This is a genomic window from Streptomyces oryzae (assembly GCF_017676365.1).
GTDB lineage: Bacteria > Actinomycetota > Actinomycetes > Streptomycetales > Streptomycetaceae > Streptomyces > Streptomyces oryzae.
Genome location: NZ_JADKMA010000039.1, coordinates 1 through 42125, shown reverse-complemented (window position 1 = coordinate 42125; position 42125 = coordinate 1). Strand labels below are relative to the sequence as shown.

The window sequence follows — 42125 nt, the reverse complement described above, 5'->3', positions numbered from 1 at the left end:
GGGCTCAAGCCCCTCGACGGGCTTGAGAGGGAGGGCGAGTTCCCTTGTTCCCGGAGAGGGATTTGCCCTGCGTTGTCGGTTCGGCGCAGTGCGTGAGCGAAAGGCCCCCACTGCCGCCCTGCCGGTGTCCCAGGTGCCGAAACCGGCTCGCGCAGACCCACCCCGCCTCCCATACGCTTGCTCTGTGACCCCCGCCCAGCTCTCGCGCACCATCCGGTACACGCTCTCCCGTGTGCTCTCGGACGATGGCGGCAGCGGGAGCGGCAGTGGCATTGGCATCGGGAGCGAAGGGCGCGCCGATGAGCTCTTGGCCGGCGTGCGCATCGTCGTCGAGTCCCCGCCGCGACGGGGGGACGGAGATTACGCGACCGGGGCCGCGTTCCAGGCGGCCGCCGCGTGCGGGCGGTCGGCGCGCGAGGTCGCGGCGGAGCTGTGTGTGCGGCTCGTACGGGACGAGGGCGCCGTGGCGGAGGCCGTGGTGGTCGGCGGGGGGTTCGTGAACGTCACGCTGGCGCCCGCAGCCCGGGCCGCGCTAGTGCGCACCCTCGCGGCGAGCGGGCCGGGCGGGATGCCCGGTTCCGCCGTCCCCCCGCAGCAGCCGGCCGACGTCCCCGCCCAGGACATCCCGCGCTGGGCCGCGTCCACAGGTGAGGACCCCGCGGCGCTCGCTGTCCGTACCGAGCGCTCCAGTTCGCTCTTCCGGGTGCAGTACGCGCACGCCCGGGTCTGCTCGCTGCTGCGCAACGGGCGGCGGCTCGGGCTGCGGCCGGAGGCGGAGAGCGCGGAGCGGCTCGACGAGGCCGGTGCCCGGCTGCTGGCGCTGCTCGCCGACCGGGCGCGGATCACCGCGCCCGGCGCGCTGGCCCGGCATCTGGATGCCGTCGCCGGAGCGTTCGCCGTATTCCACGACACGTGTCCGCCGCTGCCCCGAGGCGAGGAGAAACCCGGGGCCGCCCACCGCGGCCGGCTGGCCCTCGCCGAGGCCACCGGAGCGGTGCTGGCAGGCGGCCTGTCCCAGCTCGGCGTCACGGCACCCGCACAACTTTGAGACTTTGATCAGCAAAAGGGACACAGGGACACGATCATGAGCCGTTCCGCACACCCGGCAGGCCCCCGGCACGCCGATGTTCTCCCCGAGGGCCACTACACCGCGCCCCCGGCCGACCTCAACTCGCTCGACCCGCGTGTGTGGTCGCAGACCGTCGAGCGGACGGCGGACGGGGCCGTCAGCGTCGGCGGGCTGGATGTACGCAGGATCGCCGAGGAGTTCGGCACTCCGGCGTATGTGATGGACGAGACCGACTTCCGCGCCCGCTGCCGCGCCTGGCGGGACGCCTTCGGGCAGGACGCCGATGTGTTCTACGCCGGGAAGGCGTTCCTCTCCCGCGCGGTCGTGCGCTGGCTGTACGAGGAGGGGCTGAACCTCGACGTGTGCTCCGGCGGCGAGCTGGCGACGGCGCTGGCCGCCGGGATGCCCGCCGAGCGCATCGCGCTGCACGGCAACAACAAGTCGAACGACGAGATCCACCGGGCCGTCGAGGCGGGCGTTGGCCGGATCGTGCTGGACTCGTTCCAGGAGATCGCCCGGGTCGCGCACATCGCGCAGCGGCTGGGGCGGCGGCAGCCGGTGCAGATCCGGGTCACGGTCGGTGTCGAGGCGCATACGCACGAGTTCATCGCGACCGCGCACGAGGACCAGAAGTTCGGGCTCGGGCTGGCGGACGGCTCCGCCGCCGAGGCCGTGCGGCGGGTGCTGATGCTGGACAGCCTGGAGCTGGTCGGTATCCACTCGCACATCGGCTCGCAGATCTTCGACATGGCCGGCTTCGAGGTGTCGGCCCGCCGTGTGGTGGGGCTGCTGACGCAGGTGCGGGACGAGCACGGGATCGAACTGCCGGAGATCGACCTGGGCGGCGGGCTCGGGATCGCGTACACGCCCGAGGACGACCCGCGCGAGCCGCACGAGATCGCCAAGTCGCTGGGTGACATCGTCACGCGCGAGTGCGAGGCGGCGGGGCTCGCGGTGCCGCGGCTGTCGGTGGAGCCCGGCCGGGCCATCGCCGGGCCGACGGCCTTCACGCTCTACGAGGTCGGCACGCTCAAGGAGCTGGAGGGGCTGCGTACGTATGTGAGCGTGGACGGCGGGATGTCGGACAACATCCGCACGGCGCTGTACGACGCGGAGTACAGCGTGGCGCTGGTCTCCCGCGCCTCCGAGGCGGAGCCGATGCTCAGCAGGGTCGTCGGCAAGCACTGCGAGAGCGGTGACATCGTCGTACGGGACGCGTTCCTGCCGACGGACCTGGCGCCCGGCGATCTGCTGGCCGTGCCCGCGACCGGCGCGTACTGCAGATCGATGGCGAGCAACTACAACCACGCGCTGCGCCCGCCGGTCATCGCGGTCCGGGACGGGGAGGCGCGGACGATCCTGCGGCGCGAGACGGAGGAAGATCTCCTGCGACTCGATGTCGGGTAGCGAGATATAGATCCCACATACTGGACCGGGCGTGGAATCTCCGTTTCGGTAAGTGAGACTTGACCACAAACAGCTGTGTCGGGACAGACGGAAAACGAGGTCAGATGATGCGTACGCGTCCGCTGAAGGTGGCGCTGCTGGGCTGTGGGGTCGTCGGCTCAGAGGTGGCACGCATCATGACGACGCACGCCGAGGACCTCGCCCAGCGCATCGGCGCCCCGGTCGAGCTGGCCGGGGTCGCCGTGCGCAGGCCCGACCGGGTCCGCGCCGGAATCGACCCCGCGCTGATCACCACCGACGCCGCGGCACTCGCCGCGCGCGAGGACATCGACGTGGCGGTGGAGGTCATCGGTGGCCTGGAGCCGGCCCGGTCCCTGATCACCTCGGCCTTCGAGCACGGCGCCAGCGTCGTGACCGCGAACAAGGCGCTGCTGGCCGAGGACGGCTCCACCCTCCACGAGTCCGCCGAGAAGTACGGCGTCGACCTCTTCTACGAGGCGGCCGTGGCCGCCGCCATCCCGCTGGTGCGGCCGCTGCGCGAGTCCCTGGCGGGCGACAAGGTCAACCGGGTGCTGGGCATCGTCAACGGCACCACCAACTTCATCCTGGACCGGATGGAGTCCACCGGCGCCGGCTACAGCGAGGCGCTGGACGAGGCCACCGCGCTCGGCTACGCCGAGGCCGACCCGACGGCGGACGTGGAGGGCTTCGACGCGGCGGCGAAGGCGGCCATCCTGGCGGGCATCGCCTTCCACACCCGCGTACGGCTGGACGACGTGCACCGCGAGGGCCTCGCCGATGTGACGGCGGCCGACATCGCCTCCGCGAAACGCATGGGGTGCACCGTCAAGCTGCTGGCCATCTGCGAGCGTGCCGCCGACGGCCGCTCGGTGACGGCGCGGGTGCACCCCGCGATGCTCCCGCTCAGCCATCCGCTGGCCTCGGTGCGCGAGGCGTACAACGCGGTGTTCGTCGAGTCCGAGGCGGCCGGGCAGCTGATGTTCTACGGCCCCGGCGCCGGTGGCTCGCCCACCGCCTCGGCCGTGCTCGGCGACCTGGTGGCCGCCTGCCGCAACAAGCTCAGCGGCGGCAAGGGCCCCGGCGAGTCCGCCTACGCACAGCTGCCCGTCTCGCCGATGGGCGAGGTGGTCACCCGCTATCACATCAGCCTGGACGTGGCCGACAAACCCGGCGTGCTGGCGCAGGTGGCCACGGTCTTCGCCGAGCACGGCGTCTCCATCGACACGGTGCGGCAGAAGGGCAAGGAAGGCGCACACGACGGAGCCTGGCTCGTCGTCGTCACCCACCGGGCCCCGGACGCGGCGCTCAGCGCGACCGTCGAGGCACTGCGCGGCCTCGACACGGTGCGCGGGGTCGCCAGCATCATGCGGGTCGAGGGGGAGTGAACGGCCCGGGCGCCGCCCCAGGCGTGCGGTACGCAGCGCGAGCAGTACGGCGCGATGGGCAGCGCCGGACAATGGTCAGTAAGGGAGCCAGAGAACAGTGACCGTCATGGAGCCTCCTATGTCACAGATGCGCGCCGCGGGGCGCCCGCAGTGGCGCGGCATCATCGAGGAGTACCGCGACCGCCTCCCGGTCGCCCCGGGGACCACCCCCGTCACACTCCGTGAGGGCGGCACCCCGCTGGTGCCGGCCCAGAAGCTCTCCGAGCTGACCGGCTGCGACGTCCACCTCAAGGTCGAAGGGGCCAACCCCACCGGCTCCTTCAAGGACCGCGGGATGACGATGGCCATCACCCGCGCCAAGGAGGAGGGGGCACAGGCCGTCATCTGCGCCTCCACAGGCAACACCTCGGCGTCGGCCGCCGCCTATGCCGTACGGGCCGGAATGGTCTGCGCCGTGCTGGTGCCGCAGGGCAAGATCGCGCTGGGCAAGATGGGCCAGGCGCTGGTGCACGGCGCCAAGATCCTCCAGGTCGACGGCAACTTCGACGACTGTCTGGAGCTGGCCCGCGGGCTGTCGGACAAGTACCCGGTGGCGCTGGTCAATTCGGTCAACCCGGTGCGGATCGAGGGCCAGAAGACCGCAGCCTTCGAGATCGTCGACATGCTCGGGGACGCGCCCGACATCCACGTCCTCCCGGTGGGCAACGCGGGCAACATCACGGCCTACTGGAAGGGCTACCGCGAGTATCACGCGGACGGGCCCGCCACCCGTACGCCGCGGATGTGGGGCTACCAGGCGTCCGGTGCCGCGCCGATCGTGCGCGGCGAGGCCGTCAAGGAGCCGAGCACCATCGCCACCGCCATCCGGATCGGCAACCCGGCGTCCTGGACGCTGGCCGAGCAGGCGCGCGACGAGTCCGGCGGCTTCATCGACTCGGTGACCGACCGTCAGATCCTGCGTGCCTACCGGCTGTTGGCCGCGCAGGAGGGCGTCTTCGTGGAGCCCGCCTCGGCCGCTTCGGTCGCCGGTCTGATCCAGGCGACGGAGCAGGGCAAGGTCGAGCCGGGGCAGCGCATCGTCTGCACGGTGACCGGCAACGGCCTCAAGGACCCGGACTGGGCCGTGGCGGGCGCGCCGCAGCCCATCGTCGTCCCCGTCGACGCTGACGCCGCCGCCGAGCGCCTCGGTCTGGCCTGAACGCACCGGCTCCGCTGCGGGGCCGTCGGTCACCGACCCCGGCCCCGCTGCGGGGCAGGCCGCCGACACCGGCCCCGCCGGGCGGAACTGGTCCGGGCCCGGCCGGTGCGGCCGCCACTGGTCTGAACCGGTTCCGCCCGAGCTGGTTTTTACGGGCCGGTCCGCTGGGCAGATCATGTGTGGGCCTCTTCCGGGCCGGTTCCGGTTCCGCTTCCGCCTCCGGTTCTGCTTCGCATCCGGGTGCGGAAACGGTTCGGCTCGCCGGCGCTGTACGCTCGCGTACTGCGCGGAAGCACACGGCGGCTCACGACACGCATCGTGCGCCTCCTGTGCGCCCTATGTCGCCACTGAACCCACCTTCGATAGGCTGAGTTTCACCCCGACTCCCGTACGTCCCCGCCGCGGGCGAGCGCGGAGCCGTGACCGGTCCGGCGCAGCCGCGGTCGAGGGGATGCTCCGCAAACCCAAACCAAGGAGAGTCATCGTCAGATGGCCGGTCCCGCGTTCCGCGCCGCCGCCGTCCGGGTGCGCGTTCCCGCCACCAGCGCCAACCTCGGCCCCGGCTTCGACGCCCTGGGCCTCGCTCTGGGGCTCTACGACGACGTGGTGGTCCGCGTCGCCGACTCCGGTCTGCACATCGACATCGCGGGCGAGGGCGCCGAGACGCTGCCCCGCGACGAGAACCACCTGCTCGTCCGCTCGCTGCGCACCACCTTCGACCTGCTGGGCGGGCAGCCGCGCGGCCTGGAGGTCGTGTGCGCCAACCGCATCCCGCACGGCCGCGGCCTCGGCTCCTCCTCCGCCGCGATCTGCGCCGGCGTGATGGCGGCCCGCGCGGTGACCACCGGGGGTGAGGCCCGGCTGGACGACACCGCGCTGCTGGAGCTCGCCACCGAGATCGAGGGCCACCCCGACAACGTCGCGGCCTGCCTGCTCGGCGGCTTCACCCTGGCCTGGACCGACGGCGGCGCGGCCCGCGCGCTGCGGATGGAGCCCGCCGCATCCCTCGTCCCGGTGGTCTTCGTCCCGGCGAAACCCCTGCTCACGCAGACCGCGCGCGGGCTGCTCCCGCGCACCGTGCCGCACGTGGACGCGGCCTTCAACGCGGGGCGCGCGGCACTGCTCGTCGAGGCACTGACCCGGCGCCCCGAGCTGCTGCTGGCCGCCACCGAGGACCGGCTGCACCAGGAGTACCGGGCCCCGGCGATGACGGAGAGCGCCGACCTGGTCGGCAGGCTGCGCGCTGAGGGTGTCCCGGCCGTGATCTCGGGCGCCGGACCGACGGTGCTGGCGCTCGCCGCCGACGAGGGCGAGGCCGACAAGGTCTCGCGGCTGGCGGGCGAGGGCTGGACGGCGAACCGGCTGGCGCCGGACCTGGCGGGAGCCAGTGTCCTGCCGCTCTCCGCACCCACCCGGGCCAGCGAAAACGCCGGAAGCGCCGGAAGTGGAACCGAGAGCGGGACCGGGGGCGCGGCCGGTGACGGGGCCGGGAACGGGACGGGAAACAGGGCCGGGAACGGGACCGGAAATGCACCGGGAGGCGCCGACAGCGGGCCCCGGTGACAGCGGGTTGCGGATCTTTGAGAGGGGGAATGTTTGTTGGATCCGGTAGTGTTAACCTCAAGTCTGCACTCGCAGTCTCTTGGGTCTCGCGCGGGAAAGTGCGATGGTTCTAAGAGGGCGGTGCTTGCGTGTTCCCCTGGCAGCCCCAGCAGGGACCACCTCTTCTCCCAGGAGCCTCCCACACTGCTCGGCCTGTCGCCGGGTAGGGGCGAACACGCTCCGGAGCCGACGTGAAGGACATCCATGTCGAGGCTTCACGCCGAACCCACGTACTGATTTCCCCGCCGTACATCCAGGCGGGACCACCGCCCCGGCCAGGTCCGCGAACACAGGACCCCAGCCGGACAGCACAACCGGTCGCCGAGCCAGACAGGCCGACGTCCGCTCCAGGGAAGGACCCTTCGTGAGCGACACCACCGATCTGATGGGCGTGAACGCCGATACCGCAGCCGACGGTGCCGCGGCGCCCGCCGCTACGGATGCATCCGCCACGCCTGCCTCCGGTGCCGCACCCAGGCGTCGGCGCTCCGGCACGGGGCTCGAGGGCATGGTTCTGGCCGAGCTCCAGCAGGTCGCCTCCAGCCTCGGCATCAGGGGCACCGCTCGGATGCGCAAGAGCCAGCTGATCGAAGTCATCAAGGAGCGCCAGGCGGGCGGCAGTTCGCAGCCCGCGTCCGCCGCTTCGGGCAAGGGCGCCAAGGCAGCCGACACCAAGGCCGCCGGCACCAAGCAGAGCAAGGACTCCGACAGCAAGCAGACCAAGGCCGCCGAGGACGGCAAGTCCGGCGGCGCGGGCGCCGAGGAGGCGAAGCCGAAGCGCCGCGCCACCTCCCGGGCCAGGACCGGCGAGCCCGAGGCCGCGCAGCAGGAGCCGCAGGGCAGCCAGCAGCAGATCGACATCCCCGGCCAGACCGAGGGCGACGCCAAGGCGGCCCAGGAGGGCGGCGGCCGTGCGCGCCGTACCAAGGCCGAGGCCGCAGCCGACACCGCCGAGGGCCGCACGGACGCCAAGTCCGGTGGCGAGGGCGGCAAGCAGGCCGCGCAGGACGGCAAGGACGGCAAGTCCGAGCGGTCCGAGCGCGCCGCGCAGGACGGCAAGTCCGGCGGCCCCTCCGGCGAGGGCAAGCAGCAGCAGGACCGTCCCTCCAAGCGCGAGCGCCAGCGCGACCGGGACCGCGACCGCAACCGCGGCAAGGGCGACGGCGGCGGCCAGCAGCAGAGCCAGGCCGGTGGCGGCGGCCGCCGGGACGACGGCTTCGACGACGAGGGCGGCGGCCGGCGCGGCCGGCGCGGCCGCTACCGCGACCGCCGGGGCCGGCGCGGCGGCCGGGAGGACTTCGAGCCGCAGATCTCCGAGGACGACGTCCTGATCCCCGTCGCGGGCATCCTCGACATCCTCGACAACTACGCGTTCGTGCGCACCTCCGGCTATCTGCCGGGGCCGAACGACGTGTACGTCTCGCTGGCCCAGGTCCGTAAGAACGGCCTGCGCAAGGGCGACCACGTCACCGGCGCCGTGCGCCAGCCGCGGGAGGGTGAGCGGCGCGAGAAGTTCAACGCGCTGGTCCGCCTCGACTCGGTCAACGGCATGTCGCCCGACGACGGCAAGGGCCGTTCAGAGTTCAACAAGCTGACCCCGCTCTACCCGCAGGAGCGGCTGCGGCTGGAGACCGAGCCGAACCATCTGACCTCGCGGATCATCGACCTGGTCTCGCCGGTCGGCAAGGGCCAGCGCGGTCTGATCGTGGCCCCGCCGAAGGCGGGCAAGACCACGGTGCTGCAGTCGATCGCGAACTCGATCACCCGGAACAACCCCGAGTGCCACCTGATGGTCGTCCTCGTCGACGAGCGTCCTGAAGAGGTCACCGACATGCAGCGGTCGGTCAAGGGCGAGGTCATCTCCTCGACCTTCGACCGCCCGGCCGAGGACCACACCACCATCGCCGAGCTGGCCATCGAGCGGGCGAAGCGGCTGGTGGAGCTGGGCCACGACGTGGTGATCCTTCTGGACAACATCACCCGGCTCGCCCGCGCCTACAACCTGGCGGCGCCGGCCTCGGGCCGCATCCTCTCCGGTGGTGTCGACTCGACCGCGCTGTACCCGCCGAAGAAGTTCTTCGGTGCCGCGCGGAACATCGAGGACGGCGGCTCCCTGACCATCCTCGCCGCGGCGCTGGTGGAGACCGGCTCCCGGATGGAGGAGGTCATCTTCGAGGAGTTCAAGGGCACCGGCAACATGGAGCTCAAGCTCGACCGGAAGCTCGCCGAGAAGCGGATCTTCCCCGCGGTGGACGTGGACGCGTCCGGCACCCGTAAGGAAGAGATCCTCATGGCGAACGAGGAGCTCCAGATCGTCTGGAAGCTGCGGCGCGTGCTGCACGCTCTGGACCAGCAGCAGGCCATCGAGCTGCTGCTGGACAAGATGAAGCAGACGAAGTCCAACGCGGAGTTCCTGCTCCAGATCCAGAAGAACACCCCGACGCCCGGCAACGGCCAGGACTGAGGGCCGTCGCCCGGACGGAGGACGCGAGGGCCGCTCCACCACATACGGTGGGGCGGTCCTCGCGGTCTGTTTTGGCTGCTGAGAGCTTGCCCACAGCCGCTCCCTGGCCGGTAGCCGGTGCCGCTCGGCAGGCGCGGGTACGTCGTCGCAGGTAAAAAGGGGAGTAGTGCCGCGTTGCGGCCCGGTCCGTGCGCCGCTGTCACGTAACGCGCTCCTGGCGCGCGTGGTGACCTGTTGTGCAACCCTTCGGCGAGACACAGCGTCCACCCGGGACAACGTCTCCACCGGAGGACGTCCCAGCACGACAGAACGGCGCCGCGAGGCAGGACTGAGGGAAGTGACCATGGCGGGCGACAGCTACGAGGGCGACACGGCGGCAGCGCGCCGCTCCCGGGGCATACGCGCCTCAGGCCGTCGCCGCAGGCCGCTCAGCGGACGCCGACGGGCCGTCCGCGCAGCCGCCTGGACCGTCGCAGGGGCGGTCGTGCTCGGCGGGACGAGCCTCGGCTTCGTCTACTTCAAGCTGGACGGCAACATATCCGGCGTCGACATCAACGCGGCGCTGGGCACCGACCGGCCCGAGGACACACCGAACGGCTCCATGGACATACTCGTGCTCGGCTCCGACAGCCGGGCCGGGGCCAACGCGAAGTACGGCAAGGACGAGGGCGGCGCCCGCTCGGACACGGCGATGGTGCTGCACATCAACGAGAAGCACGACAAGGCCAGCGTCGTCTCGATACCCCGGGACACCATCGTCCAGCGGCCCAGCTGCAAGGGCGACAAGTCCGAGGGCGGCAGGACCGTCCCCGCACAGCAGGCCATGTTCAACTCCGCCTACAAGGTCGGCGGCCCCGCGTGCGCCGTGAAGACCGTGGAATCCCTCTCCGGCGTCCGGATGGACCACTACCTCGAGGTCGATTTCGCTGGCTTCCAGAAGCTGATCAACACCCTCGGCGGCGTCGAGATGACCACGCACAAGGCGATCAGGGACAAGGACAGCCATCTGAACCTCAAGGCGGGCACCCACCGCCTGAACGGCGAGCAGTCCCTGGGCCTGGTCCGTACCCGGCACGGCGTGGGCGACGGCAGCGACCTGGGCCGTATCCAGCTCCAGCAGGCGTTCCTCAAGGCGCTCATCGACCAGGTCAACAGCGTCGGCGTCTTCAGCAGCCCCAAGAAGCTCTACGACCTCGCCGACACCGCGACCTCGGCCATCACCACCGACTCCGATCTGGACTCGGTCGGCAAGCTGACCGGCATGGCCAAGATGCTCAAGGGCATCAAGTCCGACGACATCCAGATGACCACGCTGCCGGTGCAGTACGACCCTCAGGACCCGAACCGCGTCGTGCAGATCGACTCCAAGACCAAGAAGGTCTGGTGGGCGGTCAAGCACGACAGACTGGTGCCGAAGTCCGCGACGAAGGGCTCCGCCGGTGACAAGACCGATATAGGCGGTGTGCTGCGCGGCGGCAACGCGGACGCTTCCGGGAGCCCTCAGGCGGGCCCCTCCCACTGAGCGCGGGTGCCCGGGCCCGGGGCAGACCGTCGCCCCGGGAATAACGGGCCCGGCGCCCCGGTTTTGGGGGGTGCGGGAACCAGTGGCAAACTGGACCGTCGGCCCCGGTTCACGGGAAACAACCCGTCTCCCGACCCGGTGCCCTCCCGAACCTAGGAGTGACCTTGAAGCGCGACATCCACCCCGAGTACCGCGAGACCCAGGTGAGCTGCACCTGTGGCAACTCGTTCACTACGCGTAGCACCATGCCGGAAGGCGTGATCCGCGCCGACATCTGCTCGGCCTGCCACCCGTTCTACACGGGCAAGCAGAAGATCCTCGACACCGGTGGCCGTGTGGCCCGCTTCGAGGCTCGCTTCGGCAAGAACGCCGGCAGCGCCAAGAAGTAGCAACACCACAGCGCCGGTCCGCGGCTGCCCTGCCGGGCAGTGCGGCCCGGCGCTCTTTTGGTGCTCAGCGCCCCGGCGCCCGCCCGCCCCTGCCGGCAGGGCGGCGCCCTCACTCATCAGCAAGGGATGGCCACGATGTTCGAGGCGGTCGAGGAACTCGTCGGCGAGCACGCCGACCTGGAGCGGCGGCTCGCCGATCCGGCGATCCACGCCGACCAGGCGGGTGCCCGCCGGCTCAACAAGCGCTACGCCGAACTCACCCCGATCATCACCGCCTACGGCGAGTGGAAGCGGACCGGTGACGACATCGGCACAGCGCGGGAACTGGCCGCGGAGGACCCGGACTTCGCCGACGAGGTCAAGGAGCTGGAGCGGCGCCGCGAGGAGCTGACCGAGCGGCTGCGGCTGCTGCTGGTCCCGCGCGACCCCAGCGACGACAAGGACGTCATCCTGGAGATCAAGGCGGGCGAGGGCGGCGACGAGTCCGCGCTGTTCGCCGGCGATCTGCTGCGGATGTATCTGCGCTACGCGGAGCGCAACGGCTGGAAGACCGAGCTGATCGAGTCCAACGAGTCCGACCTGGGCGGCTACAAGGACGTCCAGGTCGCCGTGAAGTCCAAGGGGGCCACTGAGCCGGGACAGGGTGTGTGGGCGCGGCTGAAGTACGAGGGCGGGGTGCACCGCGTCCAGCGGGTGCCCGCGACCGAGTCGCAGGGCCGTATCCACACCTCCGCTGCCGGTGTCCTGGTGCTGCCGGAGGCCGAGGACGTGGACGTGGAGATCAACCCGAACGATCTGCGGATCGACGTCTACCGCTCCTCGGGGCCCGGCGGGCAGTCGGTGAACACCACCGACTCGGCCGTGCGCATCACCCACGAGCCGACCGGCATCGTCGTCTCCTGCCAGAACGAGAAGAGCCAGCTCCAGAACAAGGAGCAGGCCCTGCGCATCCTGCGCGCCCGGCTGCTGGCCGCGGCGCAGGAGGAGGCCGAGAAGGAGGCGTCGGACGCCCGCCGCAGCCAGGTCCGTACGGTCGACAGGTCCGAGCGGGTGCGCACCTACAACTTCCCGGAGAACCGGATCTCCGACCACCGCGTCGGCTTCAAGGCGTACAACCTGGACCAGGTGCTGGACGGCGAGCTCGACCCCGTGATCCAGGCGTGCGTGGACGCGGACTCAGCGGCCAAGCTGGCCGCCGCTCAGTGACGCCCGGGAGGGGGACGGAGTGAACGTGCTGCTCGCCGAGGTGGCGCAGGCCACCCAACGGCTGGCCGACGCCGGCGTGCCCTCGCCGCGCTTCGACGCCGAGGAGCTGGCCGCCTGGGTGCACGGCGTGGGGCGGGGAGAGCTGCACCGCGTCGCCGACGCCGACTTCGACGCGCGCTACTGGGAGGCGGTGGCCCGCCGCGAGGCCCGCGAACCGCTCCAGCACATCACGGGGCGCGCCTTCTTCCGCTATCTGGAGCTGCACGTCGGTGCCGGGGTGTTCGTGCCACGCCCGGAGACCGAGTCCGTGGTCGGCTGGGCGATAGACGCGGTGCGCGCCATGGACGTGGCCGAGCCGCTGATCGTGGACCTGTGCACCGGCTCAGGAGCCATCGCGCTGGCCCTCGCGCAGGAAGTGCCGCGCTCCCGGGTGCACGCCGTGGAGCTGGACGAGGCGGCGCTGGTGTGGGCGCGCAAGAACGTCGAGGGCTCCCGGGTGACGCTGCACCACGGGGACGCGCGCACGGCGCTGACCGAGCTGGACGGCCAGGTCGACCTCGTGATCTCCAATCCGCCCTACATCCCCCTGACCGAGTGGGAGTATGTGGCGCCGGAGGCCCGCGACCACGACCCGCAGATCGCGCTGTTCTCCGGCGAGGACGGCCTGGACGTCATCCGCGGTCTGGAGCGCACCGCGCACCGGCTGCTGCGCCCGGGCGGCGTCGTGGTCATCGAGCACGCCGACACCCAGGGCGGGCAGGTGCCCTGGATCTTCACCGAGGACCGCGGCTGGGCTGATGCCGCGGACCACCCCGACCTCAACAACCGGCCCCGTTTTGCCACTGCACGCAGGGAGGTGCCGTGATGGCACGGCGATACGACTGCTCCGACGCGACCGACCGCGCAACCGGTCTGCGCGAGGCCGCATCGGCCGTCAGGCGCGGGGAACTCGTCGTGCTGCCGACGGACACCGTCTACGGCGTCGGCGCCGACGCGTTCAGTGCCGACGCGGTCGGTGATCTGCTGGAGGCCAAGGGCCGCGGGCGCGGTATGCCCTCGCCGGTGCTGGTGGGTTCGCCGAACACGCTGCACGGCCTGGTCACGGACTTCTCCGAGACGGCATGGGAGCTGGTCGACGCCTTCTGGCCCGGAGCCCTCACCCTGGTCGCGCGCCACCAGCCGTCGCTGACCTGGGACTTGGGGGAGACGCATGGCACGGTTGCGGTACGGATGCCGCTGCACCCGGTCGCCATCGAGCTGCTGACCGAGTTCGGCCCGATGGCCGTCTCCTCGGCGAACCTGACCGGGCACCCGGCGCCGATGGACTGTGACGCGGCCCAGGAGATGCTGGGCGAGTCGGTCGCCGTCTATCTGGACGGCGGGCCCACCCAGGACAACGTGCCCTCGTCCATCGTGGACGTCACCGGCGAGGTGCCCGTCCTGCTGCGTGCCGGCGCCATCGACGCCGACGAGCTCCGCAAGGTCGTACCGGGCCTGGAGGTGGCCCCGTAGTGACCGCCCCACCCGGGCGTGGGCCGGCCGAGGCCGGCGGCATAAGCGGCGCCGACGGCGCGTTCCGTATCCTCCACGTCTCCACAGGCAACGTGTGCCGCTCGCCGATCACCGAGCGGCTCACCCGGCATGCCCTGGCCGAACGGCTCGGGGAGCGCCGCATGGGCGGCCTCGTGGTCGAGAGCGCGGGGACCTGGGGCCACGAGGGCGCGCCGATGGAGGAGAACGCGGTCGCCGTGCTGCTCGAACACGGAGCGGACGCCTCGGACTTCACCGGGCGCGAGCTGCTGGACGAGCATGTGATCCGGGCCGACCTGGTGCTGACGGCCACCCGCGACCACCGGGCCCAGGTGATCTCCATGGGTCACTCCGCGGGGCTGCGCACCTTCACCCTCAAGGAGTTCACCCGGCTGGTGCGGGCCATAGACCCCGCCACCCTGCCGGCCGCCGGCAGCCCGGAAGGCGTCGTCGAGCGGGCGCACGCACTGGTCCAGGCGGCGGCCGCGCTGCGCGGCTGGCTGCTGGCGCCCAGCCCGGAGGCGGACGAGATCTATGACCCGTACGGTGCCCCGATCCCGTACTTCCGCAGCGTCGGCGAGGAGATCAGCAGCGCGCTGGACCCGGTGGTCACCGCGCTGACGGGTGTTCCCGCGCACACGTAGCAGCCCCGCCAGAACCAGCAGGCGGCGGCGAACGTGTCCTATTGTGTGGGCCTGCGAACAGTCCGTGAGATCTTTTGGGAGCCCTGCCGGTGCGTACTGCCGTCTTCCGGGGGGCCACCCCCCGTACCTCCGGTGCACGGGGCGGCGCAGGCGAGCGTGAGCCACGTGCGGCGGTCGGCTGGGGGGCGTTGTCCTATCGTGTGGGTCTGAGAAAGCCCGCGAGACCTTTTGGGAGCCCTACCGGTGCGTGAATATCTGCTGACGCTGTGCGTCACGGCCGCGGTCACCTATCTGCTGACCGGGCCGGTGCGGAAGTTCGCCATCGCGGCGGGGGCTGCCCCGCCGGTACGGGCACGTGACGTGCACCGGGAGCCGACGCCGCGGCTGGGCGGTATCGCGATGTTCGGGGGGCTGTGCGCCGGGCTGCTGGTGGCCTCCCAACTCACCAACATCGGCGAGCTGTTCACCCTCTCCGACGAGCCCCGGGCGCTGCTCTCCGGTGCCGGTCTGATCTGGCTGATCGGTGTGCTGGACGACAAGTGGGGCGTCGACGCGCTGGTGAAGCTCGGCGGGCAGATGATCGCCGCGGGCGTGATGGTGCTGCAGGGGCTGACGATCCTGTGGCTGCCGGTGCCGGGTGTGGGCAATGTCGCGCTCACCCCGTTCCAGGGCACGCTGCTGACCGTCGCGCTGGTGGTCATCACCATCAACGCGGTGAACTTCGTGGACGGGCTGGACGGCCTCGCGGCGGGCATGGTGTGCATCGCCGGGGTGGCGTTCTTCATGTACGCCTACCGGATCTGGTACGGCTACGGCATCGAGGCGGCGGCTCCGGCCACGCTCTTCGCCGCCGTGCTGATGGGGATGTGCCTGGGCTTCCTGCCGCACAACATGCATCCGGCGCGGATCTTCATGGGCGACTCGGGCTCGATGCTGATCGGGCTGGTGCTGGCGGCCGGTGCGGTCTCCATCACCGGCCAGGTGGACCCGGATGTGATGGTCGAGGAGTCCGGCTCGGTCAAGTCCGCCGTGCACACGATGGTGCCGCTGTACATGCCGCTGCTGCTGCCGCTGAGCATCATCGCGATCCCGGTCGCCGACCTGGTGATGGCGATCGTGCGGCGGACCTGGAACGGGCGCTCGCCGTTCGCGGCCGACCGGGGCCATCTGCACCACCGGCTGCTGGAGATCGGGCACTCGCACAGCCGCGCGGTACTGATCATGTACTTCTGGGCGGCGTTGATCGCCTTCGGCGCCGTGGCGTTCTCGGTGCGCTCCTCCAGCCTGGCCATCGTGCTGGCGATCGTGCTGTTGAGCGCGGTGGGCCTGGTGGTGCTGCTGATGCCGCGCTACACACCGCGGGTGCCCGCCTGGGCGCAGCGCGCGTTGCCGCCCCGCTACCGGCGCTCCCTCCAGGAGCCGACAGCGGAGGAGGCCGACGCGACTCCGCCGGGGCCCGGCGAGGACCCGGCGCCCGCGGCGGAGACGGCCGAAGACGCGGAGTGGGAGCCCGTGATGGCCGGGCTGAACGGCGCGACCGCGATCGGGGAGCGCCGTGAGTTCACCAGGCCGAAGAAGATCAACACCCATGACTGAGCGGCCCGGTGCCGAGCGCCGGGGTTCATCGGACCCCGGACAAAGGCCCCATAGCAGACATAGCGGTCGCCGTCAGCGGCAGACGCGGACTGTCACACCTGTGTGTGACAGGGGGCACACCAAGTAGGTAAAGACCTCATCAAATAGTTTGTGATACCGTTCACGAAACCCGGTGGCCAGCCGAAGTGCCGCACTCTCGCGGGCCCTTCTGCCGGGAGGTCCTGCCTCCACGCCGGGCTACGCTCGTCCTCGACGACCCACGTTTCCCCGATTTCCCCGGAGCCACCACATGCAGTCGAACGACGCACGCATGCTCCTGCACTGCGCCGTCCCGACCGCCGTAGCCGGTGTCGTGGCCGCAGCGATCAGCGCCGTGTTCGCAGGCGGCAAGGGCGCAGTCGGAGCCGCGGCCGGAGCACTCGTCGTGATCCTGTTCATGGGTCTCGGCCTTTACGTCCTCCAGCGGACAGCGCGCTCCTTTCCGCACCTCTTTCAGGCGATGGGCCTGCTGCTGTATACGACACAGATTCTGCTGCTGTTCGTTGTGCTGGTGGTCTTCCGGGATACCACCCTTTTCGACACCGACACCTTCGCGTTCACACTGCTCGGCGGCACCGTCGTGTGGGTTGCGGCACAGGGCAGGGCGCACCTGAAGGCGAAGATCATGTATGTCGAACCCTCCTCGGGCTCCGGCGAGAAGGCCAGTGCCACGTAGGGGCGGGATAAGCGCTCGTTCGAGCAACTGCTATCGTCCGTTGCCAACTGCGGCGCAGCAGACGGGGACGGCGGAGTTCCCTCCACTTCCGGATCACACGGGACGGAACGGACACTCTCGCCCCCTGATCAGCCGCCGCCCCCGATTCGTAAGACAAAGACCAGTGCCGTTCCGTGGCCGCACGCCGCGCCGACACAACGAGGTAGCCGTTTTCATGCGCCATGCAGAAGGAGCCCGCGGTGAGTGCTGACCAGATGCTCGCCTTTGAGACCGACTGCCACCTTTTCAGTGGCTGCGGCTTCGAGGCTCCAGGGCTCCACTCGTTCGTCTTCGAGCCGATGTTCAGCATCGGCGGATTCGACTTCAACAAGCCGATCCTGCTCGCCCTCGTGGGCACGCTGGCCATCGTGTGGTTCTTCTGGGCCGCCTTCGCCAAGCCGAAGGTCGTCCCGGGCAAACTCCAGATGATCGGCGAGGCCGGCTACGACTTCATCCGCCGCGGCGTGGTCTACGAGACCATGGGCAAGAAGGAAGGCGAGAAGTACGTCCCCTTCGTGGTGGCGCTCTTCTTCTTCGTGTGGGTGATGAACCTGTGGGCGGTCATTCCGCTCGCACAGTTCCCCGTGACGTCGATCTTCTCGATCCCGCTGGGCCTCGCGCTGGTCGTCTACATCACCTGGGTCGGGCTCACTTTCAAGCGGCACGGTTTCGTCGGCGCCTTCAAGAACTTCACCGGCTACGACAAGTCGCTCGGCGCGGTGCTGCCGATGGTCGTGGTCATCGAGTTCTTCTCGACCCTGATCGTGCGCCCCTTCACGCACTCGGTCCGGCTCTTCGCCAACATGTTCGCCGGACACATGCTGGTGGCGCTCTTCACCATCGCGACCTGGTACATGCTCAACGGCATCGGGATCGCCTACTCGGCCGTCTCATTCATCATGACGATCGTGATGATCGCCTTCGAGCTGTTCATCCAGGTCATCCAGGCGTACGTCTTCGTCCTGCTGACCTGCTCCTACCTTCAGGGCGCGCTCGCCGAGGAACACTGAGCAAGCCCTCCACCGCACATCCCCAGCTGTCCGGCGGCCAACCCCCGCCGGTCCGTACAGAGAAGGAAGTAACGGCATGTCCGCTGCTCTCGACATGGTCAACATCGCCGCCTCCAGCGGAGTTTCCGGCAACCTCGGTTCCGTTGGCTACGGCCTCGCGGCCATCGGCCCCGGCATCGGCGTCGGCATCGTCTTCGGTAACGGCACCCAGGCGCTGGCCCGCCAGCCCGAGGCCGCCGGTCTGATCCGTCAGAACCAGATCCTCGGCTTCGCCTTCTGTGAGGCGCTGGCCCTCATCGGCATCGTCATGGGCTTCATCTTCCGCTCCTGACGTACCGAGCGAACGAACCCATTTCCGACGGAAGGCACTGACGTGAACGCCCTGGTAAACATGGCGGAGACCGAGGTTCCGCAGAACCCGCTCATCCCGCCGATCCCAGAGTTCGTCATCGGCCTGATCGCATTCGCCATCGTCTTCTTCTTCCTGTGGAAGAAGCTCCTTCCGAGCATCAACAAGGTGCTGGAAGAGCGTCGTGAAGCCATTGAGGGCGGCATCGAGAAGGCCGAGGCGGCTCAGCAGGAAGCTGCCGACGTACTCCAGCAGTACAAGGACCAGCTCGCCGAGGCCCGCCACGAGGCCGCCCGGCTGCGTGCCGAGGCACAGGAACAGGGCGCCGCGCTCATCGCCGAGATGCGCGCCGAGGGCCAGCGGCAGCGTGAGGAGATCATCGCCGCCGGCCACGCCCAGGTCGAGGCCGACCGCAAGCAGGCCGCGGCGACGCTCCGCCAGGACGTGGGCAAGCTCGCCACCGACCTGGCCGGCAAGCTCGTCGGCGAGTCCCTCGAGGACCACGCCCGGCAGAGCCGCGTCATCGACCGCTTCCTCGACGGGCTCGAAGAGGCTGCCGAGGCCGACGCCAGCGGAGCCGCCCGATGAACGCCGGAACGGCGACGAGGCGAGTGAGCGCCGGCGAACGAGCTGAGGAGCGTGACCGATGAACGGTGCGAGCCGTCAGGCGCTTGCCGCCGCGCGCGAGAGCCTGACCGCGCTGACCGACTCCACGTCGGTCGACGCGGCGAGCCTCGCCGGCGAGCTCGCCGCCGTCACCGCGCTGCTGGAGCGCGAGGTCTCGCTGCGCCGGGTCCTCACCGACCCGGCGCAGGACGGCGAGGCCAAGGCGTCACTGGTGCAGCGGGTGCTCGGCGGTCAGCTCAGCGGCCCGGCCGGTGACCTGGTCGCCGGTATGGTCCGCTCCCGCTGGTCGGCGCCGCGCGACCTGGTCGACGCCGTCGAGGAGCTGGCTGACCTGGCCGACCTGGTGGCGGCCGAGCGCGACGGCTCGCTGGACGACGTCGAGGACGAGCTGTTCCGCTTCGGCAGGACCGCCGCCTCCACGCCGGACCTGCGCGCTGCGCTCGCCAGCCGCACGGCCGGAGCCGAGGCCAAGCGCTCGCTGGTGCACCAGCTGCTGGGCGGCCGGGTCAGGCCCGCCACCGAGCGTCTGGTGACGCGGCTCGTCACCCAGCCGCGGGGACGTAGCCTGGATGGCGGGCTCGAAGCGCTGTCCAAGCTGGCAGCCGAGCGCCGGAACCGTTCGGTCGCCGTCGTGACCTCCGCGGTGCCGCTGAGTGACGAGCAGAAGCGGCGCCTGGGCGCGGCGCTGGCCAAGCTGTACGGCCGCCAGGTGCACCTGAACCTCGACGTGGACCCGGAGGTCCTCGGCGGGATCACGGTGCGGGTGGGCGACGAGGTCATCAACGGCTCGCTCGCCGACCGGCTGGACGAGGCCCAGCGGCGGATGGCCGGCTGACGGCAGCCGGAGCATTACCGGGCGCCGAGCGCCAACCAACTCAACAAGCACGAAAGCGGCCCGAGTTGGGCCGTACAAGGGAGTCGGGGGAGACGTCAGACACCCCCGGAGCCCGAAGGAACTTACGGGCCCAACAAGGAGAGCAGGGAACCCAGATGGCGGAGCTCACGATCCGGCCGGATGAGATCCGGGACGCGCTGGAGAACTTTGTCCAGTCGTACACGCCGGACGCGGCCTCGCGCGAAGAGGTCGGTACGGTCAGCGCTGCCAGCGATGGCATCGCGAAGGTCGAGGGGCTGCCCTCGGCCATGGCGAACGAGCTGCTGAAGTTCGAGGACGGCACCCTCGGCCTCGCCCTCAACCTCGAGGAGCGCGAGATCGGTGCGGTCGTCCTCGGTGAGTTCAGCGGCATCGAAGAGGGCCAGTCGGTGCAGCGGACCGGCGAGGTCCTGTCGGTCCCGGTCGGCGACGGCTACCTCGGCCGTGTCGTCGACCCGCTGGGTGCCCCGGTCGACGGCCTCGGCGACATCGAGACCGAGGGCCGCCGGGCCCTGGAACTCCAGGCCCCCACGGTCATGCAGCGCCAGGAAGTCAACGAGCCGATGGAGACGGGCTACAAGGCCGTCGACACCATGACGCCCGTGGGCCGCGGCCAGCGCCAGCTGATCATCGGCGACCGCCAGACCGGCAAGACCGCGCTGTGCGTCGACACGATCATCAACCAGCGCGACAACTGGCGCTCGGGCGACCCGGACAAGCAGGTCCGCTGCATCTACGTCGCCGTCGGTCAGAAGGGCTCCACCATCGCCTCCGTGCGCGGCGCGCTGGAGGAGGCCGGTGCGCTGGAGTACACGACCATCGTCGCGGCCCCGGCCTCCGACCCGGCCGGCTTCAAGTACATCGCCCCCTACACCGGCTCGGCCATCGGCCAGCACTGGATGTACCAGGGCAAGCACGTGCTGGTCGTCTTCGACGACCTGTCCAAGCAGGCCGACGCCTACCGCGCCGTCTCGCTGCTGCTGCGCCGCCCGCCGGGCCGTGAGGCGTACCCGGGCGACGTCTTCTACCTGCACTCCCGGCTGCTGGAGCGCTGCGCCAAGCTCTCGGACGACATGGGCAAGGGCTCGATGACCGGTCTGCCGATCGTCGAGACGAAGGCCAACGACGTCTCGGCGTTCATTCCGACCAACGTCATCTCCATCACCGACGGCCAGTGCTTCCTGGAGTCCGACTTGTTCAACGCGGGCCAGCGCCCGGCGCTGAACGTCGGTATCTCCGTCTCCCGGGTCGGTGGCAAGGCCCAGCACAAGGCCGTCCGCCAGATCACCGGTTCGCTCCGCGTCGACCTGGCCCAGTACCGCGAGCTGGAGGCGTTCGCCGCCTTCGGCTCCGACCTCGACGACGCGTCCAAGGCGGCGCTGGAGCGCGGTAAGCGCATGGTCGAGCTGCTCAAGCAGCCGCAGTACGCTCCGTTCGCCACCGAGGACCAGGTCGTGTCCATCTGGTCCGGCACCAACGGCAAGATGGACGACGTCCCCGTCGAGGACATCCGGCGCTTCGAGCGCGAGCTGCTGGACCACATGCACCGCGAGGAGTCGGCCCTGATGACCGGCATCCGCGAGGGCGGCAAGATGTCGGACGACACCGTCCAGGCCCTCAGCGACGCGGTCGACAAGTTCAAGACGCAGTTCGAGACCTCGGACGGCAAGCTGCTGGGCGAGGGCTGAGCATGGGTGCCCAGCTCAGGGTCTACAAGCGGCGGATCAAGTCCGTCACTGCGACCAAGAAGATCACCCGGGCGATGGAGATGATCGCCGCCTCGCGCATCATCAAGGCGCAGCGCAAGGTGGCAGCGTCCGAGCCGTACGCGAGTGAGCTGACCCGTGCGGTCACCGCCGTCGCGCAGGGCTCCGACGCCAAGCACCCGCTGCTGACCGAGGCGGAGCAGCCGAAGCGGGCCGCGGTGCTGCTCATCACGAGCGACCGCGGACTGGCCGGCGGCTACAACTCCAACGCCATCAAGGGAGCCGAGCAGCTCAACGAGCGGCTGGCCGCCGAGGGCAAGGAGGTCGTCAGCTACATCGTCGGCTCCAAGGGCGTGGCCTACTACGGCTTCCGCAACCGGCCCGTCAAGGAGTCGTTCACCGGCTTCACCGACAACCCGACCTACGCCGACGCCAAGGCCGTGGCCGCGCCGCTGATCGAGGCGGTGCAGACGGAGACCGCCGAGGGCGGTGTGGACGAACTGCACATCGTCTACACCGAGTTCATCTCGATGATGACGCAGACCGCGGTGGACGCCCGGATGCTGCCGCTCTCCTTCGGTGAGGGCGGCACCGGCCCGCAGCCGGGCGGCGGCAAGGGAGTCCTGCCGCTGTACGACTTCGAGCCCTCGGCCGAGGATGTGCTGGACGCGCTGCTGCCGCGGTACGTCGAGTCGCGCGTCTACAACGCCCTGCTCCAGGCGGCGGCCTCCAAGCACGCCGCCACCCGCCGGGCGATGAAGTCCGCGACCGACAACGCCGAAGAGCTCATCAAGTCGCTGACGCGGCTTGCAAACGCGGCCCGCCAGGCCGACATCACCCAGGAAATCAGCGAGATCGTCGGTGGGGCGAGCGCGCTGGCTGACGCTAACGCGGGGAGTGACCGCTAACCATGACCACCACAGTTGAGACGGCCGCTGCGACGGGCCGCGTCGCCCGGGTCATCGGCCCGGTCGTCGACGTGGAGTTCCCCGTCGACGCCATGCCGGACATCTACAACGCGCTGACGGTCGAGGTCCTCGACCCGTCCGAGGACGGCAAGCGCAAGACGCTGACCCTCGAGGTCGCCCAGCACCTCGGCGAGGGGCTGGTCCGCGCCATCGCCATGGAGCCGACCGACGGCCTGGTCCGCCAGGCCCCGGTGACCGACACCGGCGCGGGCATCTCGGTGCCCGTCGGTGACGTCACCAAGGGCCGGGTCTTCAACACCCTCGGCAAGATCCTGAACGAGCCGGAGGCCGAGTCCGAGGTCACCGAGCGGTGGTCGATCCACCGCAAGGCCCCGAGCTTCGACCAGCTCGAGTCCAAGACCGAGATGTTCGAGACCGGTCTGAAGGTCGTCGACCTGCTGACCCCGTACGTCAAGGGCGGCAAGATCGGTCTGTTCGGCGGTGCGGGCGTCGGCAAGACCGTGCTCATCCAGGAAATGATCATGCGTGTGGCCAAGCTGCACGAGGGCGTTTCCGTGTTCGCCGGTGTCGGCGAGCGCACCCGTGAGGGCAACGACCTGATCGAGGAGATGAAGGAGTCCGGCGTCCTCCCGCAGACCGCGCTGGTCTTCGGTCAGATGGACGAGCCCCCGGGGACGCGGCTCCGCGTCGCGCTGGCCGGTCTGACCATGGCGGAGTACTTCCGCGATGTGCAGAAGCAGGACGTGCTGTTCTTCATCGACAACATCTTCCGCTTCACCCAGGCGGGCTCCGAGGTCTCCACGCTGCTGGGCCGGATGCCCTCCGCGGTGGGCTACCAGCCGAACCTGGCGGACGAGATGGGTGTGCTCCAGGAGCGCATCACCTCGACCCGCGGTCACTCCATCACCTCGATGCAGGCGATCTACGTGCCCGCGGACGACCTGACCGACCCGGCCCCGGCGACGACGTTCGCGCACCTGGACGCCACGACGGTGCTCTCGCGTCCGATCTCGGAGAAGGGCATCTACCCGGCGGTGGACCCGCTGGACTCCACCTCCCGGATCCTGGACCCGCGGTTCGTCTCGCAGGACCACTACGACTGCGCCGAGCGCGTCAAGGGGATCCTGCAGAAGTACAAGGACCTGCAGGACATCATCTCCATCCTCGGCATCGACGAGCTGTCCGAGGAGGACAAGCTCACGGTGTCCCGCGCCCGCCGTATCGAGCGCTTCCTGTCGCAGAACACCCACGCGGCGAAGCAGTTCACCGGGCTCGACGGATCGGACGTCCCGCTGGACGAGTCGATCGCGGCCTTCAACGCGATCGCCGACGGCGAGTACGACCACTTCCCCGAGCAGGCGTTCTTCATGTGCGGTGGCCTTGACGACCTCAAGGCCAAGGCGAAGGAGCTCGGCGTCTCCTGACGCCGGACCCGGCGGCGCGGGCGGGTGCGAGTGCACGCGCCCCCGCCGCACCCCTTATCCTTTCCCCATCCCAGTCTGAGGAGCCACAGTGGCTGAGCTGCACGTCGAGTTGGTCGCCGCCGACCGCAAGGTCTGGTCCGGCGAGGCCAGCCTGGTCGTCGCGCGCACCTCCTCGGGTGATATCGGTGTGATGCCCGGCCACCAGCCGCTGCTCGGCGTGCTGGAGTCCGGCCCGGTCACCATCCGTACGACCGGCGAGAGCGGCGGCGGCACCGTCGTCGCGGCGGTGCACGGCGGGTTCATCTCCTTCGCGGACAACCAGCTCTCGCTGCTCGCCGAGGTCGCGGAGCTGACCGACGAGATCGATGTCGAACGCGCCGAGCGCGCGCTGGAGGATGCCAAGTCCAAGGCCGACGAGGACGCCGAGAAGCGCGCCGACGTCCGGCTGCGAGCGGTGACGGCCGCACGCTGACGTTTGTCGCGTCACGCCTGGCGCACGACGACCCTCAGCCGCGGGCGGTCCCGGAATCATCCGGGGCCGCCCGCGGCTGAAGCCATACAGCAGGGTTTGAGAGACTTGCCCCGCGCAGGTCCCGGAGAGAGCGAGGAGGTCGGTGAAGATGGTCCTCGCTCTGCTGCTGTGCGGCGTGGTCGTCCTGCTGGTGATGGCGGGGCTCTTCGCCTTCGGGGTACGCCGACGGCTCATCCAGCGGTCAGGCGGAACGTTCGACTGCAATCTGCGCTGGGCGGTCACCGAGTCCGAGGCCAGCGACCCCAAAGGGAAAGGCTGGGCGTACGGCATCGCCCGCTACAACGGCGACCGCATCGAATGGTTCCGCGTCTTCTCCTACGCCCCCAGGCCCCGCCGCCATCTGGTGCGCGGGGCCATTGACGTTCTGGAGCGCCGCTCCCCGCTCGGCGAGGAGGAGCAGGCGCTGCTCTCCGACGCCGTAGTGCTGGCCTGCGCGGTGGGCCCGGAGCACACCCGCGTCGAGCTCGCCCTGAGCGAGGACGCCCTCACCGGCTTCCTCGCCTGGCTGGAAGCGGCCCCTCCGGGCCAGCGGGTCAACGTGGCCTAGGACATCGAGAGGTCGCGCACGGTGTGCGGATGCTCACGGTGCGGTGATTCCCAACTCCTGGGCCAGCACGGCCGCCTGGGTGCGGCTGCGCAGCTCCAGTTTGCCGAGCAGCCGGCTGACGTGGGTCTTGACGGTGGCCTCGGCCATGGTGAGGCGGCGGGCGATGTCCGCGTTGGAGAGGCCCTCGCCGAGACAGCCCAGCACTTCCCGTTCGCGCCGCGTCAGTGCGTCGAGGCCGGGCGGCGGATCCTCGACGGGCGCCGGGCGCGCGCCCGAGAACTCGGCGATCAGCCGCCGGGTGACCGCGGGTGCGATCATCCCCTCGCCGCGGGCGACGGTGCGTACGGCCTCGACCACCGCCGCCGCCTCGCTGTCCTTGAGCAGAAAGCCGGCGGCGCCCGCGCGGAGGGCGCCGAAGACGTAGGCGTCGAGGTCGAACGTCGTCAGCACGAGGACATCGGCGAGGCGTTCGCCGGTGATGCGGCGGGTGGCTGTGACCCCGTCGAGGCGGGGCATCTGGATGTCCATCAGCACCACATCGGGGGCCAGTTCGCGGGCGAGCCGCACGGCCTCCTCCCCGTCACCCGCCTCGCCGGCCACCGTGATGCCCGGGGCGTTACGGAGGATGAGCACCAGGCCGGCGCGTACGGCCTGCTGATCCTCGGCGACCAGCACCCGGATCGTCCGGTCAGCTGTCACGGCTCTGTCTCCCTCGGCTCGGCTCGGTACTCGGTCCTGGTCTGTGCGGCGCCCCGTTCCCGGCGGGGACCGCGCCCGTCTCGTGCGGCGCCGGCAGCACCGCGTACACCTGCCAGACCCGCACGCCGTCGGCGCCGGTCACAGGGCCTGCGGTCAGTTCGCCCTCCAGCAGCTCAACCCGCTCCCGCATCCCGACGAGACCCGCACCCGCACCGGGCGCGCGCGGGGCGCCGTCGTCGGCCGGTGCGCTGCCGTCGGCGGCGGCCCCGTCCAGCGGGCTGCTGACGCGGATGCCGAGCGTGCCGGCGCGTGCGCCGTCCCGGTCGAGCTCGACGGTGACGTTGCCGGGCGCCGCGTGCTTGAGCGCGTTGGTGACGGCTTCCTGGACGACGCGGTAGGCGGCCAGTTCCACGGGGGTGGGCAGCCGCTCGCCGGGGGGCCGGTGGTCCGCCAGCGTGAAGGTACGGCCGTCGCCCGCCATGGCACCGGCGCGGGTCAGCAGCGCGTCGAGCCCGTCGAGGGAGGGCGTCGCCGCCGGTTCCTCAGTGCCGTCCGCGCTGCGCAGCAGCCCGATGAGGCGGCGCATCTCGGACAGCCCCTGCACGCTGTTCTCGCGGATGACGCCCAGCGCTTCGCGGGTGGCCTCGCCGCTGTCGCCGGAGGCGGGGAAGGAGAGGGCTGCCGAGGAGTGGATGGCGATGGCCGAGAGGTGGTTGGCCACCACATCGTGCAACTCGCGTGCCATCCGGGCCCGTTCGGCGCCCACCGCCTGTTTGCGGTCCAGCTCGGCGAGGTACGCCGTCTGCTCGGCCCGCAGCCGCTCGGCTTCCGCCTTGTCCCGGTGGTTGCGGATCATCTCGCCCGAGGTGGTGGGAACGAGCAGCACACCGGCGCAGGCGGCGCCGATCAGCAGCATCTCGGCCCGCTGGAAGGCGAGCAGCAGCCCGGCCGTGGCGAGCACGGTCACCGCAGCCGAGGTCCGCAGCACCACGCGGGCCAGTCGCTGAGTGCCGTACAGCACCGCGGCGTAGAGCAGGTCCGTGAACAGCACCAGCGTCGCCAGCAGCGAGCCCAGCGCCTGGTCGGCAACCTCGGCGGCGATGCCCAGCAGCAGCGCGTACGGCTGCCCGGAGCGCCGCAGCAGCGCCGCCCCGGCCATCACACCCAGCGGCACCAGCGCCAGCCAGCGCGGGCCGTGCTGCCACAGCGGGTTGCTGGCGAGGTCGAAGACCCACAGCAGCAGCCCGCAGGCGAGCCCGGTGAGGGCGATCAGCACATCGTCCTGGTGCGGGCGCAGGCCACGCAGCGCGCGGATCCGTTCGGTGGCTGCGGCGGCGGTCATGGCCCCATTCTCCCGGTCCGGTACGGCCGAGGTGTCCGTCGTCGGGCCGAGCCCCGGCACGGCGGACTGCATCTTTCGATGCAGTCCGCGCCACCCCGAATCGTCATGGGCGACGACGCACCTGGCGGCCCCCGGACGCGAAGCTGGAGAGGCGCGTCCGGCCGCCGCGTCCGCCACGGGGGAGGGCGGGGCGACCGGGAGCGGTACGTCGTCATCCCCGTCAGGGAACATACGCCAGGAGGCGTTCCTTCATGATCGTTACGCTGATCATCGGCTGCGAGATCGGCTTCTGGGTGCTGCTCGCCGCGGGCCTCGCGCTGCGCTACCTCGCGCGGATGCCCCGCGCCGGTGCAGCGGTGCTGCTGTGCGAGCCGCTGCTGGAGGTGGTGTTGCTGGTCGTCACCGCGATCGACCTGCGCAACGGTGCGGAGCCCGACTGGAAGCACGGGCTGGCCGCCGTCTACCTCGGCTTCACCGCGACGCACGGGCACTACATGGTCAAGTGGGCGGACGGGCACGCAGCCCATCTGCTGGGCAAGGGCCCACGCCCGGCCAAGCCGCCTCGCTACGGGACGGCGCGCACGGTGCACGAGTGGAAGATGGGCGCCCGCGCCATCGGCGCCGCCGCGATCGCCGCCGCGCTGCTGCAGATCGCGATCTGGTACGTGGGCGGGCCCGAGCAGACCGAGCCACTGCGCCAGTGGCAGACCCGCATGGGCCTCGTCGCCGGAATCAGCCTGATCATCGCGCTGAGCTACACGATTTGGCCGAAGCAGCCGAAGCAGCCGAAGCAGTCGGAGCAGCCCTTGGAACAGGGCGATCCGCTGGGCACGGGTGTCCGGAAATAATCGGACGCCGAGCCGCCGCTGAACCTCTTACGCTCGCCGGATGGACGAACGCGCACTGCTGGACCGCTCCAACGGCCCCGTCACCCGCAGCCGGCTGGTCCGGGAGCTGTCCGCGCTGGGGCTGCGCCCCGGTGACACCGTCATGTTCCACACCGCCCTCTCCGCGCTGGGCTATGTGCCCGGCGGCCCCCTCACCGTCATCGCGGCGCTCCGCGAAGTGCTGGGCGAGAAGGGCACGCTGCTGGTCTACAGCGGCTGGAACGACGCACCGCCCAGCGACTTCACCGACTGGCCCGCACCCTGGCAGGAGGCCGTGCGGGCCGAACATCCCGCCTACGACCCGGAGCTGAGCGAGGGCACCCACGACAACGGCCGCCTTCCGGAGGCGCTGCGCCGGCTGCCGGGTGCCCTGCGCACCCGGCACCCCGACAGCTTCGCCGCGCTGGGCGCACGTGTCGAGGCGCTGGTGCTCGACGTGCCCTGGGACGATCCGTACGGCGCGCGCGGGCCGCTGGGCAGGCTGGTCGACGCCGGTGGCCGCGTGCTGCTGCTGGGCGCTCCGCTCGACACGCTCACGATCCTGCACCATGCCGAGGCGCTGGCTCAGGCGCCGGGCAAGCGTCATCTCTCCTACGAGGTCCCGGTCCTGGACGCCGACGGCAGCCGCCTCTGGCAGCGCTACTGGGACATCGACACCGAGGACGAGGCGTTCGACTACGGCCAGGTCGTACCGGAGGGCGTCTGGCCGTTCACCGTCATCGCCCAGGAGGCACTCGCCGCCGGAATCGGCGTACGCGGCCGGGTGGGCGCTGCCGAGAGCCATCTGTTCGAGGCGGCGGAGCTGGTGCGCTTCGGGGTGGAGTGGATCGAGCGGAACATCACCGCATAAGCGGAACCTCACCGCGTACGGGACGCCACTACGTCGCAAGGCGCCGAGGCCGCGCTACGCGCCCGGGTCGCGCCCAGGGGCCTCCTTGGAGTCCGGCTTCTTGAGCGCCGCGAGCGTGGCGCGGGTGTCCTTCTTCATCCAGCCGGTCACGGTGGCCTCGGACGGTGGCTCGAAATCCTCGTCGAGGCCGCCGCCGAACCAGCTCCAGCTCATCTCGTACGTCATCCACCCGGCCCGCACCTCCAGCTTGAGGCTGCCCAGGCTGTCCCCGCGCTTCTCCTTGATCATGTACGCCTCGTCGCCGAAGCCGTCCACGCGGGAGACGGTGTACTGGTACGTGCCGGTCTTCTGGTCCTTCCACGTCCGCTGCTCGGAGGCGAACTCGGGGGCCGGATCGGTCTTCTTGTGCCAGTTCACCCTGGTGGACACATAGGTGGTCGGGGGCGTCTTCGACGTCTCGCCGTGCTCCAGCATCGTGCGGCTGCAGTAGCTGACGTCGAGGCCCTTCTGCCGCGACGAGTAGCCGTCGGGGTCGTCCGACTCGGGCTCCTGGATCTTGTATTCCTGCTGGAACGACTTGAGCTTCGCCGTTTTGCACATGTCGTGGTGGAAGCGGTAGCCCTGGAAGTCCGCTGTGGCCGACGAGTCCGAACCGCCCTTGTCCAGCGCGCCGGTGGCCATCAGCGTCGCCGCCCAGGTGACGGAGGCGATGACCACGCCGCCCAGGGCCCACAGCCAGCGCGGCCCGCCGCCGCGGCCAGGCCCGCCCGGCGGCTGCCCCGGCGGCCCCGGAGGCGGAGTCTGCGGCTGCGCGTACGGATTGAACTGGTACGCGGGCGTCGCGGTTGATGTGGGCTGCTGTGAAAACGGCTGCTGTGGCTGTTGCGGCTGCGCCCCCGGTATGGACATGCGGGCACAGTACTCGCTTGTTTTCGGTCAGTCTCCGTCGGCCCTGGGCAGCCGGGCGGCGAACGCTTCCAGGACGGCGCGGGTGTCGGCGGAGCTGGTGTGGAGGTGGCCCGCCATGCCCAGGGCGCGGGCGGCCTCGACGTTCTCCGGGACGTCGTCGACGAACAGCGAGTCCGCCGCTGCGGCGCCCAGCAGTTGCAGCGTGCGCGTTTGACATCCTCGCCCGCCTGAAGGGGCGATTTCCGTCTGTCGCGCCGTTGTCGGGTGCGGCTGCGGGTGGGTTCCTGCTTCTTCGCGCTGTGCCGGTAGGGGTACCGGTCTTACCCGCGCTCCACGGGCTGTCACGGCCAGTCCGGCCGCCTTGGCGACGTTGACCGCCGCGTTGGTGTCTCGGTCCAGGACGGTCCCGCAGGCCCCACACGTCCATTCCCGGACGTGGAGGGGTTTGGGGCCGTCCTTGACGCCGCAGGCCGAGCAGACCTGTGAGGTGGGCTCGAAGCGGCCGATGCGCACGAAGGTGCGCCCGTACCGGGTGGCCTTGTATTCGAGCATGGCCGTGAACTGCGACCATCCGGCGTCGTGCACGGACTTGGCCAGGTGGGTGCGGGCGAGTCCCTTGACCGCCAGGTCTTCCACCGCGATGGCTTGGTTTTCGCGGATCAGCTTGGTGGAGAGCTGGTGGTGGAACTCCCGCCGTGCGTCGGCCACCCGCGCATGGGCGCGGGCGACGCGAAGCCTGGCCTTGTTCCGGTTGTTCGATCCCTTGGCCTTGCGGCTGAGGTTCCGCTGAGCCTTCTTGAGGCGCTTCTCGGCCCGGCGCAGGAAGCGGGGACTGTCGATCTTCCGGCCGTCGGAGAGGACGGCGAAGTGCCCGAGCCCGAGGTCTATGCCGACCTCCGGGGTGACCGGCGGGAGGAGTTCTTCCGATCCGGTCTCGACCACGAACGACGCGAAGTACCTACCGGCACTGTCCTTGATCACAGTCACTGTGGACGGGGTGGACGGCAACGTGCGCGACCACTTCACTGCCACGTCGCCGACCTTCGGAAGCCGCAGCTTCTCGCCGGGGGTGATCTTCCATCCGGCGTTAACGGTGAAGCGGATCGCCTGCCGGGTGTCCTTGCGACTCTTGAAGCGCGGCGGTCCCATTTTGGGGCGCTTGCCCTTGAGGCCGTCGAAGAAGTTCCGGTAGGCGGTGTCGAGATCCCGAAGGGACTGCTGGAGGATCACCGACGAGACCTCGGCGAGCCACGCCCGCTCAGGGGTCTTCTTCGCGGCTGTCAGCCGCTTGGACAACTCACCGGAGGTGACGAACGGCAGCCCGGCGGCACGGGCGTCCTCACGGACGCGGAGCGCATCGTTGAAGACCACGCGGGCGCACCCGAACGCCCTGGCCAACGCTGTGCGCTGAGGACCGTTCGGGTACAGGCGGAACCCGTACCTGAGCTGCACGATCAGCACCTTATCGGGGGCCACTGACAACAGTGCCCACCCATGGGACCGTGCACGTCAGAGCAGAGAGATACGCGGATCGGGCTTGGCATACCCCACCTCGCAGGAGAGCACCGCCACGTCGGCGACCGACAGCGACGGCGCGAGGTTGGGCCGGGCGTCGGGCCAGGCGTTGCTGACGAACGCCGTACGTGCCCGGCCCCGCAGCCCGGCGACCGCGTCGAGCAGCGCGCGGTCCCACACCGGTTCGCCCGCCAGGTCGTGCCGCAGTTCGGCGAGACCGTCCGCGTCCAGCGCGAGCCGGTCCCGTACCACCGACCACCACGCCGGGCCGCTCATCCGGCCGACCAGCACTTCGGTGTCGTTGCCCGCGTAGACGGCCGTGACGAAGTCCCGCTCCGTGATGCCCAGCCGGGCGGACCATTTGGCGGCGGCGGCAGGCAACTTGTCCGCCACCAGCACCCCGCCGAGGTCGATCAGCAGCGCGGGCCGGGGCTCACGCGCCCGCGCCGCGGTGCTCACCGCTCGCCGCCCGGCACCCACAGCACGTCGCCGACCGCCTTGTTGGCCGTACGGGCGAGGATGAACAGCAGGTCGGAGAGGCGGTTGAGGTAGGTCGCCGTCAGCGGATTCATCGTCTCGCCGTGCTCCTCGAGGGCCGCCCAGGTGGAGCGCTCGGCCCGGCGGACGACGGTGCACGCCTGGTGCAGCAGCGCCGCGCCGGGCGTACCGCCGGGAAGGATGAAGGAGCGCAGCTTCTCCAGGCCCTCCAGGAAGCGGTCGCAGTCGGCCTCCAGCTTGTCGATGTAGGTCTGTTCGACCCGCAGTGGCGGGAACTCCGGGTTCTGAACGACCGGCGTCGACAGGTCGGCGCCCACGTCGAACAGGTCGTTCTGCACTCGCAGCAGCACGGCGGCGATCTCCTGGTCCAGCTCCCCCGTGGCCAGCGCCACCCCGATCGCGGCGTTCGCCTCGTTGGCGTCGGCGTACGCCGCGATCCGGGAGTCCGTCTTGGCCGTACGGCTCATATCGCCGAGCGCCGTGGTGCCCTTGTCGCCGGTTCGGGTGTAGATCCGCGTGAGGTTAACCATGCGGCCGAGCGTAACGGTGGCACGGACCGGGAGGGCCGACCCGACCACCGTTTCCGCGCCCCGGAAGCGCTAGGCACTCACCCTGCGGAACACCCGCGTGCCCAGCCCCAGCGACACCACGGCCAGGGCGGCAGCCACTGCAGCGCCGAGCAGGACGGAGCCGTCCGCGTAGTGCCCGGTGTAGGCGTCCCGTACGGCGTCGACGACGTACCGGAAGGGCACGAAGCGGGAGAGTGTGTCCAGCCACCCCGGGGCCAGCGTCATCGGCAGCAGGATGCCGGACAGCAGCACCGCGGGCATGTTGAGGGAGCTGACCACAGGGGCGAACTCCTGAGGGGAGTTGACCCGCATGGCCAGCGCGTACGACAGCGAGGCGAGCGCCGCGGCGAGCAGGCCGACCAGGAGGAAGCCGATCAGCACTCCTGCCACCGGTGCGCGCAGCCCCATCGCGACGCCGACCAGCACGAGCACCAGCGACTGCGCGAACAGCTGGAGGGAGTCCCGCACCAGGCGCCCCAGCAGCAGCGCGAGCCGGCTGACGGGGGTGACCCGCATGCGCTCCACCACCCCGTTGTGCTTCTCCATCAGGATGGTGAACCCGGCGAAGGCGGACGAGAACAGGGTGAGCTGGACGAGGATTCCGGGCACCAGCGTCTGCCAGGAGTCCCCGCCCTCACCGAGGTGCAGGTCTTCCAGCAGCGGCCCGAACAGGACGAGGAACAGCAGCGGCTGAAGCGCCCCGAACAGCAGGCTGAGTTTCGAGGATGCCGTCTGCCGGATGTAGCGCCCGGCGATGATGCCGGTATCGGTGAACACATGGGACACAGGAAAGTTATCCGTTCTCTCTGAGACGTTCTCTCTGACGCGGTCTGCGGACCCGGTCCGCGGTTCGCGGTCAGACGGCGACGGGTGTCTCTTCTTCCTCGCGCTGGGTCCGCCGCCCGGTGATGGCGATGAAGGCGTCCTGGAGGCCGGCGTCGGCGGCGCCGGCGTAGGTCCGCTTCAGCTCGGCTGAGGTGCCCTGTGCGGCGACCCGGCCGTCGTCCACGATCACCAGCCGGTCGGCGAGCGCGTCGGCCTCGTCCAGGTAGTGGGTGGTCAGGAAGACGGTCATGCCGCGGTGGTCGCGCAGCCGCCGGATCAGCTGCCACAGGTCGGCGCGGCTGCCGGGGTCCAGACCGGTCGTCGGCTCGTCCAGGAACAGCAGCGCCGGGCTGTGGGTGAGCGCCATGGCGATGTCGAGCCGCCGCCGCTGACCACCGGAGAGCGCGCCGCAGGGGCGGTCGAGCAGCGCGGTCAGGCCGAGCTCCCCGGCCAGCTCCTCGGTGCGGCGGGCGGCCTCGGACCTGCTGAGGCGGTAGAGCCTGCCCTGGGTCGTCAGCTCCTCCCGGACGCTGACGGTGGGGTCGACGCCGCCGGACTGTGCGACATAGCCGATCCGCTCCCGTACGCCCTTGGGGTCGGCGATCAGGTCGTGGCCCGCGACGGTCGCGGTGCCCGAGGTGGGCGGCAGGAGGGTCGTGAGCATCCGGAGCGTGGTGGTCTTGCCCGCCCCGTTGGGGCCGAGGAAGCCGAGTATCTCGCCCTGCTCCACGGTCAGGTCGATGCCGCGTACGGCTTCGACGGTGCGGTTCTTGGTGCGGAAGGTCCGGGTCAGCCCGGCGGTGTGGATGGCTGCTGGCATGGCACCAAGAAAAACAGAGTCACTTCAAACTTGCAACCACCCCAAAAATAAACCGACCCCATCCTCGCCTACCATGGCGGCATGGCCAGCACTGCCCCACAGGAGGGCCGCAGGGAGCGGAAGAAGCGCGAGACCCGGCGGCGGATCTCCGACATCGCCACGGGTCTCTTCCTCGACCGCGGCTTCGACGCGGTCACCATCGCCGAGATCGCGGAGGCCGCCGACGTCTCGGTGAACACGGTCTACAACTACTTCCCGACCAAGGAGGACCTCTTCTTCGACCGCGAGGAGGAGGTGATCGACCGCCCCTCCCGCTTCGTACGGGAGCGGCAGCCGGGCGAGTCGGCGGCCCGTGCCGTGCTCGGCAGGCTCCGCGCGGACATCGAGGACCGCAGCGTGTACGCGGGGACGGTGGAGGGCTACGGCAAGTTCATGCGCTGCATCCACGAGGCGCCCTCACTGCTGGCCCGGATGATGCTGCTGCAGTACCGCACCGCCGAGCGGCTCACCAGCACCCTCGCCGAGGAGGCCGGTGCGGGGCCCGACGACCCGATGCCCCAACTTGTCGCCGGGGAGCTGGTGCACATCAGCAACCAGCTCTTCCGGGGTGCGACCCGCTCGATCGCCGCCGGGAAGTCACCCGAACAGACAGCGCTCGACGCGCTCCGGAAGCTGGACACCTACGAAACCCTCGTCTCCGAGCGCTTCCTCAACTACGCGGTCAAGCCCGGTTGATGGCCCCGCCCCCGAGGTGCGGCGCGCACGGTGTGACGTCCGCCATGTGAGACGTGATACGTGTCTCTTCGCTCCCCACGCCTTGCCGTTAGACGCTAATGTCCGCCCAACGGACGGTCATTCACAAGGCGCTGGAGCGCGCCGCATCAGCGGGCGCGCCGGCCCGGCGCGACGAAGTGAGGGTGAAGAACGTGGCGAAGAAGCTCGCCGTCATCGGAGCCGGACTCATGGGCTCCGGAATCGCACAGGTCTCCGCTCAGGCGGGCTGGGACGTGACGCTCCGCGATGTGACGGACGAGGCGCTCGCCCGCGGCACGGACGGCATCAAGGCGTCGTACGACAAGTTCGTCTCCAAGGGCAAGCTGGAGGCCGCCGAGGCGGAAGCCGCCCTCGGCCGTATCACCACCACCACGGATCTGGACGCGGCGGCCGAGGCGGACATCGTCGTCGAGGCCGTCTTCGAGAAGATCGAGGTCAAGCGGGAGATCTTCGCCGCCCTCGACAAGCTGGCCGGTGACCGGACCGTCCTGGCCTCCAACACCTCCGCCATCCCGATCACCAAGATCGCGGCCGCCACCAGCAGGCCCGAGCGGGTCGTCGGCACCCACTTCTTCTCGCCGGTGCCCATGATGGCCCTGTGCGAGCTGGTGCGGGGCCTCAAGACCAGCGACGAAACCCTCGCCACCGCACGGGAGTTCGCCGAGTCGGTCGGCAAGACCTGCGTCGTCGTCAACCGGGACGTCGCGGGCTTCGTCACCACCCGCCTCATCTCGGCGCTCGTGGTGGAGGCCGCCAAGCTCTACGAGTCCGGCGTCGCCTCGGCCGAGGACATCGACACCGCCTGCAGGCTGGGCTTCGGGCACGCCATGGGCCCGCTGGCCACCGCCGACCTGACGGGTGTCGACATCCTGCTGCACGCCACGGAGAACATCCACACCGAATCCCAGGACGCCAAGTTCGCCCCGCCGGAGCTGATGCGGCGCATGGTCGACGCCGGCGACCTGGGGCGAAAGTCCGGCCAGGGCTTCTACCAGCACTGAACCACTCCGCGGGCGGCGCCTGGACGCCCTCCCCTCTCTGTCCGGCAGGAGGCCGGGGAAGGGCGAGCCGACCCACGCGGCAGCCGCTCCGGCTCCCCCGCGGGGGTGAATCTCGGTATCGGTCAGGAAACGGACGGCAACTCCACCGCCGCTGAGCCAGTCATCTGTGATGAGGGCTCGGACGGGGCCACGGCCGGTGGAGCCACAACAGTGGGGCCACAACAGTCATAAGGAAACACGCCAGGGACACCACTCCGCGAATATAGGAGCACATATGCACATCAGGGGCGACCACGCCGAGCTGGTCGTCGGAGGTCGTCTTGACGTCCGCAGCGCGGCGGACGCCCGTACGGTCCTGCACGCAGCCGTCGACTCGGGGGACGGGGACCTGGTGCTGGATCTGGCCGAGCTCGATTCGTGGGACGCCACGGGTCTCGGCGTCATCATGGGCGCACACCGCCGCGCGGGACGGTGCGGCCGCAGACTCGTCCTGCGTGAGGTGCCGCCGCAGATGCAGCGCCTGCTGGTGGCCACGCGGCTGCACCGGATTCTCGCCATCGAGACGCCCGGGGCGGGCGGCCCGGCGGCTGCCGGGTCCAGGCCGGCACACCCCGGCATTCTGGCAAAGCCATGACAACTGGGCCGGTACCGTCCCCGCGCGCCGACACTTCCTGGACAATGGAGCCCGCGCACCGGACCGGCCCCTCCTGGCCGGCCGGCCGCGCCACCTGCCCTTGGGAGACATGACGATGGAACGGCACGGCAGCGACCGTTACGCACACGGGGACGGGAACCCGCCCGCACATGGGGACGGGAACCCGCCCACCGACCGCGTGACCAGCGGCGAACCGGACAGCGGAACCGGCGGCGAACCGGCCAGGGCTGTCCGGCTCGTCGCCGATCAGTACCTCGTGACGGTCAACCCGGTCGACGGCAGCGAGATCGAGCCCTGCCCGCCCGGGGAGCAGCGCGCGACCCCGCCGAAGCTCGCCCCGCAGGACCGCCCCGCGCCCGGGACGGTCACCGCCGCGGCCGCGCTGCCGCCGGGCAGCCTGCTGGAGCGTGACGAGGAGCGCGAGCGGCTCTCCCGGCTGCTCTCCCGTGGCCGCTCCGTCCGGCTCACCGGCCCCGCCGGGTCAGGGCGCAGTGTCCTCCTCGACGCCGTCGCCGCCGACGTCGCCTCCCTCGCCCCCGACGGGGTGGTCCGGCTCAGCGGCTACCACCGCACGCCCAGCGACCTGATGTACGACCTGTTCGCCGCCGTGCACAGCGCCCCGCTGCACCGCCCGGGCAAGGCGGAGCTGATAAGCGCGCTGGGCGGGATCGGCGCCGTCGTGATCGTCGACGACCTGGAGTTCGGCGGCGCGGCCCTGGACGAGCTGCTGCGGGCCACACCCGAGTGCGCCTTCCTGTTCACCGCCACCCCCGACGTCGCCGCGCCCGCCGCCCGCTCCCACGTCGAAGAGGTCTTCCTGGCCGGGCTGAGCCGCACCGCCTGTGCGGAGCTGCTGGAGCGCGCCGTGCACCGGCAGCTCACCGACGACGAGGCCGACTGGGCGGCCGACCTGTGGTTCGGCTCCGAAGGTCTGCCGCTGCGCTTCGTACAGGCAGGAGCGCTGCTGCGGCTCCAGGGCAGCGGCGGCGTCGTCCCCGGCCTGTCGGGTGACGTGGCGCTGGCACCGCTGCTGGCCGCCGCGCTGTCCGAGCCGGGACGCGGCGCGCTGCGGCTGGCGCTCGCGCTGGACGGCCAGCTCCCGCACCCCGCCCACCTCCCCGCCCTCGTCGGCGACCCCGACGCCGGGGACTGCCTCACCGAACTGCTGGCCTCCGGGCTGATCAGCCCGGCAGGCGGCCACTTCACGCTCGCCGCCGGCGTCGCGGCCCAGCTCGCCGAGGCAGGCTTCGCGGAGGGCGGCCCCGCGTACGCGCTCGCCGCCGCGCAGCACTACAGCTGGTGGGCAGCACAGCCCTCGGCCACCACCGACCGCGTCGCGCTGGAGGCCGACGCGCTGCTCGCCGCCGCCCGGGGCGCCCAGCGGGCCGGCAACGCCAGCGCCGCGGTGCTGCTGGCCCGTACGGCAGCGCCCGTACTGGCCGCCGGGATGCGCTGGAGCGCCTGGGAGCGGGTGCTGCGCTGCGGCCAGGAGGCGGCACGGACCGCGGGGGAGATCGCCGAGGAAGCCTATTTCCACCATGAACTGGGCATCCTCGCCCTCTCCGCGGGCAACCCCGAACGGGCCCGCTCCGAGCTGGAGACGGCGCTCGGGCTGCGGGGCACGCTGGCCGAGCAGCGCGGCATGGTGGCGGGCTGCAGGGCGCTGGCGCTGGTGACCGACCGGCTGGCCGGGGCCACTCCGGGACCGACGCCGGGTACGGCGGCCCTGCCGGCTCCGGGCGGCTCCGCAGCGGGCGGGGACACTCCGGTCGCCGGCCTCGCCGCGGCCTTCCCCGATCCGCCCGGCCGGCCGTTCACCGACACGCCCGCGCTGGGCTCGGCCGGAGCTGTCGACAGCAGACAGCCGGACGCCGATGCCGCCACCACCTCCGTGCTGTCCGCCGGCGCGGCACAGCAGCAGCCGAGTGAGACGCTGGTCTCGCCGACGAGCGGCGCGGCGGACGCGGCCGGGGTCGCGGCCTCCGGCCACGTGGGCGGCCGGCACAGCGCTCCGCGCGGCTGGCGTGCCTTCACCACCCGCAAGCGGAGCGCCGTGGTGGCCGGCGCGGGCGCGCTGATCGCCGCCGTGGTCGGCACCGTCGTCACCCTGGGCACCGCAACCGAGGACGGCCCGCCGGACACCGTACGGCCGGACTCCACCGCCTCCCAGGACGACCAGGACAACGCACCCGGCGACGAGTCGCCAGAGGACGGCAGCCCGAGCGGACAGCCGGAGCGGCAGCAGCCCGCCGCGGGCAAGCCGGCGCCCGGCACGAACCTGCCGGGCTCCTCGCAGGACGCCGGGACACCCGGGGGCGGATCCAGCTCCCCCAAGGGCTCTTCGAGCGCACCCGAGGACCCCAGCAGCTCCCAGAAGCCACCGTCCTCGCCGCACGACCCGCCGTCGTCGCCGCACCGCCCCCCGTCCTCGTCGCCGGACGACCCGCCCTCCTCGCAGGACCCGTCGCCCACCCCGAGCGGCGACCCGACATCGGAGAGCCCGAACTCGCCCTCGGGCAGTGCGGACAACACCACGACCGGCAGCAGCACGCCGACGGACCGCTCCCCGGGCAACGGCCCGGCCTCGAACTCGGCCGGCCCGTCGGCGTCCTAGCGCCCGATTGCCTCGGAAGGCCCGGTTGCCTCGGAAGGCCCGGTTGCCTCGGTAGAGGCGGGAGCTTTCAGAAGAGGCGGAGCTTGTCGTCCTCGATGCCGCGCAGCGCGTCGTAGTCGAGGGTGACGCAGTCGATGCCGCGGTCGGTGGCCAGCACCCGCGCCTGGGGCTTGATCTCCTGGGCCGCGAAGACGCCCTTGACCGGGGCGAGATGGGGGTCCCGGTTGAGCAGTTCCAGATAGCGGGTGAGCTGTTCGACACCGTCGATCTCGCCGCGCCGCTTGATCTCGATGGCGACGGTCGTCCCCTCGCTGTCGCGGCCCAGGATGTCCACGGGGCCGATCGCGGTGGGGAATTCGCGGCGGATCAGGGACCAGCCCTCGCCCAGCGTCTCCATGCGGTTGGCCAGCAGTTCCTGCAGATGTGCTTCCACGCCATCCTTGATCAGGCCCGGGTCGACGCCCAGTTCATGGGAGGAGTCGTGCAGTATCTCCTCCATCGTGATGATCAATTTCTCGCCTGTCTTGTTCTCCACCGTCCAGCGCCGGTCGTCCCCCTCCTTGAGGGTGCACGGAGGAGACATCCAGTTGAGGGGCTTGTAGGCACGGTCGTCGGCGTGGACGGACACCGATCCGTCGGCCTTGACCAGGATCAGCCTGGGCGCGGAGGGCAGGTGTGCGGTGAGCCTGCCGGCGTAGTCCACGGAGCAGCGGGCGATGACGAGACGCATGGTCGGTCACGCTACTTGACCATCCGTGCCGTGCGCGATTCGCCCCCGGATGGGGTGTTCGACAGTGGCGCGAGTATTCCCATTCTCGTGCTGCTCTCACCCTCGGAGCCGTACGGTAAGGCTGGACGTCGCCGTCCGAGGTTGCGCGATTACGCGGTGATGTCCGTTCACCCCCAAGAGACCCGGCTTCCCGGCCCGGGTCGCGAGAGGAGAAACCCATGTCGCTCGACGTCCCACCTGCGCTGTTGGAACAGGCAGAGCGTGGCGAGGTGGATGAGGCGGCGTTCGTCGACTGCGTCCGTACCTCCCTCCCGTACGCCTGGGAGATGGTCAGTTCGCTCGTCGCGCAGTTGAAGGTGGACGGCGGGGAGTTCGCCGACAACCAGACGCCGCCACCGGATGAGCAGCACCGCGGGCAATTGCTCCGTGCACTGGCCAGCGACGCGATCCGGGGTGCGCTGGAGCGCCACTTCGGCGTGCGGCTCGCGTTCCAGAACTGCCACCGGGTCGCCGTCTTCCCGCTCGACGCGTCGGCGGACGACCGGCTCTCCCGGTTCACTTCCATACGCGGGCAGCTCCTCAACCAGTCCCCGGAGCTGCGCGACTGCTGAGCAGGCTGAGCAGCTGGTGGGCAGCCGGCGGGCAGGTGCTGAGCGGTCCGGGCGGACGGCAGGCCCGCGTTCGTTGCGGCGGTGGGGGAGCCACCGCCGCAACGCTGTGTGGTCCCCTTCACCGGCCCGCCGGGCCGCAACGGGGCGCTGTCTGCGGCGTTTTTCGGCCTTTGCGGTGTGCGCCGGCCCGCTGCTGCCGACGGCCGGGCTGCGGGCAGTTGCACGCGGCTTGCACGCGGCGGGGCCGCTGTTCGGCTCAGCCCCGAGCAAGGCCCAGCCGAGTAACGCTCAGCAGAGCCAGCGCTCAGCAGAGCCAGGGCTCAGCCGAGCAGCGGCAGCACCTCGGCGGCAAGCCGGTGGACGTTCCGCACCGTGCCGTCCCGGTCCCCGCTGCCCTCGACCAGCAGCGCGAAGCGGCCGATTCCGGTGCGTTCGGCCGTCTCCGCGAGCCGGTCGGCGCACAGCCGCGGCGTTCCGACCGCGTGCAACTGGCACAGCAGCTCCGTATAGCCGACCGGGTCCCGCATCGGGCGGGGCCTGCCGTCGACGGTCACATGCTGGCCCAGGCCCTCCCGCAGCCAGCCCGGCATGGACTTGGTGAGCAGCTGCCGGGCCTCGTCGCGGGAGTCGGCGACCTGCGCCACCCCTGCCGACACATGGCGCGCGGCCACTGCCTCGACCGCCTCGGGTGCGTGGCCCGCCTCCAGCGCCGTACGCCGCCACAGGCGGGTCATGTCCGCCTTGTCCGCGTCCCCGCAGTGCATGCCCAGCAGCATCGGCAGCAGCCGCTCGGCCGCCAGCCGCACGCTCCCCGGAGAGGTGCAGGCCACGACGACACCGGGTGCGGCCGCCGCCCCCGCAGGGCTGCTCGCGGCATCCGGGCGCGGCACCACGGGGACCTCGCGGAAGCGGTAACGCTCCCCGTCCGCACCCACCCTCGGCTCGCGCAGCCAGCGCAGCAGCAGATCCAGCGCCTCGGGGAAACCTTCCTCGAACGCGCCCAGGCCACCGCCGAAGACCTCCAGGTCCACCCAGGGACCGCCGCGCCCGACGCCGAGCGTGAAACGCCCCTCGGAGAGCAGATGCAGCAGCGCCGTCTGCTCGCCGAGAGCGACCGGATGCACGTTGGGCAGCACGCTGACGGCGGTGCCGATGCCGACCCGCCGGGTGCGCCCCAGCAGCAGCGCCGCGAGCGTCACCGCCGAGGGGCACACGCCGTACGACACGAAATGGTGCTCGGCGAGCCAGACATCGGCCAGCCCCGCATCCTCCGCGGCCTCTGCGGTGCACACCGCACGGTCCAGCACCTCGGCCTGCCCCTGACCCGGAAACTGTGCGCCCAGGACAAAAGCTCCAACTCGCATTCGCCACCGCCCTCATGACTGCCCGCCGCCAACCGGCCCGGGCCTGGCGCTCCGGAAGATCGGACACCCCAATCAGCAATAACGGCACAAGGGTGGGGAGGGCACGGGCTGACATGTCATTAATCAGATCAACGCCAACCGGCCCCCGCCTGTGGACAACCGCAAGCACCCCTCTGCCATCTGCGTACGCTGGATGACACACGGCCTCCGCGCCCAGCGCACCACAGCGCCCCTCGCACCACCCGGTGCCGCGAGCGGCCGTCAGTCCGTCCACCGCCGTCGAACCCGAGGTGCCCACGTGTCCCCGCGTCGTAACCGCTCCCGCAGCGGCGCCGTCAAGTCAGCCAAGGCCGCCCGCACCGGCTCCGGGGTGCGGCGCGACGGCGAGGAGCGGAGCGAGCGCTATGGCCTGGAGCGCACCGAGGACTGGCGGGGCGAGGAGTGGGCGGTCCGGCAGATAAGCGGGGGTGCCGCGGTCAAGCACTATCGGTGCCCCGGCTGCGATCAGGAGATCCCACCCGGCGTCCCGCATGTCGTCGCCTGGCCCCTGCACGGCGATGTGGCCGACCGCCGCCACTGGCACCGCGCCTGCTGGAACGCACGGGACCGCCGGAGTGCCAGACTCCAGCGGTCCCGGAATGCGCCGCGGTACTGATCGGAGGGGGGAGGGGGACGGG

The 42125-nt window shown here is 70.9% G+C and carries 40 protein-coding genes and 1 pseudogene; 31 read left to right on the top strand and 10 right to left on the bottom strand.

Going from position 1 to position 42125, the window contains the following annotated elements; all coding sequences use genetic code 11:
- The first annotated feature begins 184 nt into the window (after positions 1–184).
- From ITI46_RS10430 to ITI46_RS10320, 23 genes are all read left to right on the top strand, one after another.
- The gene (locus ITI46_RS10430) at positions 185–1048 is read left to right on the top strand and encodes a DALR anticodon-binding domain-containing protein (RefSeq protein ID WP_209239171.1); all 864 of its coding nucleotides are present in this window, start codon (positions 185–187) and stop codon (positions 1046–1048) included.
- A 36-nt stretch (positions 1049–1084) separates the two neighbouring features.
- Entirely contained in the window at positions 1085–2476 is a 1392-nt protein-coding gene (gene lysA / locus ITI46_RS10425) for a diaminopimelate decarboxylase (protein ID WP_209239170.1), read from the top strand.
- Between the two features lie 107 nt (positions 2477–2583).
- On the top strand, positions 2584–3882 hold the full coding sequence (locus tag ITI46_RS10420) for a homoserine dehydrogenase (RefSeq protein WP_209239176.1): 1299 nt from the start codon (positions 2584–2586) through the stop codon (positions 3880–3882).
- A 118-nt stretch (positions 3883–4000) separates the two neighbouring features.
- Positions 4001–5080, top strand: coding sequence for a threonine synthase (gene thrC, locus ITI46_RS10415; RefSeq protein WP_247745765.1), 1080 nt, complete (start codon positions 4001–4003; stop codon positions 5078–5080).
- Positions 5081–5569: 489 nt separating this feature from the next.
- Entirely contained in the window at positions 5570–6643 is a 1074-nt protein-coding gene (gene thrB / locus ITI46_RS10410; RefSeq protein ID WP_247745764.1) for a homoserine kinase, read from the top strand.
- A gap of 403 nt (positions 6644–7046) precedes the next feature.
- Entirely contained in the window at positions 7047–9146 is a 2100-nt protein-coding gene (gene rho / locus ITI46_RS10405; protein WP_209239168.1) for a transcription termination factor Rho, read from the top strand.
- Between the two features lie 343 nt (positions 9147–9489).
- Positions 9490–10668: an LCP family protein gene (locus ITI46_RS10400; protein WP_209239167.1), complete on the top strand. Its 1179-nt coding sequence runs from the start codon at positions 9490–9492 to the stop codon at positions 10666–10668.
- A gap of 164 nt (positions 10669–10832) precedes the next feature.
- Positions 10833–11057: a 50S ribosomal protein L31 gene (gene rpmE, locus ITI46_RS10395; RefSeq protein ID WP_209239166.1), complete on the top strand. Its 225-nt coding sequence runs from the start codon at positions 10833–10835 to the stop codon at positions 11055–11057.
- 135 nt (positions 11058–11192) lie between these two features.
- Positions 11193–12263, top strand: a complete 1071-nt coding sequence (gene prfA, locus ITI46_RS10390) for a peptide chain release factor 1 (RefSeq protein ID WP_209239175.1) — start codon at positions 11193–11195, stop codon at positions 12261–12263.
- A 19-nt stretch (positions 12264–12282) separates the two neighbouring features.
- Positions 12283–13128 (top strand): peptide chain release factor N(5)-glutamine methyltransferase, encoded by an 846-nt coding sequence (gene prmC, locus ITI46_RS10385; protein WP_209239165.1) that lies wholly within the window; start codon positions 12283–12285, stop codon positions 13126–13128.
- Positions 13128–13775: an L-threonylcarbamoyladenylate synthase gene (locus tag ITI46_RS10380; protein WP_209239164.1), complete on the top strand. Its 648-nt coding sequence runs from the start codon at positions 13128–13130 to the stop codon at positions 13773–13775. The genes prmC and ITI46_RS10380 overlap by 1 nt, the downstream gene beginning before the upstream one ends.
- Complete coding sequence (locus tag ITI46_RS10375; protein WP_307808118.1) at positions 13775–14437, top strand: arsenate reductase/protein-tyrosine-phosphatase family protein; 663 nt, start codon at positions 13775–13777, stop codon at positions 14435–14437. Before ITI46_RS10380 ends, ITI46_RS10375 begins: the two co-directional genes overlap by 1 nt.
- A 243-nt stretch (positions 14438–14680) precedes the next feature.
- Positions 14681–16033, top strand: coding sequence for an MraY family glycosyltransferase (locus ITI46_RS10370; protein ID WP_209239163.1), 1353 nt, complete (start codon positions 14681–14683; stop codon positions 16031–16033).
- Between the two features lie 289 nt (positions 16034–16322).
- Entirely contained in the window at positions 16323–16748 is a 426-nt protein-coding gene (locus ITI46_RS10365; RefSeq protein WP_209239162.1) for a Cg1360 family ATP-synthase-associated protein, read from the top strand.
- Between the two features lie 221 nt (positions 16749–16969).
- Positions 16970–17797, top strand: a complete 828-nt coding sequence (gene atpB, locus ITI46_RS10360) for a F0F1 ATP synthase subunit A (RefSeq protein WP_209239161.1) — start codon at positions 16970–16972, stop codon at positions 17795–17797.
- Positions 17798–17873: 76 nt separating this feature from the next.
- Complete coding sequence (atpE, locus tag ITI46_RS10355; protein ID WP_209239160.1) at positions 17874–18128, top strand: ATP synthase F0 subunit C; 255 nt, start codon at positions 17874–17876, stop codon at positions 18126–18128.
- 60 nt (positions 18129–18188) lie between these two features.
- The gene (locus ITI46_RS10350; protein WP_247745769.1) at positions 18189–18734 is read left to right on the top strand and encodes a F0F1 ATP synthase subunit B; all 546 of its coding nucleotides are present in this window, start codon (positions 18189–18191) and stop codon (positions 18732–18734) included.
- 58 nt (positions 18735–18792) lie between these two features.
- Positions 18793–19608, top strand: coding sequence for a F0F1 ATP synthase subunit delta (locus ITI46_RS10345; protein WP_209239158.1), 816 nt, complete (start codon positions 18793–18795; stop codon positions 19606–19608).
- 155 nt (positions 19609–19763) lie between these two features.
- Positions 19764–21335, top strand: a complete 1572-nt coding sequence (atpA, locus tag ITI46_RS10340; RefSeq protein WP_209239157.1) for a F0F1 ATP synthase subunit alpha — start codon at positions 19764–19766, stop codon at positions 21333–21335.
- A gap of 2 nt (positions 21336–21337) precedes the next feature.
- Positions 21338–22261: a F0F1 ATP synthase subunit gamma gene (locus tag ITI46_RS10335; protein WP_209239156.1), complete on the top strand. Its 924-nt coding sequence runs from the start codon at positions 21338–21340 to the stop codon at positions 22259–22261.
- Positions 22262–22263: 2 nt separating this feature from the next.
- Positions 22264–23706 (top strand): F0F1 ATP synthase subunit beta, encoded by a 1443-nt coding sequence (gene atpD, locus ITI46_RS10330; RefSeq protein ID WP_209239155.1) that lies wholly within the window; start codon positions 22264–22266, stop codon positions 23704–23706.
- Between the two features lie 88 nt (positions 23707–23794).
- The gene (locus ITI46_RS10325; RefSeq protein WP_209239154.1) at positions 23795–24178 is read left to right on the top strand and encodes a F0F1 ATP synthase subunit epsilon; all 384 of its coding nucleotides are present in this window, start codon (positions 23795–23797) and stop codon (positions 24176–24178) included.
- 148 nt (positions 24179–24326) lie between these two features.
- Positions 24327–24785 (top strand): DUF2550 domain-containing protein, encoded by a 459-nt coding sequence (locus tag ITI46_RS10320; protein WP_209239153.1) that lies wholly within the window; start codon positions 24327–24329, stop codon positions 24783–24785.
- Positions 24786–24818: 33 nt separating this feature from the next.
- Here the strand turns inward: ITI46_RS10320 and ITI46_RS10315 are convergent, their stop codons facing one another.
- Both ITI46_RS10315 and ITI46_RS10310 read right to left on the bottom strand, forming a co-directional pair.
- A complete protein-coding gene (locus tag ITI46_RS10315; RefSeq protein WP_209239152.1) occupies positions 24819–25484 on the bottom strand; it encodes a response regulator in 666 nt (221 codons plus the stop codon).
- Entirely contained in the window at positions 25474–26826 is a 1353-nt protein-coding gene (locus tag ITI46_RS10310) for a sensor histidine kinase (RefSeq protein ID WP_209239151.1), read from the bottom strand. The genes ITI46_RS10315 and ITI46_RS10310 overlap by 11 nt, the downstream gene beginning before the upstream one ends.
- 251 nt (positions 26827–27077) lie before the next feature.
- On the opposite strand from ITI46_RS10310, the gene ITI46_RS10305 reads away from it, so the two are divergent.
- Both ITI46_RS10305 and aac(3) read left to right on the top strand, forming a co-directional pair.
- Positions 27078–27674, top strand: a complete 597-nt coding sequence (locus tag ITI46_RS10305; protein ID WP_209239150.1) for a hypothetical protein — start codon at positions 27078–27080, stop codon at positions 27672–27674.
- Positions 27675–27714: 40 nt separating this feature from the next.
- Positions 27715–28563: an aminoglycoside 3-N-acetyltransferase gene (gene aac(3) / locus ITI46_RS10300; protein WP_209239149.1), complete on the top strand. Its 849-nt coding sequence runs from the start codon at positions 27715–27717 to the stop codon at positions 28561–28563.
- Positions 28564–28617: 54 nt separating this feature from the next.
- Here aac(3) and ITI46_RS10295 read toward each other — a convergent pair whose 3' ends face one another.
- The 6 genes and pseudogenes from ITI46_RS10295 to ITI46_RS10270 form a co-directional block, all read right to left on the bottom strand.
- Positions 28618–29472 (bottom strand): hypothetical protein, encoded by an 855-nt coding sequence (locus ITI46_RS10295; RefSeq protein ID WP_247745762.1) that lies wholly within the window; start codon positions 29470–29472, stop codon positions 28618–28620.
- Between the two features lie 258 nt (positions 29473–29730).
- Positions 29731–30924 (bottom strand): annotated as a pseudogene (locus ITI46_RS10290) (RNA-guided endonuclease InsQ/TnpB family protein); the annotation flags it as partial.
- 57 nt (positions 30925–30981) lie between these two features.
- A complete protein-coding gene (locus tag ITI46_RS10285) occupies positions 30982–31446 on the bottom strand; it encodes an HAD family hydrolase (protein ID WP_247745761.1) in 465 nt (154 codons plus the stop codon).
- Positions 31443–32015, bottom strand: coding sequence for a cob(I)yrinic acid a,c-diamide adenosyltransferase (locus tag ITI46_RS10280; RefSeq protein ID WP_209239148.1), 573 nt, complete (start codon positions 32013–32015; stop codon positions 31443–31445). The genes ITI46_RS10285 and ITI46_RS10280 overlap by 4 nt, the downstream gene beginning before the upstream one ends.
- Before the next feature lie 69 nt (positions 32016–32084).
- Entirely contained in the window at positions 32085–32840 is a 756-nt protein-coding gene (locus ITI46_RS10275; RefSeq protein WP_209239147.1) for an ABC transporter permease, read from the bottom strand.
- Between the two features lie 70 nt (positions 32841–32910).
- Positions 32911–33699 carry an ABC transporter ATP-binding protein gene (locus ITI46_RS10270; RefSeq protein WP_209239146.1) on the bottom strand — a complete coding sequence of 263 codons (789 nt, stop codon included), beginning with the start codon at positions 33697–33699 and terminating at the stop codon, positions 32911–32913.
- Positions 33700–33780: 81 nt separating this feature from the next.
- Here ITI46_RS10270 and ITI46_RS10265 point away from each other — a divergent pair, with 81 nt between their 5' ends.
- The 4 genes from ITI46_RS10265 to ITI46_RS10250 all read left to right on the top strand — a co-directional run bounded on the left by ITI46_RS10265 (position 33781) and on the right by ITI46_RS10250 (position 38743).
- The gene (locus ITI46_RS10265) at positions 33781–34434 is read left to right on the top strand and encodes a TetR/AcrR family transcriptional regulator (protein ID WP_209239145.1); all 654 of its coding nucleotides are present in this window, start codon (positions 33781–33783) and stop codon (positions 34432–34434) included.
- A 191-nt stretch (positions 34435–34625) separates the two neighbouring features.
- A complete protein-coding gene (locus ITI46_RS10260) occupies positions 34626–35474 on the top strand; it encodes a 3-hydroxyacyl-CoA dehydrogenase family protein (RefSeq protein WP_209239144.1) in 849 nt (282 codons plus the stop codon).
- 274 nt (positions 35475–35748) lie between these two features.
- Complete coding sequence (locus ITI46_RS10255; RefSeq protein WP_209239143.1) at positions 35749–36108, top strand: STAS domain-containing protein; 360 nt, start codon at positions 35749–35751, stop codon at positions 36106–36108.
- A 109-nt stretch (positions 36109–36217) separates the two neighbouring features.
- Entirely contained in the window at positions 36218–38743 is a 2526-nt protein-coding gene (locus ITI46_RS10250; RefSeq protein ID WP_247745760.1) for an ATP-binding protein, read from the top strand.
- A 67-nt stretch (positions 38744–38810) separates the two neighbouring features.
- Here the strand turns inward: ITI46_RS10250 and nucS are convergent, their stop codons facing one another.
- Complete coding sequence (gene nucS, locus ITI46_RS10245) at positions 38811–39473, bottom strand: endonuclease NucS (protein ID WP_209239142.1); 663 nt, start codon at positions 39471–39473, stop codon at positions 38811–38813.
- Between the two features lie 218 nt (positions 39474–39691).
- Here nucS and ITI46_RS10240 point away from each other — a divergent pair, with 218 nt between their 5' ends.
- Positions 39692–40084 (top strand): SCO5389 family protein, encoded by a 393-nt coding sequence (locus ITI46_RS10240; RefSeq protein WP_209239141.1) that lies wholly within the window; start codon positions 39692–39694, stop codon positions 40082–40084.
- A gap of 320 nt (positions 40085–40404) precedes the next feature.
- Here ITI46_RS10240 and ITI46_RS10235 read toward each other — a convergent pair whose 3' ends face one another.
- Positions 40405–41448: an LLM class flavin-dependent oxidoreductase gene (locus ITI46_RS10235; protein ID WP_209239140.1), complete on the bottom strand. Its 1044-nt coding sequence runs from the start codon at positions 41446–41448 to the stop codon at positions 40405–40407.
- Between the two features lie 298 nt (positions 41449–41746).
- Between ITI46_RS10235 and ITI46_RS10230 the strand changes: the two genes are divergently transcribed.
- Entirely contained in the window at positions 41747–42103 is a 357-nt protein-coding gene (locus ITI46_RS10230) for an Rv1322 family protein (protein WP_209239139.1), read from the top strand.
- Positions 42104–42125 lie beyond the last annotated feature (22 nt).

Excerpts from the sequence above, each read along its gene's own strand:
- lysA (WP_209239170.1), top strand. The coding sequence starts at position 1,085 with ATGAGCCGTTCCGCACACCCGGCAGGCCCCCGGCACGCCGATGTTCTC.
- ITI46_RS10420 (WP_209239176.1), top strand. The coding sequence starts at position 2,584 with ATGCGTACGCGTCCGCTGAAGGTGGCGCTGCTGGGCTGTGGGGTCGTC.
- thrC (WP_247745765.1), top strand. The coding sequence starts at position 4,001 with ATGTCACAGATGCGCGCCGCGGGGCGCCCGCAGTGGCGCGGCATCATC.
- thrB (WP_247745764.1), top strand. The coding sequence starts at position 5,570 with ATGGCCGGTCCCGCGTTCCGCGCCGCCGCCGTCCGGGTGCGCGTTCCC.
- ITI46_RS10400 (WP_209239167.1), top strand. The coding sequence starts at position 9,490 with ATGGCGGGCGACAGCTACGAGGGCGACACGGCGGCAGCGCGCCGCTCC.
- prfA (WP_209239175.1), top strand. The coding sequence starts at position 11,193 with ATGTTCGAGGCGGTCGAGGAACTCGTCGGCGAGCACGCCGACCTGGAG.
- ITI46_RS10380 (WP_209239164.1), top strand. The coding sequence starts at position 13,128 with ATGGCACGGCGATACGACTGCTCCGACGCGACCGACCGCGCAACCGGT.
- ITI46_RS10365 (WP_209239162.1), top strand. The coding sequence starts at position 16,323 with ATGCAGTCGAACGACGCACGCATGCTCCTGCACTGCGCCGTCCCGACC.
- atpB (WP_209239161.1), top strand. The coding sequence starts at position 16,970 with ATGCAGAAGGAGCCCGCGGTGAGTGCTGACCAGATGCTCGCCTTTGAG.
- atpE (WP_209239160.1), top strand. The coding sequence starts at position 17,874 with ATGTCCGCTGCTCTCGACATGGTCAACATCGCCGCCTCCAGCGGAGTT.
- ITI46_RS10350 (WP_247745769.1), top strand. The coding sequence starts at position 18,189 with ATGGCGGAGACCGAGGTTCCGCAGAACCCGCTCATCCCGCCGATCCCA.
- ITI46_RS10345 (WP_209239158.1), top strand. The coding sequence starts at position 18,793 with ATGAACGGTGCGAGCCGTCAGGCGCTTGCCGCCGCGCGCGAGAGCCTG.
- atpA (WP_209239157.1), top strand. The coding sequence starts at position 19,764 with ATGGCGGAGCTCACGATCCGGCCGGATGAGATCCGGGACGCGCTGGAG.
- ITI46_RS10335 (WP_209239156.1), top strand. The coding sequence starts at position 21,338 with ATGGGTGCCCAGCTCAGGGTCTACAAGCGGCGGATCAAGTCCGTCACT.
- atpD (WP_209239155.1), top strand. The coding sequence starts at position 22,264 with ATGACCACCACAGTTGAGACGGCCGCTGCGACGGGCCGCGTCGCCCGG.
- ITI46_RS10320 (WP_209239153.1), top strand. The coding sequence starts at position 24,327 with ATGGTCCTCGCTCTGCTGCTGTGCGGCGTGGTCGTCCTGCTGGTGATG.
- ITI46_RS10310 (WP_209239151.1), bottom strand. The coding sequence starts at position 26,826 with ATGACCGCCGCCGCAGCCACCGAACGGATCCGCGCGCTGCGTGGCCTG.
- ITI46_RS10305 (WP_209239150.1), top strand. The coding sequence starts at position 27,078 with ATGATCGTTACGCTGATCATCGGCTGCGAGATCGGCTTCTGGGTGCTG.
- ITI46_RS10295 (WP_247745762.1), bottom strand. The coding sequence starts at position 29,472 with ATGTCCATACCGGGGGCGCAGCCGCAACAGCCACAGCAGCCGTTTTCA.
- ITI46_RS10280 (WP_209239148.1), bottom strand. The coding sequence starts at position 32,015 with ATGGTTAACCTCACGCGGATCTACACCCGAACCGGCGACAAGGGCACC.
- ITI46_RS10270 (WP_209239146.1), bottom strand. The coding sequence starts at position 33,699 with ATGCCAGCAGCCATCCACACCGCCGGGCTGACCCGGACCTTCCGCACC.
- ITI46_RS10265 (WP_209239145.1), top strand. The coding sequence starts at position 33,781 with ATGGCCAGCACTGCCCCACAGGAGGGCCGCAGGGAGCGGAAGAAGCGC.
- ITI46_RS10255 (WP_209239143.1), top strand. The coding sequence starts at position 35,749 with ATGCACATCAGGGGCGACCACGCCGAGCTGGTCGTCGGAGGTCGTCTT.
- ITI46_RS10250 (WP_247745760.1), top strand. The coding sequence starts at position 36,218 with ATGACGATGGAACGGCACGGCAGCGACCGTTACGCACACGGGGACGGG.
- nucS (WP_209239142.1), bottom strand. The coding sequence starts at position 39,473 with ATGCGTCTCGTCATCGCCCGCTGCTCCGTGGACTACGCCGGCAGGCTC.
- ITI46_RS10240 (WP_209239141.1), top strand. The coding sequence starts at position 39,692 with ATGTCGCTCGACGTCCCACCTGCGCTGTTGGAACAGGCAGAGCGTGGC.
- ITI46_RS10235 (WP_209239140.1), bottom strand. The coding sequence starts at position 41,448 with ATGCGAGTTGGAGCTTTTGTCCTGGGCGCACAGTTTCCGGGTCAGGGG.